At 70.3% G+C, this 54,253-nt stretch carries 56 protein-coding genes, 1 tRNA gene and 1 pseudogene (1 of these 58 cut by a window edge); 33 read left to right on the forward strand and 25 right to left on the reverse strand.

Going from position 1 to position 54,253, the window contains the following annotated elements:
• Positions 1 to 741: calcium-binding protein (locus VB738_RS11640; RefSeq protein WP_323305893.1), on the forward strand; the 741-nt coding region annotated here is incomplete at its 5' end.
• On the opposite strand, the gene VB738_RS11645 is transcribed toward VB738_RS11640, so the two are convergent.
• Entirely contained in the window at positions 722 to 1,690 is a 969-nt protein-coding gene (locus VB738_RS11645) for an N-acetylmuramoyl-L-alanine amidase-like domain-containing protein (RefSeq protein ID WP_323305894.1), read from the reverse strand. The genes VB738_RS11640 and VB738_RS11645 overlap by 20 nt on opposite strands.
• A 36-nt stretch (positions 1,691 to 1,726) precedes the next feature.
• Entirely contained in the window at positions 1,727 to 2,398 is a 672-nt protein-coding gene (locus tag VB738_RS11650) for an SDR family oxidoreductase (RefSeq protein WP_323305895.1), read from the reverse strand.
• Positions 2,399 to 2,478: 80 nt separating this feature from the next.
• On the opposite strand from VB738_RS11650, the gene VB738_RS11655 reads away from it, so the two are divergent.
• Positions 2,479 to 3,285, forward strand: a complete 807-nt coding sequence (locus tag VB738_RS11655; RefSeq protein ID WP_094584799.1) for a metal ABC transporter ATP-binding protein — start codon at positions 2,479 to 2,481, stop codon at positions 3,283 to 3,285.
• Here the strand turns inward: VB738_RS11655 and VB738_RS11660 are convergent.
• Both VB738_RS11660 and VB738_RS11665 read right to left on the reverse strand, forming a co-directional pair.
• The gene (locus tag VB738_RS11660) at positions 3,246 to 4,040 is read right to left on the reverse strand and encodes a peptidase (RefSeq protein WP_323305896.1); all 795 of its coding nucleotides are present in this window, start codon (positions 4,038 to 4,040) and stop codon (positions 3,246 to 3,248) included. The two genes, VB738_RS11655 and VB738_RS11660, sit on opposite strands and share 40 nt — an antisense overlap.
• Complete coding sequence (locus tag VB738_RS11665; RefSeq protein WP_094584798.1) at positions 4,040 to 4,528, reverse strand: DUF2214 family protein; 489 nt, start codon at positions 4,526 to 4,528, stop codon at positions 4,040 to 4,042. The genes VB738_RS11660 and VB738_RS11665 overlap by 1 nt, the downstream gene beginning before the upstream one ends.
• Before the next feature lie 219 nt (positions 4,529 to 4,747).
• Between VB738_RS11665 and VB738_RS11670 the strand changes: the two genes are divergently transcribed.
• The 5 genes from VB738_RS11670 to VB738_RS11690 all read left to right on the forward strand — a co-directional run bounded on the left by VB738_RS11670 (position 4,748) and on the right by VB738_RS11690 (position 7,435).
• Positions 4,748 to 5,668, forward strand: a complete 921-nt coding sequence (locus VB738_RS11670) for a sigma-70 family RNA polymerase sigma factor (RefSeq protein WP_254976425.1) — start codon at positions 4,748 to 4,750, stop codon at positions 5,666 to 5,668.
• A gap of 97 nt (positions 5,669 to 5,765) precedes the next feature.
• Positions 5,766 to 6,182 carry a YkvA family protein gene (locus VB738_RS11675; protein ID WP_323305897.1) on the forward strand — a complete coding sequence of 139 codons (417 nt, stop codon included), beginning with the start codon at positions 5,766 to 5,768 and terminating at the stop codon, positions 6,180 to 6,182.
• A 15-nt stretch (positions 6,183 to 6,197) separates the two neighbouring features.
• Entirely contained in the window at positions 6,198 to 6,539 is a 342-nt protein-coding gene (locus VB738_RS11680) for a hypothetical protein (RefSeq protein WP_323305898.1), read from the forward strand.
• A gap of 90 nt (positions 6,540 to 6,629) precedes the next feature.
• Positions 6,630 to 6,899, forward strand: a complete 270-nt coding sequence (locus VB738_RS11685) for a hypothetical protein (RefSeq protein ID WP_323305899.1) — start codon at positions 6,630 to 6,632, stop codon at positions 6,897 to 6,899.
• Positions 6,899 to 7,435, forward strand: coding sequence for a phosphate-starvation-inducible PsiE family protein (locus tag VB738_RS11690; protein WP_323305900.1), 537 nt, complete (start codon positions 6,899 to 6,901; stop codon positions 7,433 to 7,435). The genes VB738_RS11685 and VB738_RS11690 overlap by 1 nt, the downstream gene beginning before the upstream one ends.
• Here VB738_RS11690 and VB738_RS11695 read toward each other — a convergent pair.
• Together VB738_RS11695 and VB738_RS11700 are read right to left on the reverse strand one after the other, a co-directional pair.
• A complete protein-coding gene (locus tag VB738_RS11695; RefSeq protein ID WP_323305901.1) occupies positions 7,341 to 7,892 on the reverse strand; it encodes a Nif11 domain/cupin domain-containing protein in 552 nt (183 codons plus the stop codon). The two genes, VB738_RS11690 and VB738_RS11695, sit on opposite strands and share 95 nt — an antisense overlap.
• A gap of 19 nt (positions 7,893 to 7,911) precedes the next feature.
• Positions 7,912 to 8,388, reverse strand: a complete 477-nt coding sequence (locus VB738_RS11700; RefSeq protein WP_323305902.1) for a GNAT family N-acetyltransferase — start codon at positions 8,386 to 8,388, stop codon at positions 7,912 to 7,914.
• 103 nt (positions 8,389 to 8,491) lie between these two features.
• On the opposite strand from VB738_RS11700, the gene VB738_RS11705 reads away from it, so the two are divergent.
• Both VB738_RS11705 and VB738_RS11710 read left to right on the forward strand, forming a co-directional pair.
• A complete protein-coding gene (locus VB738_RS11705) occupies positions 8,492 to 8,854 on the forward strand; it encodes an AbrB family transcriptional regulator (RefSeq protein WP_216909975.1) in 363 nt (120 codons plus the stop codon).
• 125 nt (positions 8,855 to 8,979) lie between these two features.
• Complete coding sequence (locus tag VB738_RS11710; RefSeq protein WP_323306054.1) at positions 8,980 to 9,291, forward strand: c-type cytochrome; 312 nt, start codon at positions 8,980 to 8,982, stop codon at positions 9,289 to 9,291.
• A gap of 12 nt (positions 9,292 to 9,303) precedes the next feature.
• Here the strand turns inward: VB738_RS11710 and VB738_RS11715 are convergent, their stop codons facing one another.
• The 5 genes from VB738_RS11715 to VB738_RS11735 all read right to left on the reverse strand — a co-directional run bounded on the left by VB738_RS11715 (position 9,304) and on the right by VB738_RS11735 (position 11,856).
• Positions 9,304 to 9,570 carry a YciI family protein gene (locus VB738_RS11715; RefSeq protein ID WP_323305903.1) on the reverse strand — a complete coding sequence of 89 codons (267 nt, stop codon included), beginning with the start codon at positions 9,568 to 9,570 and terminating at the stop codon, positions 9,304 to 9,306.
• 48 nt (positions 9,571 to 9,618) lie between these two features.
• Positions 9,619 to 10,257: a DUF938 domain-containing protein gene (locus tag VB738_RS11720; RefSeq protein WP_323305904.1), complete on the reverse strand. Its 639-nt coding sequence runs from the start codon at positions 10,255 to 10,257 to the stop codon at positions 9,619 to 9,621.
• Between the two features lie 111 nt (positions 10,258 to 10,368).
• Positions 10,369 to 11,214, reverse strand: coding sequence for a tryptophan synthase subunit alpha (gene trpA / locus VB738_RS11725; RefSeq protein WP_323305905.1), 846 nt, complete (start codon positions 11,212 to 11,214; stop codon positions 10,369 to 10,371).
• Positions 11,215 to 11,277: 63 nt separating this feature from the next.
• Complete coding sequence (locus VB738_RS11730; RefSeq protein ID WP_323305906.1) at positions 11,278 to 11,613, reverse strand: DUF3007 family protein; 336 nt, start codon at positions 11,611 to 11,613, stop codon at positions 11,278 to 11,280.
• A 3-nt stretch (positions 11,614 to 11,616) separates the two neighbouring features.
• Positions 11,617 to 11,856, reverse strand: coding sequence for an NAD(P)H-quinone oxidoreductase subunit L (locus tag VB738_RS11735; RefSeq protein WP_323305907.1), 240 nt, complete (start codon positions 11,854 to 11,856; stop codon positions 11,617 to 11,619).
• A gap of 41 nt (positions 11,857 to 11,897) precedes the next feature.
• On the opposite strand from VB738_RS11735, the gene VB738_RS11740 reads away from it, so the two are divergent.
• From VB738_RS11740 to VB738_RS11755, 4 genes are all read left to right on the forward strand, one after another.
• Positions 11,898 to 11,981: transfer RNA gene (locus tag VB738_RS11740), tRNA-Leu, on the forward strand.
• Positions 11,981 to 12,697, forward strand: coding sequence for a DUF2459 domain-containing protein (locus VB738_RS11745; RefSeq protein WP_323305908.1), 717 nt, complete (start codon positions 11,981 to 11,983; stop codon positions 12,695 to 12,697). Before VB738_RS11740 ends, VB738_RS11745 begins: the two co-directional genes overlap by 1 nt.
• Before the next feature lie 173 nt (positions 12,698 to 12,870).
• The gene (locus VB738_RS11750; protein ID WP_323305909.1) at positions 12,871 to 13,542 is read left to right on the forward strand and encodes a DJ-1/PfpI family protein; all 672 of its coding nucleotides are present in this window, start codon (positions 12,871 to 12,873) and stop codon (positions 13,540 to 13,542) included.
• A gap of 4 nt (positions 13,543 to 13,546) precedes the next feature.
• Positions 13,547 to 13,894 carry a hypothetical protein gene (locus VB738_RS11755; RefSeq protein ID WP_323305910.1) on the forward strand — a complete coding sequence of 116 codons (348 nt, stop codon included), beginning with the start codon at positions 13,547 to 13,549 and terminating at the stop codon, positions 13,892 to 13,894.
• Between the two features lie 34 nt (positions 13,895 to 13,928).
• Here the strand turns inward: VB738_RS11755 and VB738_RS11760 are convergent, their stop codons facing one another.
• The 3 genes from VB738_RS11760 to VB738_RS11770 all read right to left on the reverse strand — a co-directional run bounded on the left by VB738_RS11760 (position 13,929) and on the right by VB738_RS11770 (position 16,654).
• A complete protein-coding gene (locus VB738_RS11760; protein WP_323305911.1) occupies positions 13,929 to 14,387 on the reverse strand; it encodes a VOC family protein in 459 nt (152 codons plus the stop codon).
• Between the two features lie 16 nt (positions 14,388 to 14,403).
• Positions 14,404 to 16,380: a PAS domain S-box protein gene (locus tag VB738_RS11765; protein WP_323305912.1), complete on the reverse strand. Its 1,977-nt coding sequence runs from the start codon at positions 16,378 to 16,380 to the stop codon at positions 14,404 to 14,406.
• Positions 16,381 to 16,507: 127 nt separating this feature from the next.
• Positions 16,508 to 16,654, reverse strand: coding sequence for a hypothetical protein (locus tag VB738_RS11770; protein WP_323305913.1), 147 nt, complete (start codon positions 16,652 to 16,654; stop codon positions 16,508 to 16,510).
• Between the two features lie 127 nt (positions 16,655 to 16,781).
• Here VB738_RS11770 and VB738_RS11775 point away from each other — a divergent pair, with 127 nt between their 5' ends.
• The gene (locus tag VB738_RS11775; RefSeq protein ID WP_323305914.1) at positions 16,782 to 17,297 is read left to right on the forward strand and encodes an NAD(P)H-dependent oxidoreductase subunit E; all 516 of its coding nucleotides are present in this window, start codon (positions 16,782 to 16,784) and stop codon (positions 17,295 to 17,297) included.
• Here the strand turns inward: VB738_RS11775 and VB738_RS11780 are convergent.
• From VB738_RS11780 to VB738_RS16475, 3 genes and pseudogenes are all read right to left on the reverse strand, one after another.
• Complete coding sequence (locus tag VB738_RS11780) at positions 17,279 to 19,078, reverse strand: GGDEF domain-containing protein (RefSeq protein WP_323305915.1); 1,800 nt, start codon at positions 19,076 to 19,078, stop codon at positions 17,279 to 17,281. The two genes, VB738_RS11775 and VB738_RS11780, sit on opposite strands and share 19 nt — an antisense overlap.
• Complete coding sequence (locus VB738_RS11785) at positions 19,075 to 19,245, reverse strand: hypothetical protein (protein WP_323305916.1); 171 nt, start codon at positions 19,243 to 19,245, stop codon at positions 19,075 to 19,077. The genes VB738_RS11780 and VB738_RS11785 overlap by 4 nt, the downstream gene beginning before the upstream one ends.
• Positions 19,246 to 19,304: 59 nt before the next feature.
• A pseudogene (locus tag VB738_RS16475) lies at positions 19,305 to 21,824 on the reverse strand (putative bifunctional diguanylate cyclase/phosphodiesterase); the annotation flags it as partial.
• 29 nt (positions 21,825 to 21,853) lie between these two features.
• On the opposite strand from VB738_RS16475, the gene VB738_RS11795 reads away from it, so the two are divergent.
• The 15 genes from VB738_RS11795 to hypE all read left to right on the forward strand — a co-directional run bounded on the left by VB738_RS11795 (position 21,854) and on the right by hypE (position 39,821).
• Positions 21,854 to 22,891 (forward strand): hypothetical protein, encoded by a 1,038-nt coding sequence (locus VB738_RS11795; protein WP_323305918.1) that lies wholly within the window; start codon positions 21,854 to 21,856, stop codon positions 22,889 to 22,891.
• A gap of 54 nt (positions 22,892 to 22,945) precedes the next feature.
• Positions 22,946 to 24,571 carry a NuoF family protein gene (locus VB738_RS11800; RefSeq protein ID WP_323305919.1) on the forward strand — a complete coding sequence of 542 codons (1,626 nt, stop codon included), beginning with the start codon at positions 22,946 to 22,948 and terminating at the stop codon, positions 24,569 to 24,571.
• Positions 24,571 to 25,290 carry a bidirectional hydrogenase complex protein HoxU gene (hoxU, locus tag VB738_RS11805; protein WP_323305920.1) on the forward strand — a complete coding sequence of 240 codons (720 nt, stop codon included), beginning with the start codon at positions 24,571 to 24,573 and terminating at the stop codon, positions 25,288 to 25,290. The genes VB738_RS11800 and hoxU overlap by 1 nt, the downstream gene beginning before the upstream one ends.
• An 11-nt stretch (positions 25,291 to 25,301) precedes the next feature.
• Positions 25,302 to 25,880, forward strand: a complete 579-nt coding sequence (locus VB738_RS11810) for an oxidoreductase (RefSeq protein WP_323305921.1) — start codon at positions 25,302 to 25,304, stop codon at positions 25,878 to 25,880.
• Between the two features lie 10 nt (positions 25,881 to 25,890).
• Positions 25,891 to 27,333, forward strand: coding sequence for a Ni/Fe hydrogenase subunit alpha (locus tag VB738_RS11815; protein ID WP_323305922.1), 1,443 nt, complete (start codon positions 25,891 to 25,893; stop codon positions 27,331 to 27,333).
• Entirely contained in the window at positions 27,330 to 27,779 is a 450-nt protein-coding gene (locus VB738_RS11820; RefSeq protein WP_323305923.1) for a hydrogenase maturation protease, read from the forward strand. The genes VB738_RS11815 and VB738_RS11820 overlap by 4 nt, the downstream gene beginning before the upstream one ends.
• Positions 27,772 to 28,113 (forward strand): hydrogenase maturation nickel metallochaperone HypA, encoded by a 342-nt coding sequence (gene hypA / locus VB738_RS11825; RefSeq protein WP_323305924.1) that lies wholly within the window; start codon positions 27,772 to 27,774, stop codon positions 28,111 to 28,113. Before VB738_RS11820 ends, hypA begins: the two co-directional genes overlap by 8 nt.
• 204 nt (positions 28,114 to 28,317) lie before the next feature.
• On the forward strand, positions 28,318 to 29,385 hold the full coding sequence (locus tag VB738_RS11830) for an outer membrane protein (protein WP_323305925.1): 1,068 nt from the start codon (positions 28,318 to 28,320) through the stop codon (positions 29,383 to 29,385).
• A gap of 115 nt (positions 29,386 to 29,500) precedes the next feature.
• Positions 29,501 to 30,241 carry a hydrogenase nickel incorporation protein HypB gene (gene hypB, locus VB738_RS11835; RefSeq protein WP_323305926.1) on the forward strand — a complete coding sequence of 247 codons (741 nt, stop codon included), beginning with the start codon at positions 29,501 to 29,503 and terminating at the stop codon, positions 30,239 to 30,241.
• A 2-nt stretch (positions 30,242 to 30,243) separates the two neighbouring features.
• Entirely contained in the window at positions 30,244 to 32,778 is a 2,535-nt protein-coding gene (gene hypF, locus VB738_RS11840) for a carbamoyltransferase HypF (protein WP_323305927.1), read from the forward strand.
• A gap of 7 nt (positions 32,779 to 32,785) precedes the next feature.
• Complete coding sequence (locus VB738_RS11845; protein ID WP_323305928.1) at positions 32,786 to 33,022, forward strand: HypC/HybG/HupF family hydrogenase formation chaperone; 237 nt, start codon at positions 32,786 to 32,788, stop codon at positions 33,020 to 33,022.
• Positions 33,019 to 36,633, forward strand: a complete 3,615-nt coding sequence (gene nifJ, locus VB738_RS11850; RefSeq protein ID WP_323305929.1) for a pyruvate:ferredoxin (flavodoxin) oxidoreductase — start codon at positions 33,019 to 33,021, stop codon at positions 36,631 to 36,633. The genes VB738_RS11845 and nifJ overlap by 4 nt, the downstream gene beginning before the upstream one ends.
• Positions 36,630 to 37,664 carry a dihydroorotate dehydrogenase-like protein gene (locus VB738_RS11855; protein WP_323305930.1) on the forward strand — a complete coding sequence of 345 codons (1,035 nt, stop codon included), beginning with the start codon at positions 36,630 to 36,632 and terminating at the stop codon, positions 37,662 to 37,664. The genes nifJ and VB738_RS11855 overlap by 4 nt, the downstream gene beginning before the upstream one ends.
• The gene (gene hypD / locus VB738_RS11860; protein WP_323305931.1) at positions 37,661 to 38,797 is read left to right on the forward strand and encodes a hydrogenase formation protein HypD; all 1,137 of its coding nucleotides are present in this window, start codon (positions 37,661 to 37,663) and stop codon (positions 38,795 to 38,797) included. Before VB738_RS11855 ends, hypD begins: the two co-directional genes overlap by 4 nt.
• On the forward strand, positions 38,790 to 39,821 hold the full coding sequence (hypE, locus tag VB738_RS11865) for a hydrogenase expression/formation protein HypE (RefSeq protein ID WP_323305932.1): 1,032 nt from the start codon (positions 38,790 to 38,792) through the stop codon (positions 39,819 to 39,821). Before hypD ends, hypE begins: the two co-directional genes overlap by 8 nt.
• Here the strand turns inward: hypE and VB738_RS11870 are convergent.
• On the reverse strand, positions 39,790 to 42,675 hold the full coding sequence (locus VB738_RS11870) for a cation-transporting P-type ATPase (protein WP_323305933.1): 2,886 nt from the start codon (positions 42,673 to 42,675) through the stop codon (positions 39,790 to 39,792). The two genes, hypE and VB738_RS11870, sit on opposite strands and share 32 nt — an antisense overlap.
• A gap of 64 nt (positions 42,676 to 42,739) precedes the next feature.
• Between VB738_RS11870 and VB738_RS11875 the strand changes: the two genes are divergently transcribed.
• Positions 42,740 to 43,705, forward strand: coding sequence for a TraB/GumN family protein (locus tag VB738_RS11875; RefSeq protein ID WP_323305934.1), 966 nt, complete (start codon positions 42,740 to 42,742; stop codon positions 43,703 to 43,705).
• On the opposite strand, the gene VB738_RS11880 is transcribed toward VB738_RS11875, so the two are convergent.
• From VB738_RS11880 to VB738_RS11900, 5 genes are all read right to left on the reverse strand, one after another.
• A complete protein-coding gene (locus VB738_RS11880) occupies positions 43,702 to 46,845 on the reverse strand; it encodes an efflux RND transporter permease subunit (protein ID WP_323305935.1) in 3,144 nt (1,047 codons plus the stop codon). The two genes, VB738_RS11875 and VB738_RS11880, sit on opposite strands and share 4 nt — an antisense overlap.
• Positions 46,846 to 46,914: 69 nt before the next feature.
• Positions 46,915 to 47,136 carry a DUF3136 domain-containing protein gene (locus tag VB738_RS11885; RefSeq protein WP_015110915.1) on the reverse strand — a complete coding sequence of 74 codons (222 nt, stop codon included), beginning with the start codon at positions 47,134 to 47,136 and terminating at the stop codon, positions 46,915 to 46,917.
• A 43-nt stretch (positions 47,137 to 47,179) separates the two neighbouring features.
• A complete protein-coding gene (locus VB738_RS11890; RefSeq protein ID WP_323305936.1) occupies positions 47,180 to 48,739 on the reverse strand; it encodes a bifunctional orotidine-5'-phosphate decarboxylase/orotate phosphoribosyltransferase in 1,560 nt (519 codons plus the stop codon).
• 26 nt (positions 48,740 to 48,765) lie between these two features.
• Positions 48,766 to 50,157 carry a hypothetical protein gene (locus VB738_RS11895; RefSeq protein WP_323305937.1) on the reverse strand — a complete coding sequence of 464 codons (1,392 nt, stop codon included), beginning with the start codon at positions 50,155 to 50,157 and terminating at the stop codon, positions 48,766 to 48,768.
• Between the two features lie 68 nt (positions 50,158 to 50,225).
• Positions 50,226 to 51,956, reverse strand: coding sequence for an NAD-dependent malic enzyme (locus tag VB738_RS11900; protein ID WP_323305938.1), 1,731 nt, complete (start codon positions 51,954 to 51,956; stop codon positions 50,226 to 50,228).
• A 131-nt stretch (positions 51,957 to 52,087) separates the two neighbouring features.
• Between VB738_RS11900 and VB738_RS11905 the strand changes: the two genes are divergently transcribed.
• From VB738_RS11905 to VB738_RS11915, 3 genes are read left to right on the forward strand one after another with little or no spacing between them, the layout of a single operon-like run.
• Entirely contained in the window at positions 52,088 to 52,915 is an 828-nt protein-coding gene (locus VB738_RS11905) for a fumarylacetoacetate hydrolase family protein (RefSeq protein WP_323305939.1), read from the forward strand.
• A 22-nt stretch (positions 52,916 to 52,937) separates the two neighbouring features.
• Positions 52,938 to 53,198, forward strand: coding sequence for a TIGR02450 family Trp-rich protein (locus tag VB738_RS11910; protein WP_323305940.1), 261 nt, complete (start codon positions 52,938 to 52,940; stop codon positions 53,196 to 53,198).
• Complete coding sequence (locus tag VB738_RS11915) at positions 53,195 to 53,425, forward strand: hypothetical protein (protein ID WP_323305941.1); 231 nt, start codon at positions 53,195 to 53,197, stop codon at positions 53,423 to 53,425. Before VB738_RS11910 ends, VB738_RS11915 begins: the two co-directional genes overlap by 4 nt.
• 33 nt (positions 53,426 to 53,458) lie before the next feature.
• Here VB738_RS11915 and VB738_RS11920 read toward each other — a convergent pair whose 3' ends face one another.
• Complete coding sequence (locus VB738_RS11920) at positions 53,459 to 54,004, reverse strand: L,D-transpeptidase (protein ID WP_323305942.1); 546 nt, start codon at positions 54,002 to 54,004, stop codon at positions 53,459 to 53,461.
• A gap of 76 nt (positions 54,005 to 54,080) precedes the next feature.
• Positions 54,081 to 54,253, reverse strand: partial view of a cell division protein SepF gene (locus tag VB738_RS11925; RefSeq protein ID WP_106221433.1) — the 3' portion only. Its footprint extends 103 nt past the window's final position; 173 of the gene's 276 nt are visible here — the last part of the coding sequence; the start codon falls outside the window, past its right edge; it ends in the stop codon at positions 54,081 to 54,083.

The raw sequence follows: 54,253 nt of genomic DNA on the forward strand, positions 1-54,253 counted from the left end.
CAGAATATACGCTCACAAGATGTTTCTTCGGTTGAACGGCACGACAATCACCTTAGTCTTAGATATTCCGGTGGAGGCAAGCTGACAGTTGAAAACTACTTTGTATCAGAGCCCTATCGCATCGAAGCGTTTGAGTTTTCGAACGGAGTCGTCTGGGACGAGAGGCAGATTCGGGGTCGTGTCGTGGTGGGTGGAGCAACCTCCGGTAGCGACACTCTAGGCGGCTATAATGATATGGTGAACAGGATCAAAGGACTTGACGGGCACGACCTTTTGCATGGTGGCGTTCTCAATGATGTCTTGATTGGGGGGAACGGGAACGACGCGCTTTACGGAGGAGATGGTGATGACATTCTTGATGGAGGTGCAGGTCACGATGCTCTTTTTGGCGGTCCTGGCCGCGACCGCCTGGTTTCCGGTACCGGTAGCGACAGCCTGAATGGAGGAGTGGGGGATGACACCTATGTGATTGCACGGAGCGGATCCACGAAGACCATTGCTGACTTTGATCAAAATCCCTTAAACAGGGATATTGTCACCTTCTCCAATCTGAAATCAACTGAGCTCTATTCCGTCCGTCGTCAAGACATGCACCTTGAGATGAAGTTCTCAACCAAGGATCAATTGGTTGTCGCCAACTACTTCTTGTCTCCTGCCAATTTAATCGAGTCATTCCGATTCTCCAATGGTGTTACCTTCGCTGAATCGGATATACTTTCACTTATCCCCCCGATTCAGTAGCACTCTTCTTCTCCCCATCATTCGGCCTCGGCCGATAAATCGCCACCCCGATCACATCCTGCACCTTGCCGGCGTACGTCTCGAAGTTCTCACTGCGGATCACCCCCGCCCCCTCCGCCGCGTGGATCGCGTTCACCACCCCGTCGCGCTTCTCCAGGAAGCCCACGTGGGTCACATCCAGTCCCGGCACTTTCGTCACCAGCGCGAAGATGTCGCCGTTGCGCAGTGAGGGCAGCACCCCCGGCAGCGCCGCCAGGGGGATGTAGGCCTGCTCAAGCACCAGGTCCTTCTCCAGCTCCGTGATGCATTGCTTGTTGCGGGCCAGCTGCATCGGCTTGTAGCTGCTCGCGTGGTTGCTCATGAAGTTGAGCGCCACCGTGCGGCTGCTGGCCCCCGGCAGGAACGGGGTGAGGTTCACCACATAGCCGTTGCGCTCGGCCGCCTCGGCCCAGCGGCTGAAGTAGTGCTGCCGCCTGCAGTAGTCCACCTCCCCATCCACATAGCGCAGTCGCCGCACGTGCGCGCCGAAGCGCTCCATCCCTTCGTCCAGGGTGTCCACCTTGCGGCTGTTGCTCAGCGCCAGCAGCTGCTCCACGAACAGGAAGCAGTCGAAGGTGCTGAGATCGAGCACCAGCTGTTCCTTCGGGCCGCCATCGAGGGAGAACCCCTTGAAGGGGTAGTCGAGGAAGCGGCGCGCCAGTTGCACCAGCGCCTGGTTCATCGGTGCCCAGGCGGTGGCGTCGATCGCCTCCATCGCCAGCACCCGCGTTTCCCCCACAAACTTCGGCGTCGGATCCCCCAGGGCCACGCCCCCCGGCAGGGGCGGCAACGCCGCAGCCACGCGCGGGCCTGTGGGGCTGGCGTGGCGCAGCAGCAGGTTGGCCGCCGCAAAGCTGGCTCCGGCGGTGATCAGCACCGTCAACACCAGCAGGAGAGTGGGTTTGCGCATCCAGCCGCCACCGCCCCGGCGACCCTACAGCCGCCCTCAGGCGGCGCTGCTCGCCAGCCACTCCGCCAGCGGCACGGCCGGTTGCTCGGGGCTGCTGGTCACTTCGATGATGCGGCCGATCGCCGCCGGGCTCTCCACCGCATCCAGGCACACCCGCGCCACCAGCCGCCGCGGAATGCTGTCGCTCTCCTGCTGGTCGGGTCCGCTGTAGCGGATCCCCTCGGCCTCGATCCCATCTTCTGTTTCCTTCAGCCCACCGGGGCGCACCACCGTCCACTCCAGGCCGCTGGCCGCCAGCCAGCGTTCCCCCACCCCCTTCCACACCAGGATCAGGCCGAACAGGTTGAGCGGGTGCAGCCAGCGGCCGCTGCACAGGGAGCTCACCAGCACCACCCGCGTCACACCGGCGGCCTTGCAGGCGCTGATCTGGGGCCGCATCGCCAGGGCATCCACCTTCAGCGGCCCGGCCAGATCCACCGACGGCCGCGCCCCGGTGGCGATCACCAGGGCGTCGCAGCCCTCCAGCGCCGCCGCCAGGGCCTCCGCATCACCCAGCTCCAGCCGCACCAGCTCCGCACCGGCCAGCCCCGACGGCACCTCGGAGCCGGGCCGCAGGATCGCCTTCACCCGCCAGCCCCGGCCCAGGGCCTCTTCCACCACCCGCCAACCCGTCTTGCCTGAAGCTCCGGTCACGGCGAGGCAGGTCATGGCAGGGGGAGGGGCGCAGCGTTGAGGCCCCATTCTCGGCGGCGGCGGCCGGCGGTGGGGCTTCTGGGTAGGCTGCAGCCATGGCCGAAATGGTTCTCGAAGTCAGCCACCTGAGCGTGCGGCGCGAGGGAGTCACGGCCGTTGATGACGTCAGCTTCCAGCTGGTGGCTGAATCCGACACGGCCCTGGTCGGCCCCAACGGCGCCGGCAAGAGCACCCTGGTGCAGGCCATCCTCGGCATCCTGCCCCGCCAGGCCGGCCAGGTGCGCTTCCTGGGCTGCAGCCTCGGCAGCCACGGCCAGCTGCCGCGCGAACTGCGCGCCCGGCTCGCCTACCTGCCCCAGACCCTGATCCCCCGCGGCCGCTTCCCGCTCACGGTGGCCGAGTTCGTTGGCCTCGGCTGGGATCCCCCGGGCCTGGCCCTGCCCTGGCTGGGCCGTGAGGCCCGCCGCAGCGCCGTTCGCGAGGCCCTGCGCAAGACCCTCTGCGCCGATCTGGCCGACCGGCTGCTGTCGGAGCTCTCCGGCGGCCAGCTCAAGCGGGTGCTGCTGGCCTCCTGCGTGGTGCGCCCCCGCCGCCTGCTGGTGCTCGATGAGGCCCAGGCCGGCCTCGATGCCCGCGCCGCCGAACAGTTCCACACCCTCCTCTACCAGCTGCGCCGCAGCGAGGGCTGGACGATCCTGCAGGTCTCCCACGATCTGGAGATGGTGCGCCGCACCTGCGACGGCGTCCTCTGCCTCAACCGCAGCCTCCGCTGCCACGGCACCCCCGACCACGCCCTCAGCCCCTCCCGGCTCGAGCAGATCTACGGCCTCGGCTTCGTGCCTTACCACCACCGGCACCCTGCTCAGCGGCCCGCACCCCCTGAGGACGCTCCGCCGGGCTGAGCGGGCACCGCTGCTGCCGGCAGGGGCCGGCCGAAGTCGGTGGGCTGCTGGTAGAGCCACCGAACTGTGGCCCGATCCCGCGGGCTGAGCGCCAGCACCGGTCGGGGGCCCGGCACCGCCGCCATCGCATCGGCCGGATCGTCGCTGTGGCCCCACAGCCCGAAGGCATGGCCCAGCTCGTGCAGGGCCGTGGCCTCGGTGGCCTCGGGTCGCTGTCCCGGGCTGATCAGCACCCGCACCTGGGGCTCCAGGGACCAGCCCGTACCCCGATCCACCGCCACCACCGCCAGCTCGGCCCGGCCATGGCTGGCCCGGGTGCGGCCGGTGGCCTGCCTGAGCAGGGGCGGCCGGCGCCGCAGGATCCGCACCTGGGCCGCCGCCGGATCCGCCACCTGGGTGATCGCCAGCTCCTGCCCCCAGGTGCCCAGGGCCCGCTCCACCGCACCCAGCCAGCGCTCGTCCCACATCTGGGCCGGACCCGAAGGGGCCGCTGGCTCCACCCAGACGCACCAGTGATCCAGTCGCGCCCAGCCGAAGGGTGTCGGCCGCAGCCACTGGCGATAATCCGTGGCGGTGGCAGGGGCTGCAGCGGGCGCGACAGGCGCGGCCGTTGGCGGGGTCTCCCCCATGGGCCGCGTGGCCAGGCTGGGGGGACAGCTGGGGCCGGCCGGCGGAAGGGGCCCCGCCAGCGCCGGCAGCACCAGGGCGGCCACAGCCCCGCCCAGCACCAGCCCGAGCGGCCAGGGCCGGGCCATCAGCCCGCCAGTCCGACGCCGCGGGCCATCAGGGCGGCCATCAGGGGAATGGCGGCGAAGCCCGCCAGCTCGATGTTGAGCACCCAGCGCAGGCGGTTGGCCAGGGCCTCGCTCACCTTCGGCAGCTCCCCCTTGCGCAGGGGGATGGCCCAGAGGATGTAGGTGATGGTGGGGTACAGGGAGAGGGCGCCCACCGCCAGGTACGTGCCCACCTTCCACCAGAACAGGGGGTTCTCGGTGTAGAAGCTGGAGCCCTGGCCGAAGTAGAGAACCCGCAGGATGCCGCTGAGCAGCACCCCCAGGGCGGCCAGGCCGTAGGTCACGTCCGTGATCACCATCAGGATCGCGTCCTTGCGGTCAGGGTCGGGCCGGATCAGGCGCCGCTCCAGCACCAGGGCCCCGAAGCAGACCATGAAGCTCAGGTAGTGGACGTAGGCCACTCCGGCGCTGGAGAGCACCTCGGAGGGGATGGAGAGAAGCCCGGCCATCGGCTGGTGTCAGGTGATCGTCCCGGACGGTAGCGGCTGGCTCCCTGACGCCGGGAACCCTGGATGGCACTGGAAGGAGCAAATCAGCAGAAATTCTGGAAACAGGCGGCGCGTTCAGGGGCCGTATGTGGAAGCCGCAACGGAACACTGAAGGCTTTCTGTTCGTTTCAGGAACATCCAGAAACAACCCTAGGTTCAACACAGCGATTCGGATGCTCCATGGCGAGTTCCCTCAGTGCCTTTCTCGGCGAGATTGGCCGCCATCAGCTGCTCACCCCTGAGCAGGAGCTCACGCTCGGGCGAAAAGTGCAGGCGATGGTGAGCCTCAACGAGCGTTGCGCCCAGGCCGGTGGCAGCGGCCCTGCCTGCGATTTCGACGATCTTGAGAAGCGCACGCTGCGCACCGGGGAGCGCGCAAAACAGCAAATGGTGACAGCCAATCTGCGGCTCGTCGTCAATCTCGCCAAGCGTTATCAAGGCAAGGGTCTCGATCTGCTTGATCTCATCCAGGAAGGAACGATCGGTCTGACCCGCGCGGTCGAGAAGTTCGACCCCACCCGTGGTCACCGTTTCAGCACCTATGCCTACTGGTGGATTCGCCAGGGCCTCAACCGGGCCCTCTCCACCCAGAGCCGCACGATCCGCATTCCGGTCAACGTCAACGAGAAACTCACCCGGCTACGGGCCGCCAAGGCGCGCCACCTCCAGTCCCACGGTTCCTCCCCCAACGCCGCCGAGCTGGCCACCGCCATGGGGCTGCCCGTGGCCGAGGTGGAGGATCTGCTGGGCTGCGAGCTGCGCAGCGTCACCGTGAGCCTCCAGGGGGCCGTGCGCTCCAAGGCCGATCCCTCCGAGCTGGTCGACGTGCTGCCCAGCAACGAGCCGGCGCCGATGGAGCGGGCCGAGCAGGCCGAACGCACCGAGTCAGTCTGGACGCTCCTGGAGAAGTCCAACCTCACCCCCAAGGAACGCACGGTGGTGATGCTGCGCTTCGGGCTCGACGGCAGCCACGAGTGGCGCACCCTGGCCGAGGTGGCCCGCCAGCTGGAGTGCAGCCGTGAGTACTGCCGCCAGGTGGTGCAGCGCGCCCTGCGCAAGCTCCGCAAGACCGGCATCGAGAGCGGCCTGGTCGAGGAGTGAAGGGTGGGGGATCCGCCCCTCGTCCTTCCGGCGCCAGCGCCCACAGAATGGCCTGACGCCCCTCCTGTGGCGTGTTCCCTTCCTCGAGCAGATCGCCATGGCTGGTGCCCCTTCGGCCACTGCCTTCGCTGACCAGGCCGCCCCTCACCAGGCTGGTGCCGGTCATGACCCCGTCGATGCGGAGGTGCTGGAAAGTTCGGTGGTGGATGAGGCCCTGTTGGTGCGGCTGCTGCGCCGCGCCGGCCGCACCATTGCCCGTCCCGCCTTCGAGTGCCTGGAACTGCTCCTCGATGGCGCCACCCCGCCCCAGGTGCGGCTGACGGTCCTGGCGGCCCTCACCTATCTGCTGCTGCCCCTCGATGTGATCCCCGATTTCATTCCGGCGGCGGGCTTCAGCGACGACATGGTGGCCCTCACCGCCTTGCTTGGGCTCTGCAGCACCCATCGCACCCCGGCGATCCGCTCCCGGGCCCAGGGCCGGCTCGACCGCTGGTTTCCCCTTTCCCGCCGGTAGGGGTAGCGTCCGGCGATGCCTGCCTCCGCCCCCACCCTCAGCCCGGAGCAGCTCGACGAGCTCCAGAGCCTCCTCAAGGACTGGTTGCGCCTCAGCGGTCGCACCCAGTCCGACCTGCGTCGGGCCCTGAGGGCGGGTTCGATCCGCATGCCCGTCCTGATGGCCGAGCTACACCGCACCTGGAGCCACCAGGGGGCCGCCGGGCTGGCGGAGCGGCTCTGCGCCATTGAGGCCGGCTGGCTCTCCGAGGAGGCCGGCGCCGGGGCCGACCCCGCCGCAGACGACGGCCTGCTGGAGGATTCCATGGGACAGCTCGACTTACTGCTGCAGGAAATCCGGTTGGACGGCGGAGCCTGAGCAGCCGGACGCTCCGCTCTGGCGGGCCAGGCGAGCAGCCCCCAGAGTGGGGGCTGAACGATCCTGCGGCCCCTGCCGACGCCCACCGCCATGAACGCCTCCGCCAAGCTCCACCGCGCCCTTCCCTGGTCCCTGCGAGCCGCCGCATCCCTGGTCAGCGGTCTCTGCTTCACTGCCGCGGCCCAGGCCCAGGTGGAGTCCTTCATGCTCAAACGTGGTGGCAGTGTGGGCCCGGAAACCCAGATCAAGCCCACCAACTGCGTCACCGGAGCGGATGGCTCCGTCACCTGCGACACGGTGATCGAGAATCCGCCCAGTGACACGCCAGCCCAGCCGAACTTCCAGCCGTTCAAGAACTGATGCGACGTCTGCAGCGGATCTTCCAGGACACCTCCTTCCTGCACCTGATCGACCGGGGCGAGCGCCTGGTGGCCAAGTTGCTGGCCGCGGTGCTGTTCCTGGTGCTGGCGGTGGCGGCGCTCAAGTTCACTGGTGAGGTCATCATGCAGCTGCTCGATCCGGCCCGGCGCTGGGTGGGAGAAGGCCTCATTGCCGTGCTGGGCGATTTGCTCAACCTGCTGATCGCCATCGAGGTGCTGCAGAACATCACCTCCTACCTGCGCCGCCACGTGGTGCAGATCGAGCTGGTGCTGCTCACGGCGATCACCGCCGTGGCCCGGAAGGTGATCGTGCTGCCGCCGAACGCGGAGAACAAGCCCATGCTGGTGGTGGGGCTCGGGATCGCGGTGGTGTGTCTGGCGGCGGCATTCTGGATGGTGCGCCAGGTCAATGAACGGGAGGTCAAGGAGCGGCAGGCGCAGGCCAGAACAGGGCCAGCCAGATCGTTCCAGGCGGCGGGTCAGTCGCCAGCAGCCGGTGCCGACGGCCCGCACTGATCAGCAGGGCATCACCGCAGGCGAGGGCGCGGGGTTCGGCCTCATCGGCGAACTGGAGCCGGGCACTCCCCTGCAGCAGCACCACCCACTCATGCTCCGACTGGTCGTACCAGAAGCCCTCAGGACTGCTGGCGTTGCACGAGTGGATCCGCTCCAGCCGCAACTGCGGTGTCTCCACCAGCACGGCGGTGACCTCCTCCCCGTCGGCGGGGCAGGGGCCTCGCACCAGGGAGGCCCGGCCATCCCTGGCGCCCTCCTCAAGCCCGTCCTCCGGTGGCGGCTCCCCCCAGCGTCGACCGATCTCGAAGCCCCGGGAGCGGGCCAGGGCCACCACCTGGTGGTGGTCGCCGCAGTCCCGCAGGGCCTGGCGCAGGGCAGGGTCGGCCTCGCTCAGGGCCACGAAGGCGTTGAGCTGGCGGACCTTCTCCAGGAACTGCTGCAGCTGGGCTTCGGCCATGGGAGGGGAAGGGCTGGCGTCAGAGCAGATCCTTGCCCATCCGCCAGCGCAGGAAGGCGACCCCGCCGAGTGTCACCGTCTCCTCCCCGTCCACCACCCAGCCGCGCCGCTCCAGCAGCGGCCGCGAGAGCTGGCTGGCCTCGGTGCGCAGGCGAGCCACCCCCTGGGAGCGGGCGTGTTGCTCCAGGGCCTCCAGCAGCGCGCTGGCCCGGCCCTGGCGACTCGATCGTCCCCGGCAGTAGAGCAGGGCGAGCCGGTCGGCGGGATCGAGAAGGGCAAACGCCTCGATGATCGTGTCGTCGTGGTGGGTGGTGCTCACCAACCCATGGCCGCGTAGCAATGACGACCGGAAGTCATCATGGCGACCGGCCTGTTGCGACCAGGCCTCGATCTGCGACGGGCTGTAGAGGTTCCCGGCCTGGCTGATGACCGCTTCGTGATAGACGGCGATCAGCTGATGGCAATCATCGGGCCGGAGTGGACGGATCGGCAGCATTGAGGAGGTGGTTGTGCATTGATCGTGGCCGCTATCGGCGGAAGGCTGATCGCGCTGGTGTAGGTTTTACGTCTAACCTCACACCTGCCTCCACCTACATACCATGCTGACTGGATCGGAATTGCTGGCCAAGGTCAAGGAGCTCGGCGATGTCGGCAAGTCCGAGATCGTGCGCGCCTGTGGCTATGTTTCTACCAAGAAGGATGGCGCTGAGCGCCTGAACTTCACCGCCTTCTACGAGGCCCTTCTGGAGGCCAAAGGGGTCGAGTTCGGTGCTGCCGGCAAGGTGGGCAAGGGGGGGCGCAAGCTCAGTTACGTGGCCACGGTGCAGGGCAACGGCAATCTCCTCATTGGCAAGGCCTACACCGCCATGCTGGATCTCAAGCCCGGCGATGAGTTCGAGATCAAGCTCGGTCGCAAGCAGATCCGACTGATCCCCGCCGGCAGCGCCGACGAAGAGGATTGATTCCCTGGCGTCGCCTGGTGTCATTCCTGGTGGCCCTGCTGCTGCTGCTGGGCCTGATCGTGCCGCCGGCCGCTCTCGGCTTCCCTGGCGTCGTCCATGCCTCGGCGCCGGCGCTGGTTGAGTCCATCGGGCCTGAGGCCGATGCCGGCGACGGCAGCGTCCTCAAGCTGAGCGCCCTCGATGCAGGGGGCTCATTGTTCGGGGCCCACTGCGCCGGCTGCCACCTCCAGGGGGGCAACGTCATCCGCCGCGGCAAGACGCTCAAGATGGCGGCCCTGGAGCGCAACGGCATCGCCTCCCCGGAAGCGATCGCCGCGATCGCCGCTGGTGGGATCGGACAGATGGGCGGCTATGCCAAGGTCCTGGGTGAGGGCGGGCCGGAGGCGGTGGCGGCCTGGGTGTGGCAGCAGGCCCTGGACGGCTGGCCCCGCGCCTGAGTCGTTGCCGGTTCAGAAGGCCTGGATCCAGGGGTGGATCTCCACGGCGGTCCAGATGCCCTGCCGCCAGTAGATGTCCCCCTTGACGAGGCTCTCCACCGTCTCCTGGTCGTCGGCCTCGTAGATCCCGAACACGAAACGGGTGTCAGCTGTGGGCCCCAGGGTGAGCAGCAGGCCCTCTTCCTTCTGGCGTTTCAGTCCGGCCAGGTGCTCCTCCCGGTAGGGGGTGCGGCGCTCGAGCACATCGGTGCAGTAGGTGCCCCAGAGGACGAATTTCATGGGCGAACGGCGGCGGCCGCCGGGTCGGGGTGAACGCCCCTCAGCCTTTCATCCCCCGCGCCCCTCGCCGTGCTTCTGAAACACCAGCAGCCGGTTGTTGGCGGGCATCGCCGCATCGGCCTGCAGCTGCAGCCCCAGGCTGGCGGCCTCGCGCTCGATCACCTCGGCGTCGCGCACCCCCATCGCCGGATCCAGCTGGCGCAGGTGGGCATCGAAGGCCTCGTTGCTGGCGGCGGTGTGGCGCTCGCCGTAACGGAAGGGGCCATAGACCAGCAACAGGCCGTCCTCGGCCAGCACCCTGGCGCCGCCGGCCAGCAGGTGGGGCACCGCCGCCGCCGGCATGATGTGCAGCGTGTTGGCCGTGAACACCGCCTCGAAGGGGCCCGCGGGCCAGTGGGGCTGGGTCACCTCCAGCACCAGCGGGGCCGCCACCTGCGCCCCCGGGGCCAGTCCGTCCCCGCCCTCCAGGGCGATGCGTGCACCCAGGCCGGCCAGGGCCTCCTGGCGCTCGCTCGGCTGCCAGCGGACCCCGGGCAGATGGCGCGCCATGTGGATGGCGTGCTGGCCGCTGCCCGAGCCCACCTCCAGCACCCGCGCGCCGGGGGGCAGCCAGTGGCGCAACAACGCCAGGATCGGCTCCTGGTTGCGCAGGCAGGCGGGCGAAAAGGCCAGGGCGTCGACGTCCATCGGCCCATCATGGGGGGAGATGCCCCATGGCCATGCCTGTCCCGTCGCTGATCGCCGCCCTGCTGCTGGCCCTGGCCCTGGGCGCCTGTGCGCCTGCCCTCTGAGGCAGGCTCAGAGCGGCTGGTCGAGGGCCGTGCGCAGGCTGGCGACGAAGGCGCCGGCCTCGGCGGCCACATCGGCGCCGCTCCCGTGGGCTTCGGCCATGCGCCGGACCAGGGCGCTGCCCACGATGGCGCCATCGGCGCCCCAGCGGCGCACCTGGAAGGCCTGCTCGCCGGTGGCGATGCCGAAGCCCACGGCCACCGGTGTGGGGCCCAGTTCCCGCAGCCGCCCCACCAGCGGACCCACCCGGTCTTCCAGGCTGGTACGCACCCCTGTCACCCCGGTGACGCTCACCAGGTAGGTGAAGCCGCGGCTGGCGGCATGGATGCGGGCCATGCGTTCGGCCGGGGTGTTGGGCGCCACCAGCAGCACCAGATCCAGGCCGTGGCCGGCGGCGATGGCGGAGAGCTTCCGGGCCTCCTCCAGCGGCAGATCGGGCACCACCAGCCCGGCGGCACCGGCGGCGGCCGCCGCGCGGCAGAAGGTCTCCATGCCCCGGTTGAGCAGGGGGTTGCTGTAGGTGAACAGCACCACCGGAACGCGGAGCCGGCCCCGCAGGGAGGTGAGCATCTCCAGCACCCGACCGGGCGTGGTGCCGGACGCCAGGGCGCGGCTGGCGGCGGCCTGGATCACCGGGCCATCGGCGAGGGGATCGCTGTAGGGGATGCCCAGCTCGATCAGGTCGGCACCGGCGGCCTGCAGGGCCAGCAGGCTGGCGGCGGTGACCGTGAGATCGGGATCGCCCGCCATCAGGAAGGGCATCAGGGCGCACGTCTCCTGGGCCCGTAGGGCGGTGAAGCGTTCCTGGATCAGGGTGGGGGCGGTGCTGGGGCCGGCGGTGGCGGCGACGCTCATCGGGCCGGAAGGCAGGACGGTGCTTCTGAGCCTATGGGGTCGTCCGTGGGCCGGCCAGGGCCCTCACATCTCCGCATCGGCCTGAAGCTGCCCCACTTCGGCCAGCAGCTTCGCCTGCTCCTCGGGGCTGAGGGCTTCGAACTTGCGCTGCAGTTCGTCGTCGGTGATGGCGTCGTAGGCGGCGCGGTAGCGGCGCCGCTGTTTCATGTAGGTCATCTTGCCGCCCACCACCCGCAGCAGGTAGCTGGCGGTCCAGCCGAGCACCACCAGCATCAGCAGCGCCGACGCGGCGATGCCGGGGGAGAAGCCCTCCAGGCCGCTGGAGCGGAACACCCAGTAACCACCCCCGCCGATGGCGAAGACCACCAGGCCCAGCAGGATCGCCTGTGCGCGGGTCACCGATCAGGCCTCGCCCTGGCCCGCCATGCGCAGGTTGAGGAAGGGGGCGAAAAGGATCAGCCCCGGGAAGAACAGGAACACCATCCCGTAGATGGCGGTGCGCTCGATCTTCCCCATCACATACCAGCGCTTGTGCATCCACCAGTAGAGCGCCAGGGGCACCACCAGCAGGTAGGCGCCCGCGATGGCCAGGTAGGCGCCGATCACCAGCAGGGTGTCGAGCGGCAGGCTGCTCAGGGCCACCGGGGATGTCGCGAAGTGGGGCGAATCTAGGATCTCCCCGCGGGGGCATGGCGAAACTGGTAGACGCAGCGGACTTAAAATCCGCAGGCCGCAAGGCTGTGGGGGTTCAAGTCCCCCTGCCCCCATGCCGTTCCTTCCCGTGCTGCTGGAGCTGGTGGGACGGCCCCTGCTGCAGTCCGTCGTGGTGCCCGAGCCCCGCGCCGCCCAGGTGCGGCTGCCCCAGCCTCCGCCGGGGAGCTACACAGTGCTGGTGGCGGACTGGGGGCACCACACCTCAATCGTGGTGCAGCAGCCCCCCGGCTGGCGGCTCGGTCCTCCGGGAGCCGAGGCGGCCCCGTTTCTGGAGGTCGCCTGGGGTGACCGGCGCTACTTCCACGGGGGAGAGCGCAGCCCCCAGGCCGTGGTCGCTGCCCTGTTGCTGCCCACCGAATCGGTGCTCTTCCTGGCCGGCCATCCCGATCCGCCGCGGCTGGCGGGCACGGTGGCCGTGCAGCACCGGCAGGTGGAGGCCATCACCCTGCGGGCCCTGCTGAGCGCCCTGGAGCGCTCCGCCCGGCGCGATCGCGACGGCGAGCGCCTGGCTCCCCTGCCGCCCCGTCCCGGCCAGCGGGGCCGGTTCTTCCCTGCTCACGCCGCCTATCTCTGGAGCCGCAACTGCAACTGGTGGACCGTGCAGCGGCTGCGGGAGGCGGGCCTGGCCAGTGCGCCGACCGGGGTGGTGGTCGCGGCCCAGGTGCCGGGGCGCCTGCGGGGCTTCCGACCCGTCGCCCAGGACAAAAGTTCATCTCCAACTGTGTCTGTGGCTCTCCACACGCGCCGGATGGTCGGGCTTTCCCCCTGAGGACACCCGGCCTAGACCGGAGACATCGTGGGATCCCGAAGTTGGTACATGTCGCACCCCTGCTGGCCGCCACCTGTCTGGCGGGTTTCGCCCTGCTGCAGTTGCTGTTCAGCATCGCCTCCTGGTGAAGAGCCACAGCTGCCGTTGATCAGCGCCCGCGGGCGGGGTTGACGATGGATCCAGCCCTGTCCTCCGCTGCCGGGGCGGGCCGTTTCGGCATCCTGCTGTTCCCCGGGGTGGAGGAGCTCGACGCCGTCGGTCCGTGGGAGATGGCCACGCTCTGGGCACGCCAGCGGAGCGGCCCCAGTCAGTGCCTGCTGATCGCCCAGGAGGAAGGTCCGATCACCTGCGCCAAGGGGATGCTGCTGCTGCCCCACGCCAGCTTCGCGTCGGCTCCACCGCTGGATGTGCTGCTGGTCCCGGGCGGCCAGGGCACCCGCACCGAGGTGGCCAATGCCGAGCTGATCGGCTTCATCCGGCGCCAGGCGGCCAGCTGCCGTGCGGTGCTGTCCGTCTGTACCGGCGCCTTCCTGCTGCACGCCGCCGGCTTGCTCAGCGGCCGGCGGGCCACCACCCACTGGGCCTCCCTCGAGCGTCTGCGGGCCCTCGGCGACGTGGAGGTGGTGGAGGAGCGCTTCACCCGCTCCGGCACCATCTGGACCGCGGCCGGCATCTCCTCGGGCATCGACCTCATGCTGTCTTTCATCGCAGAAACTGCCGGGGAAGATGTGGCAGCAACTGTGCAATTGGAGTCGGAGTACTTCCCTGCCACGAGAATCTATGGCGATGCCGCCAGTAGTGGAAAGGGATCGTCCTATTTCCGATCATCCTCTCCAGCATCATGAAGGGATGGGATGGGTGTTTCCACTTATCTCGCTCACGATTCCGACCGACTATGGTCAAGGAAAGAGCGGAGGAGATCCCATGCCAGTTCGCAAATATACCCACGAATCCACCTGTGAAATGCCTCGTACCGAGGCGACTGTTCAGTCCCATGCCAACGCCACCGAGGCCCTCCACCGGGTGAAGGAACTGGCCCGTTGTGATCCGGATTTTGCCGCCGCACTGAGTGCATCCGATTCGCCGCAGAAAGCAGCTGATCTGGCGCTACGTCACGGCATCGACGTCAGTTCGGCGGCACTCTGGCGCCAGCGTGGCACCCTGGCCCACGGTGGCCTGCCCACCTGGCGCGGTTGAACCAGACCGGGGCCCTTCCTTCCGGGCCCCGGGTTCAGATTGGCGGCGGGCCCTTCAACTCAATGCTGTTCCCTTCTGGGTCCTCCAGGTAGAGGGCCGGCCCCACACCTTCGGCCCCGTAGGTGTGATGCAGGGGGCCGGCATCGATGCCCTGACGTCCCAGATGGGCCCGCAGGGCGCCTTCGTCGAAGGGTTCGATCCGCAGGCAGAAGTGATCCAGGTTGTGGCCGTCCTTCGCCGGTGCTGTCCCTCCCCGGCGACCCAGTTCGCCGCTGACCGCCGCCAGATCGATCAGGGCATTGCCAGCCCTCAGGTGGATCATGCCCAGGGCGTCATTGCGTCGCGCTACAGCGCAGCCCAGCACCTCGGTGTAGAAGCGCTCCATCCGTTCGAGATCCTTGCAGCGCAGCACCACATGGTCGATCCCTGCGATCTGCATGGCGGTGGTCTCCGTTCGCTCGCCACCCAGTGTCGCCGGTCGTTGCAAGGCCATTCCGCCCTGGCACTCCTCAGAGAGCGGGCTGCCAGGAGACGCTGCGGCCATCGGCGCTGTCCGTCTGCTCGCTGAAGGGCACCACCTGGTTGCGGCCGGTCTGCTTGGCCCGGTACATGGCGTTGTCAGCTCTGGAGATGATCTCGTCGGGGTTCTCGCCCGGCCGGACCATGGTCACCCCGATGCTGAGGGTGATCGACAGGCTGCCGGCACTGGTGACGATCGGCTCGGCCACGGCCCGGCGGAGCTTCTCGGCGAGGGTGACCGCATCGCTCAGCCCCCGCACCCCCTGCAGCACCACCACCATCTCGTCGCCGCCGATGCGGGCGGCCATGTCGCCGCTGCGCAGGCCCGTACGGATCCGGGCGGCCACCGTCCGGAGCAGTTCGTCGCCGGGCACATGGCCAAAGGTGTCGTTGATCTCCTTGAAGTTGTCGAGATCGCAGAACAGCACGGCGGTGGCCTCCCCCTTGCGCACCACCCGCCCGGCGATGGCGGTGATGCGCTCGAGGGCCTCATGGCGGTTCACCAGGCCCGTCAGTTCATCGGTGCAGGCCCGGCGGGCCAGTTCCCGTTCGGCGGCCACCTCCTGGTCCACCGTGCGGAACGAGCCGACGATGCCGTCGAGCTGGCCCATGGAATCCCGGTGGGGACTGGCATGCAGTTCCACCCAGCGATGGCTGCGGTCGTGGGCCAGGGCCTGCAGCCGGCGCACCACCGTCCGGCCTGCGGCGAGGCTCTGCAGGTCCTGGTCCAGTACCGGATGGTCGTCGGGAGGGATGAAGCGACTGAGCGGATGGCCGATCCAGTCCTCCGGCTGCCAGCCCAGCATGCAGGTGAGGGAGGGGGAGATCCAGCTGACCTGTCCCTCCTTGATCAGCAGCACCACATCGCTGGAGTTCTCCGCCAGCAGTCGGTAGCGCTGCTCCGAGGTGGCCAGGGCGGCTTCCGCCTGCACCATCTCGGTCACGTCGTTGAACTGGGCGATCACGAAGGCCAGGCTGCCGTTGGCATGGCGGGAGCAGGAGACGCTGCAGTCCACCCAGAGGGGGGGGCTCTCCCCCTGGAGGATCCGCTTGCGCAGGCGATAGCAACGGCGCCGGCCGTCCAGCAGCTCCGCCATCAGCGGGGCTTCGCCGTCCCGGTCCTCCGGCGGTGAGAACGAGGGCCAGGTGAGCCCCTCCAGGTCGCTCGGGTCCCGTCCGAGCATCCCGCCAGCGGCGGGGTTGATGGAGAGCACATGGCCCTCGGCGTCGAGCAGGGCGATGCCGGTGGAGGTGTTCTCCATCGTGAGCCGCAGCCGCTCCTCCGAGGCGGCCAGGGCCGCCTTGGTGCGCTCCTCCGCCAGGCGGGCGTCCACTTCGCCCTGGATGTCGCGCCAGCTGCCCACCATGCCTGTCACCACGCCATCGGCGCCGGCCATCGGCCGCAGGGCCATGGAGATCCAGCGGCCGTGGCCGTCGGCGGCTCGGAAGCGCAGATCGCAGCCGCTGTTCTCCCCTTGAAGGACCTGGCCGATGGCCTGATCCAGACGGGCGTGGTCCGGCTCCAGCACCAGGTCGGCGATGGTCCGATCCTTGAGGTCGCGGGCGTGGTGGCCCAGCAGCTGATGCACCGAGGGGGACACCCAGGAGATCCGCCCCTGCCGATCACTGCTGAGGACAACGTCGGGGGCGTTTTCGGCCAGCAGCTGGTAGTGGTCCTTCAGCTCCCGGTTGCTGCGCTCCTGCGCACGCAGTTCCTTGGCCAGGTGCATCGAGACCCAAGCCATCCCGATCAGACCGGCCAGCCGCAGCAGCAGCTTGAGGGTGGTGGCCTGGGGAGCGAGGAGCGACCAGACGATGGTCAGGACGATCGCCAGGCTGGTGAACCAGCCCACCTGGCGGGGCGTGGCGAACAGGGCAGAGAGAACGACGGGGATCCAGTAGTACGGATACAACGTGATTCCCAGGCGCCTCGAGAGGAGCAGATCCACGAGGAACAGGCCGATCAAGGCAACAGCCAGGACGACCAATCGTGATCGATAGCGACGTTGGTGCGAAATCAAATTGTGGTGACTGACGAAGGAAACTCACAATCACGGAGTCGCTGATCCCACCGACTGTCGGTGGTTGATGGCTTCAGCGGCTGAGGCCTTCCGTCTGGGTTTCGGCGCTGTGCTGATGCCCCTTGAGATGCTTCTCACAGGCCAGCGTTGCCGATGCGAACAGCAGGGCCATGCCCAACATCGCCGCCTGTAGCTGGGCCTGTCGGAGGAGGAGAGTCATCGGCCGGCGTCCACATCAAGAATGATTATAGGTATTGCGGCCGATCGCGTCCGTCAGGCTTTTGTCCCTGCCCGTGCTGACCATCGCTCAGCCGGTGGCTAGCAAGAGGGGGTGGGAGATCTCCGGCATGACCAGCTCCATCGCAGCCGCAGCAACAGCCACCGATGACCCGCGCATCACCCAGGTGGTCCGTCGCCACGGGGCCCGCGCCGATGCCCTGATCGAGGTGCTGCACCAGGTGCAGGAGCTCCACGGCTATCTCTCGCCGGAGGCCCTGCGGGTGGTGGCTGTCGCCATGCGGCTGCCGCTCAGCCGCGTCCACGGCGTGGCCAGTTTCTACCACCTGTTCCGGCTGGAGCCCCCCACCGCCCACCGTTGCGCCATCTGCCTCGGCACCGCCTGCTACGTCAAGGGAGGGGGGCAGGTGGCGGCGCGCATCGAGCAACGCCTTGGGGTCCGCCTCGATGATCCGGTGGGGGACGGCGTCTGGGCTCTGCAGCACGTCAGCTGTCTGGGAGCCTGCGGTCAGGCTCCCGTGCTGGTGGTGGACGGTGAACTGGTGACCCGGCTGCCGGTGGATGAGCCCGAGGAACTGGAGGCCCGGCTGGAGGCCGCTGGCCTGCCTCAGCGCACCACGACCTGATTAGCCCCCAGCTCGCGGGACTGGTTCAGGGCCAGCTCCACCCGCGAGAGCATCGCCTGCCCCCTGCTGTCTGAGGAATCCAGCAGGCTCACCCCGGCATTCATCGCCAGCCCGTTGGACGGGCCGTTCCCCGCCGGCAGGACCGTCTCGGTGACGATTCTGCGGATCTGTTCCGCTGTGGTGCGGGCCGATTCAAGTGGCTGATCCCAGAGCAGCAAAAGGAATTCACTGCCTCCGATGCGGAACAGTTCGTCGTTGGCATGCAGCAGCCGCTTCACATTGGCGATCAGTCGCTGCAGAACCTCATCACCTTTCTGCCGGCCGAGAACGGTGTTGATCGGCCGCAGGCCCTGCACCGCGAAGGCCAGGCAGGAGAGGGGCACGGTGTAGTCGGAGGCCCGCTGGCTGATCAGCCGCAGGCTGCGTTCCAGCTCGGAGCGGTTTCGGGCCCCGGTCAGCAGGTCGGTGCTCGAGAGCCGACGCAGTTGTTCGCTGCTCTGCCGGAACCGTTCGCTCATGGCGGCGAGATCCTGGCTCAGGCGGGCTTCCCTGCGCAGGTGCTCCTGGAGGCGGCCTACCAGGCCCTGGACCTCGGCGATGACGCTGCTGTCCCCCGAACCCCCGTCAGGCGCGACATCGCCGGCGAGACCGGGGCCGTCGTCGGCGACCTCCGGCACCGAGGCGCGCAGCAGCTGCATCTGACCCTCCACCAGGGTGGCCGTCACCTCGCTCAGCAGCACCCCCAGCAGCATCAGCCACAGCGATGTGGTCAGCAGGCTGGTGCTCTGGGCCTGCAGCTTCAGCACCACCGGTCGGGCGGGCTGCACCACCTGCACCCGATGGCGGCCAGAGGTCAGGGTCGTGCTCCAGTACCCCTGGATCCACACCTTGAGGGCGGGGCGTTGACCCCTTGGCACCAGGATCTGAAGCCCATCCGGCTGGATCAACTCCTGCGGGGCCGGCTGGAAGTTGTTCTCCAGCCGCAGGAACAATCCAGGATTGGAGCTGATCCTCTCGCCCTCCCTTCCGATGAGCAGGAAGGCCGTCGCACCCGGACTGGCCGGCAGTCCGCGGGTGGGTTCGCCGAGCTGGCGGGGATCCATCCGCGCCGCGGTCTCGGCGACGGTGCGCAGGTTGTCGAGCACCGACTCCTGGGCCGCACCCTGCAGCAGGTTGCCCGAGAGGAAGGTGAGGGCCAGCGACGGCAACGTGAAGGACGCCAGCACCACGGAGAACACGATGCCCCGCAGGGGCAGCAGTCCCTGGCCCTTCCTGTTGCGCCACACCTGCAGCAGAACGAACAGCAGGAAGGCCACCACCGTGTTGGCCAGGCCGTTGACCGCCTGCTTGGCGGCCGTCACGGCCACATTCGCCGGATCGATCTGCAGCACGACGCCGTAGAAGAAGAACACCATCGGTGCGCCCATCAGGAGCCAGAAGGTGATCTCGGCCAGGATGATCCGGCCCTTGATGTCGTTCTCCGGCGGGCCGTTGAGGCGATTGACGAACACCGCCTGCCAGAGGGCCTCGGCGCTGAAGATCACGATGGCCCAGGGATGGCCCCAGAGCTTCCAGGTGTAGAGGCTGGCCAGCACCGCGATCGCCACGCTCCACCAGCCCCGCCGCCACAGCAGGACCAGGGTGGGGACGATCGATCCGAGCAGGACCTGGATGCCGAAGAACAGCGGCAGCGCGCTCACGTTGCCGAGCACCGCCAGGCCGGCCAGCAGGGCCAGCAGCAGGCCCTGACGCACCGTCATGGTGGGGCGGGACTGACTCATGGCAGGGGGACCGCCGCCGGCTCACCGCCCGCCACCGGGCCGAGCCTTCTTCCCTTGCGCAGCAGGTCCTCGAACGCCTCGGCGGACAGGGGATGGCTGAACAGATAGCCCTGGAAGGCGGGGCAGCCGCAGCGGAGCAGATAGCCCAGTTCCTCGGGCCTCTCCACCCCTCGGCCAGAACGTGCACCCCCAGGCCCTCGGCCATGGCCAGGGTGGCGCGCACGATCGACTGGGAGGTGGGGTTGCTGTCGACCCCATCCACGAAGGAACGGTCGATCTTGAGCTTGTGAATCGGAAATCTGTGGAGCGTGCTCAGAGAGGAGAAACCGGTGCCGAAATCGTCGATCGCCAGTTCCACACCCATGCTTTCCAAGGTTAGAAGTTGTTCCCGGGTGCCGAGGGCCGGCATCAGGCAGCTCTCGGTGATCTCCAGCTCCAGTCGGGCAACGGCCAGCCCTGTGCGGCTCAGGCACGCCTGCACCAGTTGCGGCACGGTCTGGCGTGGATCCTGGAACTGGCGGCTGGAGAGGTTCACCGCCAGTCGGCCCGGCTCGAAGCCGGCCTGCACCCACAGCTGCCACTGGCGGCAGGCCTCCTGCAGCGCCCATTCCCCGATCCTGTGGATCAGGTCGCTGGCTTCGGCGATCGGGAGGAACTCCAGCGGTGACACGGAACCGAACTTCGGACTGCGCCAGCGCAGCAGGGCCTCGGCCCCCAGCAGTTCCCCCTGGCCATTCACCTGGGGCTGGTAGAGCAGCTCCAGCTGGCCCGCTTCCACGGCCCGCTGCAGATGGGCTTCGATCGCCAGGCGGTGCCGGCTGCGGACTGTCATCTCGGCCGAGTACCGCAGCACCGTCTGCGGCCCCCTGCGTCTGGCCTGACCGAGGGCCGTGGCGGCGAACAGCAGCAGATTCTCCGGCTCCCTGGAGTCCGATGGGAAGCAGCTCACGCCCGCCCACGCCGACAGGGTGAGCTCCAGCCCTCCCCCCGGAGCCATGGAATCCGTGAGGGCGGCCGTGAGGGTGCGGGCCGTCTCCAGGGCCGTGGGGTCGGCCGGCTCCAGCGCGTGCACGATCAGGAACTCGTTTCTGCCGACCTGGGCCATGACGTCCGCGGGTCCCACGAAGCGGCCCAGCCGATCGACCACGACCTGCACCAGCTGATCCCCCTTGGCCGGGCCGAAGCTTTCCTCGATGCGCTTGATGCCGTCCAGTTCGATCCAGATCACCATCAGGGGCTGGGACTGCTGGCACAGCTGACCCAGACGCAGTTCGGCCATCTGCAGGTTGGGCAGTCGGGTCAGGGGGTCGTGGAAGCCGAGATACTCGAGCTGCCGGTCCTTCTCCCGAAGCACGGTCATATCGGCGAGGGCGGCGATGTAGTGGCTGGGGTCACCGGCGCCGTTTCGCACCACCCCCATCCGCATCCAGGCGGGATAGACCTCACCGGTGCGTCGTCGGTTCCAGACCTCCCCTTCCCAGCGGTCGTTGGCGAGCAGGTGCTCCCACAGGGCGGCATAGAACCCTGTCGACTGGTAGCCGGAGTTCATGATCCGGGGATTGCGTCCGACCAGCTCCTCCTCCGGGTAGCCGGTGATGGCGACGTAGGCCTCGTTGCAGGCCAGGATCGCCCCGCCGCCGTCGGTGATCACGAGCCCTTCCTGGATCAGGGAGCCGGCCCGGCGATGGAGGCGGAGCCACTGGAGGCTCTCCTCCAGCTGGCTCCGCAGCTCCCCCAGGCTGCGGCCCTCCTGTTCGGTCAGACGGCGCCGCCGCTGCAGCTCCCGGCTCAGCAGGGCGGCCAGCAGGCTGGTGGCCAGACCCAGCAGCAGCACCGCCCCCCAGGAGGGCAGCCAGGGGGCGGCGTCATGCAGGGGGTGCACCAGCAGCAGCCACCGCTGGCCCCCGACGTCGAATCGGTGGGAGCGGGCATGGGGCAGGACGCCGGCCGCAGGGAGGTTGCGGGAGTCGTAGAGGAGCTGGGCGGGGTCGGCGCGATCGCCGAGGTACAGCTGCAGGTCCACGGGCTCGTCCATCCGAATCAACGGGTGGTTCAGGGCCGCCCGCATGACATCCCGAAGCGGCAGGATGGCGAAGGCCCAGCGCGAGGCAGCTGGTGACCCCGCAGCGGCCCTGCCTGTTGGGCTGCCGAAGGGCAGCATCTGTACCAGGAAGGCCGGCTCCCCTGGCTGGGGACGGCCGGGGATCAGCCACCCCTCCGCAGGTGCGGGCTCCTGGCCCAGCTCCTCGCCGGAGCCCTGCACCCACGACCAGAGATCCGACCCCAGCAGGGCGCGGCTGCCCGGATCCATCGGCGCGATCAGCTGGATCGGCGCCTGCCCGGAGGCGTTCGCCGCAAAGCCCAGGGTGCTGATTCCCTCCAGGGTGCGGCCATCACTCTCGAGGGCACCGACGAACCGCTGCAGTTCGCCGAGGGTGACTTCCTGGGACGCCATCTGAAGGCCGACGAGACCCCGCAGCACCGATTCGGTGCTCGCCAGTTTCCGGTGCAGGGCGGCGACGACGAGATCGGCCGCGGGCTGTTCCCGGCTGCCGTGGGCGTGGGTGGCCTGATGAACGCTGCTCCAGGTCAGCAGGGCGGTGCCCAGGACTCCGATGGCCAGCACGGCAGCCACCGGGGAGCTCCACTCCCGGGGCTGGCGCTCATCTGGCGGCGGAGAAGGCAGCAGGGGGGGAAACGGCGGCGGGGCCGGGCGGGTCGTCAACGGTTCGCTCTGATCACCCATAATACTTTTTTCACATTTCAGGCCCACCCATGGGGGCTGCCTCTGGCTTTGCCCTTCCACCGGGGAGACGTCGCACGGGCCAGCGGCACCGGAACGGCGCGCTGGCCGCTCTGGCGGCCCTGGTGCTGGCGCTGCTGATCGGCTGCCCACACCAGCCACCCCGGTTCGTGCTGGCCATCAATCCCTGGCCGGGCTACGCCTACTTCGCCCTGGCCCAGGCCCGGCAGCACTACGACCCCCGCAGGCTCAGGCTGGACCTGCGCAATTTCGCCGACAACGACCGCGCGGTGCAGGCCTACGTCGCGGGGGCGGCCCAGGCGATCGCCACCACAGCCATCGATGTGGTCACCATCTGTGGGGTGGCCCCGGAGCGCTGTCCGGTGATCGTCTACGTGATCGATGAATCCCGCGGTGGCGATCAGGTGCTGGCCCTCCCGGAGGTGAAGGATCTCAAAAGCCTGGTCGGCCGGCCGATCGCCCTCGACCGCAGCAGCCTCTCCCGTTACCTGCTGGCCCGGGCCTTCGAGTCCCAGGATCTGGCCCCTCCGGTGCCGTCCCAGCTCAGGTTCCTGCCCGCCGCCTCGTGGGAGGCGTCCCTGCGCCAGGGGACGGTGGCGGCGGTGGTGAGTTACCCACCCCGCAGCGAGATTCTGCTGCGCGCCCTGCCGCTGAACACGCTGTTCACCAGCCGCCAGCTCCCCAACGAGATCCTCGATGTGCTCGCGGTCGAACCCGAGCTTCTGCGCCTGCACCCCGATGCCGTGCTGGCCCTGGTCCAGGGCTGGCAGGCCGTGCGGGCGGAGGAGCGGCAACGTCCAGCCGCCGTCCGCGATGAGGTCGCCCAGTATCTCGGTCTCGATTCCGACGCCGGCACCGCCGTGCTGGCGGGGATCCGCTATCCCGGGGCCCAGGAGCAGTACGAGCTGCTCGACCCCCGGCAGAACAACCTGCCCCCGCTGCTGGAGCAGATCCGCCAGGTGCTCTACGCCAATGGCGTCATCCCGGCCAACACCCCCCTGCCCACATCGGTGGACACCCTTGCCAGGAGCCTTGCCAAGGGCCGCTGAACGGCGCCCGCGCCATTTCCTGGCTATCAGAAGGAGAGGCGCTTCCAGTCCCCCATGCCCTCCCCTGTGCAGGTGCGCTGCTGCGACGCCAGCGGCTGCCGATCCGCCGGCAGCCAGGCCCTGCGCACCGCGCTGGAGGGTGCCCGTGACGCCGCCGGCCTCGATCCCTCCCAGCTGACGATCAAGCCGGTGGGGTGCCTGCGCCAGTGCGGCAGCGGTCCCCTGGTGGCTTGCGACCGGCCTGGCCGCACCCGGCTGTTCGGCGGGCTTTCGCCCGGGCAGGCTGGGGCCCTCATCGCCGACGCCCTCGCCGCCGGCGGTGAGGAGGAGACGGTACCGGCGACCACGGCGGACGCCCTGGCGGCCCATCGGATCGATCTGGATGGTCCCTTTTTCGCCCTGCAACGGCCCGTGGTGCTCGAGGGCTGCGGGCAGGTGAATCCCGAGTCCATCGACGACGCGATCGCCTTCGGCACCTACGCCCAGCTGCAGCGCGTCCTGCAGGAGCTCAGCCCCGAGCAGGTGCGCGACGAGGTGCGCCGCAGCGGCCTGCGCGGTCGGGGCGGCGCCGGCTACCCGACAGGCCTGAAGTGGGACACGGTGGCCCTCCAGCCCCCCGGTCCCCGCTACGTGGTCTGCAACGCCGACGAGGGGGACCCGGGCGCCTTCATGGACCGCAGCGTGCTGGAGAGCGATCCGCACCGGCTGATCGAGGGGATGGCGATCGCCGCCTACGCCGTCGGCGCCGAGCGGGGCTTCGTCTACGTGCGGGCGGAATACCCCCTGGCGATCGAGCGGCTGCGGCTGGCCCTGCAGCAGGCCCGCAGCCGCCACCTGCTGGGCAACCACATCCACGGCACCACCTTCAACCTGCGGCTGGAGGTGCGGGTGGGGGCCGGCGCCTACGTCTGCGGCGAGGAGACGGCCCTGCTGCTCTCGATCCAGGGTCAGCGGGGCATGCCCCAGCCCCGGCCCCCCTTCCCGGCCCAGTCGGGCCTCTGGGGGGCGCCCACCCTGATCAACAACGTCGAGACCTTCACCGCCGTGCCGGCGATCCTGCGGGAGGGCGGCGACTGGTACGCCGCCATGGGCACCGAGCACAGCAAGGGCACCAAGGTGTTCGCCCTCTCCGGGGCGGTGGTCAACACCGGCCTGGTGGAGGTGCCCATGGGCACCCCCCTGCGCACCGTCGTGGAGGTGATCGGCGGCGGCGTGCCCGATGGCTCGCCGATCAAGGCGGTACAGACGGGCGGGCCTTCGGGGGGCTGCATCCCGGCGGAACGGCTCGACACTCCCGTTGACTACGAAAGCCTGCTGGAGCTGGGTTCGATGATGGGCTCCGGCGGCATGGTGGTCATGGGTTCCAGCACCTCCATGCCCGAGGTGGCACGCCACTTCATGGGCTTCAGCGTCAATGAGAGCTGCGGCAAGTGCATCCCCTGCCGCGCCGGCACCGTGCAGCTGGCCCAGCTGCTCGATCGCTTCGTCGAGCGCCGGGCCAATCCCGAGGACATGGACCGCCTCGATGCCCTCTGTCAGATGGTGAAGGTCACCAGCCTCTGCGGCCTGGGCCAGTCGGCCCCCAATCCGGTGCTCAGCACCCTGCGTTGGTTCCGCCATGAATACGAGGCCGCCTGCCGGCAGCCTGCGGACGCCCTCGCCACCGGGAGGGGTCGCTGATGGCCGTCATCACCCTCAACGTCAACGGCCAGGACGTGGCGGTGCCGGCGGGGGCCAGCCTGCTGGAGGCCACCCGGGCCGCCGCGGTCGACGTCCCCACCCTCTGCCACCTCGATGGCCTCAACCCGGTCTCCTCCTGCCGGCTGTGCCTGGTGGAGGTGGAGGGGTCGACCAAGTTGCTGCCCGCCTGCAGCACCGCCGCCGCCGAGGGCATGGTGGTGCACACCCACACCCCCCAGCTCAGGGAGGTCCGACGCATGGCGGTGGAGCTGTTCTTCGCCGAGGGCAACCACGTCTGCGCCGTCTGCGTGGCCAACACCCACTGCGAACTGCAGGACATGGCCGTGACCGTGGGCATGGACCATTCCCGCTTCCCCTACCAGTACCCCCAGCGGTCGGTGGACGCTTCCCACCCCCAGTTCACCCTCGACCACAACCGCTGCATCCTCTGCACCCGCTGCGTGCGGGTGTGCGACGAGATCGAGGGGGCGCACGTGTGGGACATCGGAAGCCGCGGCGGCCAGTGCCACATCGTCGCCGGCCTTGATGAACCCTGGGGCCAGGTGCAGGCCTGCACCTCCTGCGGCAAATGCGTCGAGGTGTGCCCCACCGGTGCCCTGTTCCGCAACACCGACACCACCGCCGAGAAGCAGCCCGACGCCAGCCTGCCCGCCCTGCTGCGCACGGCCCGCGACCAGCGCCGCTGGCACAACCAGTGACCCCCCACCCCATGCCCCCCACCCCGCCCGCCGCCAAGCTCCGCCTCGCCACCGTCTGGATGGCGGGCTGCTCCGGCTGCCACATGTCGTTTCTGGATCTCGACGAATTCCTCTTCGACCTGGCCGAGAAGGTGGATGTGGTGTTCTCGCCGGTCGGCACCGACGTCAAGATCTACCCGGAGAACGTCGACATCGCCCTGGTGGAGGGGGCGGTGGCCAACGTCGACAACCTGGAGCTGGCCCTGCAGGTGCGGGAGCGCACGGGCCTGGTGATCTCCTTCGGCGACTGCGCCGTGACCGCCAACGTGCCGGGCCTGCGGAACCTGCTCGACGCCGGCCACGACGGCGCCAAGGCGGTGCTGGAGCGAGGCTACCTGGAGCTGGCCGACGCCACGGGCCAGCTGCCCTTCGCCCCCGGCATCGTCCCCGAACTGCTGCCCCGGGTGCTGCCCCTGCATGGGGTCATTCCGGTGGATCTCTACCTGCCGGGCTGCCCCCCCTCCGCCGAGCGCATCCGCGAGGCGATCACCCCGTTGCTGGCCGGTGAGCGGCCCGCGATGGAAGGCACGGCCATGCTTCGCTTCGGATGAGGACCTCCCCATGACCCGCACCGTTCTCATCGATCCGGTCACCCGCATCGAGGGCCACGCCAAGATCACCCTCCACCTCGACGACGCCGGTCACCTCACCGACACCCGCTTTCACGTGGTGGAGTACCGGGGCTTCGAGAAGTTCTGCGAGGGCCGCCCCTTCACCGAGATGGCGGGCATCACGGCCCGCATCTGTGGCATCTGCCCGGTGAGCCACCTGCTGGCGGCCGCCAAGACCGGCGACAAGCTGCTGGCGATTTCGATCCCCCCGGCGGCCGACAAGCTGCGGCGGCTGCTCAACCTGGCCCAGCTCACCCAGTCCCACGCCCTCTCCTTCTTCCACCTCAGCAGCCCCGATTTCCTGCTGGGCTGGGAGAGCGACCCGGCCAAGCGCAATGTCTTCGGCCTGATGGCCGCCGACCCCGACCTGGCCCGTGCCGGCATCCGCCTGCGCCAGTTCGGCCAGCAGATCCTGGAGCTGCTGGGTGGCCGCAAGATCCACTCCGCCTGGGCGGTGCCCGGCGGCGTGCGCTCCCCCCTGAGCCAGGAGGCTAAGGACTGGATCCTGGATCGCCTGCCGGAAGCCCGCGCCACCGTGACCCTGGCCTTGGAGCTCTACAAGAAGCTGCTCGATGGCCCCCTGCAGAAGGAGCAGCGGGTCTTCGGTGACTTCCCCAGCCTGTTCATGGGCCTGGTGACGCCGCAGGGGCTCTGGGAGCACATCGAGGGGCGCATCCGCTTCCGCGATGCGAATGGGGCGATCGTGGCCGACCAGCTCAGCGAGGACGACTACGCCGAGTTCCTCGGCGAGGCGGTGGAACCCTGGAGCTACCTCAAGTTCCCCTACTACAAGCCCCTGGGTTATCCGGACGGCATCTACCGGGTGGGTCCCCTGGCGCGGCTCAACGTCTGCGACAGCGTCGGCACCCCCTGGGCCGATCGGGAGCTGGCGGAACTGCGCCAGCGCAGCGGCCAGCCCGTCACCTCGAGCTTCGCTTACCACCACGCCCGGCTGGTGGAGATCGTCGCCTGCCTGGAGGCGATCGAGGTGCTGGTGCAGGATCCCGAGCTGATGCACGGCCGCATCCGGCTGCGGGCCTCCCTCAACCGCAACGAGGCGGTGGGAGTGAGTGAGGCACCCCGGGGCACCCTGTTCCACCACTACAAGGTGGATGACGACGGCCTGCTCACCAGCGTCAACCTGATCATCGCCACCGGCCAGAACAACCTGGCGATGAACCGCACGGTGCACCAGATCGCCCAGGAGTACATCCCCGATCCGGTGGCCGCTGACGCCGAGATTCCCGAGGCGATGCTCAACCGGGTGGAGGCGGGCATCCGCTGCTTCGACCCCTGCCTCTCCTGCTCCACCCATGCCGCCGGCCAGATGCCGCTGCGCCTGCAGCTGCTGGCCGCCGACGGCACGGTGCTGGCGGAACGCCTGCGGGGATGAGCGGCGCCGGCCTCGGCACCGGAGGTGCTCTGCTGATCGGCATCGGCAACCCCCTGCGGGGCGATGACGGGGTGGGCTGGCACCTGGTGGAGGGCCTCGGCCTGCAGCGCCACCAGCTCACCCCCGAACTGGCCGAGGCGGTGGCGGCCGCCGAGCGGCTGCTGTTTGTCGATGCCTGGCTGGCACCGCCAGGGAGCCGCTGCCTGCTTCGGCCCCTGGTGGCCTCAGGCGGCTGGGAGCGCGACACCCACCGGGTGGCGCCCGCCCGGCTGCTGGCTCTGGCTGAGCAGCTGTTCGATCGCTGCGTGCCGGCCCACGAGCTGCTGGTGCCGGCCTTCGACTTCTCCTGGGGCGAGCGTTTCTCGCCGGAGCTGCAGCGCCAGCTGCCCCGGGCGCGCCGGCTGCTGCGGGGCTGGTTGCGGGAGGCGGCGGCGCCCCATGCATGAACTCAGCCTGATGGATGCGGTGCGGGAGCAGGTCCTGGAGCAGGCCGCCCTGCATGGGGCCGGCCGCATCGACGCCATCACCCTGCGGGTGGGCAGCCTGGCGGGGGTGGAGATCGAGGCCCTGCGCCTGGCCCACGAGGTGGTGATGGCGGACACGATCGCCGCCGGTTCCCGGCTGGAGATCGAGGCGGTGGAGGCTGCCTGTTTCTGCGCTGCCTGCGAGCAGCCCTTCGCGGCTCGCGATGGCTGCTGTGCATGCCCCCGCTGCGGCCGCATCAGCCGGGAGCTGCTGCGGGGCAGGGAACTGCAACTGGCCTCGATGGACATCGCCTGAGGCGCCGCCCAGAGGCTGCCGAGCCCATGGCCATGGGCAGGGCAGGGACGGGGACTTGCCGCTGGAGCCGCTTGGAAATGAAATGCAATTTTGCGCAAGATTTCGTTTTTTTATCACTCTGTGCCAGGCCTTTTGCTGTCCATGAATGACGATTTCCGCTTTCTGCTCGCGTTGAGTGGCATAGGAAAGAGAGGCGTAACCACCATGACATTGATCACCAGAATCGTTCAGCGCAGCGTGGGCGTCGCCGCCACCGGCGGTCTTCTGTTTGGCGGCGCCGTGATGGCGGAAGTCCGACCCGTCGATGGTCACTCCGGTGCTGTGCCGGAGTCCATCTCCGAGCCCATCCCGGCGGAGGCTCCCCTCGCGGAAGTCCCCACCCAGGATCCCCCCCTGATGGGCACGGTCCCGGCGAGCGAGGACGCTCCCTCCGCGGCCCCCCAGGCCGCCACGGTTGACGCCGCCCTGATCGCCCAGACCTATCCCCAGCCGGTGGTGAAGGAGGTCTATTCCGCCAAGGGCTGGTACCTAACGATCGGTGCCGGTGCCCAGACCCCCAGCGACCAGACGGTGAACAGCACGGGCACGCTCGTTTCACCCTTCTTCACACCGCTGCTGTTCAACTTCGGAAACAACAACTCCACCAAGCTCGACCTCGGCGGGGGCTTCTCCGGTGATGTGGGCGTTGGTTATGACTTCGGCGCCCTGCGCGCCGAGCTCACCTACGGCTATAGCCGGGCCAGCCTCAACGCCGTCGGTGCCGCCAATCCGATCGGCTTCGGTGCCTTCGGCATCGTGCCCTTCACCAACAACGTCTCCGGCATCATCAACAAGAATGATGTGCTGGCCAGCCTCTACTACGACATCGAGACCAACAGCCGCTGGACGCCCTACATCGGCGGTGGCATCGGGTACACCAACCTCAGCACCCCGAGTTTCACCCTCAACGGTTTCCCCACCAACAGCGTCAACAAGGGGCTGTTCGGTTGGCAGGCCAAGGTGGGTGTCAGCTACGCCATGAGCTACAACTCCGATGTCTACCTTGAGGGCGTCTATCAAGGTGCTGGTGGGTATTCCTCCGAGAATCTGACCTTCGACGCCTTCAACAGCTTCGGCGGCAAGATCGGCTTCCGCTACCGCTTCGGCGCCCGCCCACTGGCGGCGGCTCCCATCCCAACCCCGGAGCCGGAACCGATCATGCAGCCCGCACCGGCTCCGGCGCCGATCTTCCAGCCCGAGCCCGCCCCCGCGCCCATCCGCGGTCTCTGGTGAACACGGTGGTGGCGAGGGCCCCGGCCCCGTCGGAACTCCGTGCCTAGCCTTCGGGCGAGGCCGGGCCCCGGCGGGGCTTTTCCGTGCCGCTCTCCTGTCTGGGGTCGAACCTGCGATGTGCGTCGACTGCAATTGCGGCCAACCGGTCGCCCCCGCCATCGAGGCCCCCCGGCACCTGGAGCTGGGCCACCGCCTGCTGGTGCACAACGATGCCCAGGCGGCGGCCAACCGGGAGCATTTCGCCGCCGCCGGTGTCCGGGTGATCAACCTGCTCTCCTCCCCCGGCTCCGGTAAGACCGCCCTGCTGGAGCGCCTGGCCCTGGAACTGGCCCCGACGTCGTCGTCGGCGCGCCATCCGATGGCGGTGATCGTGGGAGATCTGGCCACCGACAACGACGCCCGTCGCCTGCGGGCCGCCGGGGTGCCGGCCCTGCAGATCACCACCGGCCAGGCCTGCCACCTGGAGGCGGCGATGGTGCACCGGGCCCTGCATGAGCTCGACCACCTCGGCCACCCCCTGGCCGGCCTGGAGCTGCTGGTGATTGAGAACGTCGGCAACCTGGTCTGCCCGGCCGCCTTCGATCTCGGCGAGAGTCAGCGGCTGGTGCTGCTGTCGGTCACCGAAGGGGAGGACAAGCCCCTGAAATACCCGGCCATCTTCCATTCCGCCGACGTGGTGGTGATCAGCAAGAGCGACCTGGTCGGGGCCTGCGGCTTCGATGGGGCCCAGGCCCGCCGTCACATCGCCCGGGTGGCCCCCCGTGCCCGGATCGTGGAGGTCTCCGCCCGCACCGGAGAGGGCATCGCCGAGCTGCTGGTGGCCCTGGGCCTGGAGCGGGTGGCCGTGGCCGGCTGACCATGCCACCGCTGGCGGAGCGTGCCCAGCTGCACCTGGAGTGCCGTGGCGTGGTGCAGGGGGTGGGCTTCCGGCCCCTGGTGCACCGCCTCGCCCGGGATCTTGATCTGCGGGGCGAGGTGGAAAACGGCCCGGGGGCGGTGCGCCTGCGGCTGGAGGGGGACCGCCGCTCCCTGGAGACGTTCCTGCGGCGCCTGCCGCAGCAGCTGCCCCCCGGGGCCCGGCTTGAGCCCCTCGATCCGGTCTGGTCGGCGGCCGCCGGCCCGGCGGTGGGCCCGTTCCAGGCGGGGGTGCGGATCATGGCCGGCCAGGCCAGGCCGCTCCGCATCGATCTGATCGCGTCGTCGCTGGTGGCCGACCGGGCCCCCTGCCGCGCCTGCCTGGCGGAACTGGCCGATCCCGCCGATCGCCGCTTCGGCTACCCCTTCATCAGCTGCTGCGACTGCGGTCCCCGCTTCAGCATCGCCACGGCCGAGCCCTGGGCCCGGGCCCACACGACCCTGGCGCCGTTCGCCCTGTGCCCGGCCTGCCGCCGGGAGTTCGAGGATCCCTCCGACCGCCGCTTCCACGCCGAGACCATCGCCTGCCCCGCGTGCGGGCCGCGACTTGCGCTCCTCGATGCCTCCGGGGCGCCCGTGGCGGGCTCCGCCGCCGGCGACGGCAGCCCCGCCGCCTTGATCAGGGCCTGCTGCGGGCTCCTGGCGGCCGGAAAGGTCCTGGCCCTGCAGGGGGTGGGCGGGTTCCAGCTGCTGGTGGCCGCCACCGACACCGAGGCGGTGGCCCGGCTGCGGCGGCGCAAGCGACGGCCCGCCAAGCCCTTCGCCCTGCTGGTGGCCGAGGTTGAGGCCCTCGCCCCCTTCTGCGCCATCGACGCCGCCGAGCGCCTGGCCCTGGCGGATCCCGCCGCTCCGATCGTGCTGTTGCGGCGCCGCCTGGGGGCGCCCGACGCCCTGCCGGGCGTGGCCCCGGGCAGCCCGTGCCTGGGGGCGATGCTGCCGGCGTCGCCGCTACACGATCTCCTGGCGCGCGCCTTCGGCCGGCCCCTGGTGGCCACCAGCGGCAACCCCAGCGGTGAACCGCTCTGCATCGATCCTGCTGAGGCGGTGGGGCGGCTGGGGGTCGGGGCTGGCGAGCCGATCGCCGATGCCTTCCTCGTGCACGACCGTGCCATCGCCCGGCCCCTGGACGATTCGGTGCTGCAGTTGATCGATGGCCGGCCCGCCCTGCTGCGCCGGGCCCGCGGCCATGCCCCCGAGCCCCTGGTCCTCGGACCGATGCCGGGCGCTCGGTCCGGCGGCCTGGTGGCCCTGGGCAGTGACCTCAAGAGCGCACCCGCCCTGGCCCTGGAGGGACGGGTGTGGCTCTCCCCCCACCTGGGGGACCTGGCCGAAGGTCGCCTGCTCTCCCGCCTGGCCGCGGGACTGGAGGCCATCGAGCGGCGCTGGGGCGATGGGGTGGGGGCCATCGCCTGCGATGCCCATCCCGGTTACCTCAGCCACCAGCTCGCCGCGGCCCAGCCGTGGCCGCGGCGCCCGGTGCAGCACCACCGGGCCCACGGCCTGGTGGTGCTGGCGGAGCATGGTCTGGAGACGCCGCTGCTGGCCTTCACCTGGGATGGGCTGGGATACGCCCCGCCGCCCGAATCGGCGACTGGGGAGCCGGCGGCTACGGAGTTGGCGGCTGGCGGCTCTGCCCGGCTCTGGGGCGGGGAGCTGCTGCTGCTGGGCGGACCCGGGGGCCTCCCCTGCGAGCGGCTGGTGGCCCTGCGGCCCTTTCCCCTGCCAGGCGGTGAGCGGGCCATGGCGGAACCCCGCCGGGCGGCCCTGGGGCTCCTGGCCGCCGCCGGGCCCGGGGCCCTGGGGCACCCCGGAGCCCGCCACACCCTGGCCGCCTTCGAGGCCGCCGACCGCCGCCTGCTGCTGCAGGCCATCGCCGGCGGCTGCAACAGCCCCCTGACCACCAGCGTGGGGCGGCTTTTCGATGCGGTTGCCTCCCTGCTGGACCTGGTGCAGGTGCAGAGTCACGAGGGCGAGGGGGGACTGCGGCTGCAGGGGGCGGCCTCCGCCGCTCCAGCCGCTTCCGCTGACTCCCCGGCGGGCGACCCCGGCGACTGGCCCTTCCCCTTGGTGCAGCCAGGGGCCGTCGCGGCCTCGGGCGCCGATGGGCCGACCCTGGGTTGGCTCGACTGGGAACCACTGCTGCTGACCCTGCTGGCGGCGATCGCGGCTGGCACCCCGGCGAGCCTCTGCGCCGCCCGTTTCCACCAGGCCCTGGTGGTCGCCCTGGCCGGAACGGCCGCCATCGCCACGGCAGCCGAAGGTGCGCCCGTGGCCCTGGCCGGGGGCTGCTTCCAGAACCGGCTGCTGCTGGAGGGGGCGATCGGCGCCCTGCGGGCCCGGGCGTTGCGGCCGTTCTGGCCGGAGCGCGTGCCCTGCAATGACGGCGGGCTGGCCCTCGGCCAGCTCTGGGCGGCGGCGGGGCCGTGGGCAGATCCGGCCGGCGCGCCTACAACCAGGTGGAGAGACCACGCGCCGTGATCCGCCCATGTGCCTGGCCGTGCCCGCCCGCATCCTCTCGATCCGGAGCCAGCCGCCTGCGGGCGAGCCCGGGCCGGGACCCCCCACGGGGGCCGACGATGGGCTCTGGCGCATGGCCGAGGTGGATTTCGGGGGGGTGCGCCAGCAGGTGAGCCTGGCCTGCCTGCCCGAGGCGGCCGTCGGCGATCGGGTGCTGGTGCATGTGGGCCTGGCCCTGAGCCTCGTCGAGGACGACCCCGCATGACCATCACCGTCGACGGCAACGAGGCCGTGGCCCTGGTGGCCTACCGCCTCAACGAGGCGATCGCCATCTACCCGATCACGCCCGCTTCGCCGATGGGGGAGTGGGCCGACGCCTGGAACACCGAAGGCCGCCCCAACCTCTGGGGCACGGTGCCGGCGGTGGTGGAGCTGCAGAGCGAGGCCGGCGCCGCCGGCACCGTCCACGGCGCCCTGCAGGCGGGGGTGCTGACCACCACCTTCACGGCCTCTCAGGGGCTGCTGCTGATGGTGCCCAACCTCTACAAGCTGGCGGGCGAACTCACCCCCGCCGTGCTGCACGTGGCGGCCCGCTCCCTGGCGGCCCAGGGCCTCTCGATCTTCGGCGACCACAGCGACGTGATGGCCTGCCGCGGCACGGGCTGCGCCATCCTCTGCTCGGCCTCGGTGCAGGAGGCGGGCGACTTCGCCGCCATCGCCACCCGGGCGAGCCTGAAGGGGCGGCTGCCGTTCCTGCACATGTTCGACGGCTTCCGCACCTCCCACGAGATCCAGAAGATCGAGCCCATCGACGACGCGGTGCTCCACGCCCTGATGCCGATGGAGGCGGTGGCGGCCCACCGCCAGCGGGCCCTCTCCCCGGACCATCCGGTGCTGCGGGGCACGGCCCAGAACCCGGATGTCTACTTCCAGGCGCGGGAGTCGGTGAACCGCTTCTACGACGCCCTCCCCGGCCACCTGGTGGAGGCGATGGAGCGCTTCGCCGGCCTCACCGGCCGCCATTACGGCCCCTACGAGTACGTGGGCGCCGCCGATGCCGAGCGGGTGGTGGTGCTGATGGGCTCCGGCTGCGACACCGCAGAGGAGACCGTTCAAGCCCTGAACGCCGCGGGCGAAAGGGTGGGGGTGCTCAAGGTGCGCCTGTTCCGGCCCTTCGTGGCCTCCCTGTTCGCCGCCGCCCTGCCGCCGACGGTGCAATCCCTGGCGGTGCTCGACCGCTGCAAGGAGCCGGGGGCCGGCGGTGAACCCCTCTACCTCGATGCGGTGGCGGCCCTCAGCGAGGAGTGGCGCTCCTGCCACGGTGATCGGCCCCTGCCGCAGGTGGTGGGCGGCCGCTACGGCCTCTCTTCCAAGGAGTTCACCCCGGCGATGGTCAAGGCGGTGTTCGACAACCTCCTGCTGAGCCAGCCCCGCAACCACTTCACCGTCGGCATCGATGACGACGTCACCCACCGCTCGCTGCCCATTGCCGCGGACTTCCACGTCGACGGGGCCGACGAGGTGCGCGCCGTGTTCTACGGCCTGGGCTCGGACGGCACCGTGGGGGGCAACAAGGCCACGATCAAGATCATCGGCGAGCAGACCGACCTGTACGCCCAGGCCTACTTCGTCTACGACTCCAAGAAATCCGGCTCGGTCACGGTGTCGCACCTGCGCTTCGGCCCCCGACCGATCCGCGCCCCCTACCTGATCGAGCGCCCCACCCTGGTGGCTTGCCACCAGTGGGATTTCGTCGACCGCTTCGACCTGCTGGCCGGCCTGGACGCCGGTGGGGTGCTGCTGCTCAACAGCCCCTTCCCGATCGAAGAGAGCTGGCGGCGGATGCCGGCCTCACTGCGCTGCGGCATCCGCGAGCGGGGCCTGACGGTGTGGCTGATCAACGCCTACCGGGTGGCGCGGGAGGCCGGCATGGGCAACCACATCAACACGGTGATGCAGGCCTGCTTCTTCGCCGTCAGCGGCGTGCTGCCGCGGCAGGAGGCGATCGAGCAGATCCGTGCCTCCGTGCGCAAGACCTACGGCCGCAAGGGGGAGGCGGTGGTGGCGATCAACCTGCGTGCCCTCGACGCCACCCTTGAGCACCTGCAGCCGCTTGACTGGCGCTGTCTGTCGGCCGAGGACGACCTCCCGCCACCGGCCCCTGTGGCCGACCGGCTCGCCGACGCTCCGCTGTTCGTGCGGGAGGTGATCGGCCCCCTGATGGAGCGGCGCGGCGATGCCCTGCCCGTCAGCGCCCTGCCCTGCGACGGCACCTGGCCCACGGGCACGGCCCAGTGGGAGAAGCGCAACATCGCCGAGTCGGTGCCGGTGTGGGAGAGCGACCTCTGCGTGCAGTGCGGCAAGTGCGTCATGGTGTGTCCCCATGCGGTGATCCGGGCCAAGGCGGTGGCGCCGGAGGCCCTGGCCGCTGCCCCCGAGGGATTCCGCCAGGCCCCCGCCCGCGATCCCGACTTCCAGGGCCGCAGCTTCACGATCCAGGTGGCCGTCGAGGACTGCACCGGTTGCGCCCTGTGCGTGGAGGTCTGTCCGGCCCGGGACCGCACCGAGCCGAAGCGCAAGGCGATCAACATGGCCCCCCAGCGCCCCCTGCGGGAGGCCGGCCGCGGCCACTGGGACTTTTTCCTGGGGCTGCCCGAGATGGCCCGCGGCGACCTCAACCTGCACAAGATCGGTCAGCAGCAGTTGCAGCAACCCCTGTTCGAGTTCTCCGGCGCCTGCGGCGGCTGCGGCGAAACCCCCTACCTCAAGCTGGCCAGCCAGCTGTTCGGCGACCGCATGCTGGTGGCCAACGCCACGGGCTGCTCCTCCATCTATGGCGGCAACCTGCCCACCACCCCCTGGAGCACCAACGCCGAGGGGCGCGGCCCGGCCTGGAGCAATTCCCTGTTCGAGGACAACGCCGAGTTCGGCCTGGGCATGCGGGTGGCGATCGACCAGCAGCGCCAGATGGCCCTGGAGCTGCTGGAGCGGCTGGGGCCGGCGCCGGAGCGGGCCGACCCCCTGCTCCCCGGGGCCCTGGTGGCGGCGATCCGCGACGGCGACCAGCACGACGAGGCCGGCATCGTCGCCCAGCGGCAACGGGTGGAGGAGCTCAAGCGCCTGCTCCACGCCGTGGCACCGGAGGCCCCCCGGGCCACCACCCCTCGGGATGCACAGGCCGCCCGGCTGCTGGATCTGGCCGATGCCCTGGTCAAGAAGAGCGTCTGGCTGGTGGGGGGTGACGGCTGGGCCTACGACATCGGCTTCGGCGGCCTCGACCACGTGCTCGCCAGCGGCCGGGACGTCAATGCCCTGGTGCTCGACACCGAGGTGTACTCCAACACCGGCGGCCAGATGTCGAAGGCCACCCCCCGGGCGGCGGTGGCCAAGTACGCCGCCGGCGGCAAGGCCGCGCCCAAGAAGGATCTCGGGCTGATGATGATGAGCTACGGCACGGTCTACGTGGCCAGCGTGGCCATGGGGGCCCGCGATGAGCACACGGTGCGGGCGTTCCTGGAGGCGGAAAGTTATCCGGGGCCGTCGCTGATCCTGGCCTACTCGCACTGCATCGCCCACGGCATCGACATGGCCCGGGGCATGGAACAGCAGAAGGCGGCGGTGGACTCCGGCCGCTGGCTGCTCTACCGCTACGACCCGCGCCGCACCGACCGGGGCGAGCACCCGCTGCAGATCGACAGCCGGGGCCAGAAGCGACCCCTGGCGGAGGCGATGGCCACGGAGAACCGTTTCCGCATGCTCTCCTTCAGCCAGCCGGAGCGGGCCCGGGCGCTGGCGCGCCAGGCAGAGCTGGAGGTGGGGCGGCGCCTGGCCATCTACCGGGCCCTCGCCGGCACCCCGAGCGAGGCACCGCCATGACCCATCCCGATCTGTCCGTCACCTATCTGGGCCTGGAGCTGCGCAGCCCGCTGGTGGTGGGGGCCGCGGCGCCCCTCAGCGAGGACATTGACCAGCTGCTGCGGCAGGAGGAGGCCGGCGCCGCGGCCGTGGTGCTGCATTCGCTGTTCGAAGAGCAGATCGAGCGCGACCAGCTGGAGCTGCACCGGGTGACCCTGCAGGGCGCCGACAGCTACGGCGAGGCGCTCAGCTACTTCCCCGAGCCCTCGATCTTCCATGTGGGCCACGACCTCTACCTGCGCCACCTGGAGCAGGCCCGCTCCCGGCTGTCGGTGCCGGTGATCGCCAGCCTCAACGGCGCCCACCCCGGCCAGTGGGTGCAGGTGGCGCGGCGGATGGAGTCGGCCGGCGCCAGTGCCCTGGAGCTGAACATCTATGCCGTTCCCACCGATCCGGACCTCTCCAGCGCGGCGATCGAGAACCAGGTGCTGGAGATCGTCGCCGAGGTGCGCGCCGAGGTGACGCTGCCCCTGGCGGTGAAGCTCAGCCCCTTCTTCACCAACTTCGGCGCCATGGCCAAGCGGCTGGCCGCCGCCGGTGCCGATGGGCTGGTGCTGTTCAACCGCTTCTACCAGCCCGACATCGACATCGAAGAACTGGAGGTGCGGCCCAACCTGCTGCTGTCCACCCCCCACGACCTGCGGCTGCCCCTGCGCTGGATCGCCCTGCTGCACGGCCGCCACCCGCTGGATCTGGCGGCCACCGGCGGCGTGCACCGCGGCACCGACGTGGTGCGCCTGCTGATGGCCGGTGCCGCCATCACCCAGGTGGTCGCCGCCCTGCTGCGCCACGGCCCCGGCCGCCTCACGGGGCTGGAGGAGGAGCTCAGCCAGTGGCTGCTGGAGCACGAGCACGCCACGGCCCGGGAGCTGATCGGCTGCATGAGCCAGCAGCGCTGCCCCGATCCGAGCGAGTACGAGCGCTCCCAGTACATGCGCGCCGTCCAGACCTTCCTGCCCGCCGATGCCGCGGCGGCGCCCGGTCCCTGGTGAGTGCTCCGCTGGCGGCGACGGCGGAAGTGGCCGCCGTGCGGGAGCTGGCGGCCGAGCTCGCCGCGATCACCACCCGCCCCTGGACCCTGATGGAGGTGTGCGGCGGCCAGACCCACGCCATCGTGCGCTGGGGGCTCGACCAGCTGCTCCCCCCCGGGCTGCGGTTGATCCACGGGCCCGGCTGTCCGGTCTGCGTCACCCCCGCCGCCACGATCGATGCCGCCCGGGCCCTGGCCCGCCGGCCCGAGGTGATCCTCTGCTCCTACGGCGACATGCTGCGGGTGCCGGGCGCCGCTGCTGACGGGGGGCCGGGGGATCTGCTGGGGGTGCGGGCCGAGGGTGGCGATGTGCGCCTGCTCACCTCCCCGTTGGAGGCCCTGGCCCTGGCCCGGCGCCACCCGGATCGCCAGGTGGTGTTCCTGGCGGTGGGCTTCGAGACCACGGCCCCGGCCACCGCTTTGCTGGTGCGCCAGGCGATGGCCGCCGGGGCGGCCAACCTCTCCCTGCTGGCGGCCCACGTGCGGGTGCCCCCCGCCATGGCGGCGATCCTGGCGGCCGAGGGCAACCAGGTGCAGGGATTTCTGGCGGCGGGGCACGTGTGCGCGGTGATGGGCACCACCGAACTGGAGGACCTGGCGGATCGGCAGCGGGTGCCGGTGGTGGTCAGCGGCTTCGAGCCCTTGGATCTGATGCGGGGCCTGGTGGCCTGCGTGCGGCAGCTGGAGCGGGGTGAGGCCCGGGTGGCCAATGCCTACGGCCGGGTGGTGCGCCAGCAGGGCAATCCGGAGGCCCGGGGCCTGCTGGAATCGGTGTTCGAGCCGGTGGACCGGCCCTGGCGGGGCTTCGGCGTGATCCCGGGGGGCGGCCTGGGGCTGAGGGCGCCGTTCCGCCACCTGGAGGCCAGGGCCCGGTTCCCCGGCCTGCCCGGTGGGCCCGAGGAGGGGGCGGATCCCGGGGCCGAGGCCGGCGCGGAGGGGGTCTGCATCAGCGGCCGCATCCTGCAGGGGCGCGCCCGGCCCATGGACTGCCCGGCCTTCGGCACCACCTGCACCCCCGAGCACCCGCTGGGGGCACCGATGGTGTCCTCCGAGGGGGCCTGCGCCGCCTACCACCGTTACGGCCGCCGTGGCTGAGCCGGCTACGCCCGCCACCCCCCGCATCCAGCTGGCCCACGGCGGCGGCGGCACCCTGATGCAGCAGCTGATCGACGCCGAGCTGCGCCGCCTCTACGCCGACCCCGACCAGGTGCTGCACGATGCCGCCCGCCTGTCCCTGCCCCACGGCCGGCTCGCCTTCACCACCGACAGCTACGTGGTGCAGCCCCTGGAGTTCGAGGGGGGCGACATCGGCACCCTGGCGGTGACGGGCACCGCCAACGACCTGGCGATGGCAGGCGCGCGGCCCCTGGTGCTGAGCCTGGGCCTGATCCTGGAGGAGGGGCTGGAGCTGGCCCTGCTGCGCCGGATCGTGGCGTCGCTGGGGGAGGCGTCCCGGCGCTGCGGGGTGACCATCGTCACCGGCGACACCAAGGTGGTGGAGCGGGGCAAGGGGGACGGGGCCTTCCTCAACACCAGCGGCATCGGCCTGCTGCAGGTGGACGAGCCGATCGATCCGCTGGCGATCGCCCCCGGCGACCAGCTGCTGGTGAGCGGCGACCTGGGCCGCCACGGGGTGGCGATCCTGGCCGCCCGCCATGGCCTGGATCTGCAGCCCCCCCTGGCCACGGACTGCATGCCCCTGTGGCCGGCGGTGGAGGCGCTGCTGGCGGCCGGGGTGCGGCTCCACTGCCTGCGGGACCTCACCCGGGGCGGCCTGGCCAGTGCCCTGCAGGAGCTGGCCGCCCCCGGGGGGCTGGAGCTGCTGGTGGAGGAGGAGCGCATCCCGGTGGCCGAGCCCGTGCGGCGCACCTGTGAGCTGCTGGGGTTCGACCCGCTGCACCTGGCCAACGAGGGCCGCTTCCTGGCGGTGGTGCCCGAGGCCGATCGGCAGCGGGCCCTGGAGGTACTGGCGCCGGCCGGGGGGGCCTGGATCGGCCAAGTGGCGGCGGCAGGCCACACAGCCGGCCGCCCCCGTGGCCGGGTACTGCTGCGCACCCCCTTCGGCAGCGAGCGGGTGCTGGTGCCCCTCAGCGGGGAACTGCTGCCACGGATCTGCTGAACCCTGGCGGCACCTGCCCAGCGTGGCGCCAGCGTTTGTCGAGGGCATCCACCAGGATCACCAGCACTGGGGCCAGGGCCATCGGCCCCAGCCAGGCCAGGGGGAACGGAGCCATTCCAAACACGGCCGCCACTGGAGCCAGCAGCACCAGGGCACTGGCCAGCAGCGGTTCACTGACCCATCCCAGCCACAGCAAGGGATTGGGGATGGCGAGCGTGGCCCAGGCGGGACGGCGTTCACTGCGGCAGGCCAGCAGGGTGCCCATCTGGCCGGCCACGATCAGGCAGAAGGTGACGGTGGTGGCCTGCTGCTGGATCGCCACCACGCCGGCGTCGGCGGTGTGATGCAGGAGCTGGGGCGCCAGGATCCGCAGCTGGCTCCAGCCCACGCCGTTGGCTCGCCAGGTCAGCAGGTACCCCGCCATGGCCACCAGGCCCTCCACCACCCCCAGCACCAGATAGGCGCGCACCATCACGGCCCGGTTGAGCAGCGGCAGGCCCCTGGGGCGCGGGGGCAGGCGCATCAACCCCGGTTCGGGTGGGTCGGCCCCCAGGCCCAGGGCCGGCAGCAGGTCGGTGCCCAGGTCGACGGCCAGGATCTGCAGCACCGTGAGGGCGGCGGGAATCCCGGCGATCACCATCGCCAGGAAGGGCAGCACCTCCGGCACGTTCGAGGCCAGCACGTAGGTGATGAAGCGGCCGATGTTGGTCACCACCGAGCGGCCGTAGCGGACGGCTTCCACGATCGTGGCGAAGTTGTCGTCGAGCAGCACGATGTCGGCGGCCTCACGGGCCACATCCGTGCCGCTGATCCCCATCGCCAGCCCCACATCGGCGGCGCGCAGGGCCGGGGCATCGTTGACGCCATCGCCGGTGACGGCCACCACCTCCCCGAGGGCGCGGTAGGCCTGCACCAGCCGCAGCTTCTGCTCCGGCGCCATGCGGGCGAACACCAGCCGGCGGCGGTACTTGAGCAGCTGGCGCAGGTGCACGTCGCTGATCTGGGCCAGGGTGGAGCCCTCGATCACCCGCACCGGGTCCGCGCTGGCCTGCTGCTGCGCCGTCGGTCGGCCCGGGGACCCAGGGGGGTCGAGCAGACCGATCTGCTGGGCGATCGCCTGGGCCGTCAGGCCGTAGTCGCCGGTGACCATCGTCACCTTGATGCCGGCGTCCCGGCACCGGCGGATCGCGTCGGGCACCTCCGGACGGGGGGGGTCGTAGAGACCGAGCAGACCGAGGAACATCTGGGCACTCTCCAGGGCCTCCGCCGGCGCGTCGCCGCAGCCCCCGTCGCCGCGGCGGAGCGCCACGGCGATGACGCGAAAGCCCCTGGCGGCCAGCCCATCGTTGGCGGCCACCACCTGCTGGCGCAGCTCGGCGGGCAAGGGGGCGTCGCCACTGGAGGACAGCCAGCTGCTGCACTGCTCCAGAACCTCCAGGGGGGCCCCCTTGGTGATCAGCAGGGAGCCCCCCGTGACGATCGGCAGATCGTCGGCATGGTCGCCCCAGTCCACCAGCACGGTCATGCGGCGGCGGAGGGAATCGAAGGGAACCTCCCGGCGCCGTGGATGCCGGCCCGGCAACGCCTCCGGCACCAGCCCGGCTTCCGCGGCGGCCACCAGCATCGCCGTTTCGGTGGGATCCCCCACCCCCAACCGCGGTGCGGCGGCGCCACCGGCCCCCGCCACCGGTGCATCGAGGCGGGCGTTGGAGCAGAGGCAGGCGGCGCGCAGCAACAGCCGCTCCAGCCCCCCGGCGGGCAACGGCAGCCAGGTGCTCTCCACCGCCATGCGGTTGCCGGTGAGGGTGCCCGTCTTGTCGGAGCAGATCACACTCACCGAGCCCAGGGCTTCCACCGCCGAGAGTCGGCGCACCAGAGCCTGGCGGCTGGCCATCCGCTGCACCGCCATGGCCAGGGCCAGGGTGACGGTGGGCAGCAGCCCTTCGGGAACGTTGGCCACGATGATCCCCGTGGCGAACACCACGCTCTCCAGCGGGGCCATCCCGACCAGCAGGACGCTGAGGCCGAAAGCGACCACGCCCATGGTCACGGCGATGGTGCAGATCGTGTGGACGATTTTGCTGACCTGCACCTCCAGGGTGCTGGCGCCGCGCGTGGTGCCGGCCGCCAGGCGCGCCACCTGCCCGAATTCCGTCTCCGCGCCCGTGGCGTAGACGAACGCCTCCCCCCGTCCTGAGGCCACGGTGCTGCCGGCCATCACCAGGTTGATCCGCTCACCGGTGCTGACCTTCACCTGGCGCTGGCTGCCTTCGATGGCCCCGCTCCGGCGCGCCACCGGCAGGGATTCGCCGGTGAGCACCGACAGATCCAGATAGAGCCCATGGGCCTCGCTCAACCGACAGTCGGCCGGGATCCGATCCCCCTCTTCGAGCCGGATACGGTCACCCGCCACCAGCTGCTCCGCCGCCAGAAAGCCCAGCTGGCCGTTGCGCCACACCTGCACCTGGCTGGGCAGGGCGCGGGTGAGCGCCGCCAGGGTGCGCTCGGCCTGGAACTCCTGCCAGAAGGAGAAGACGCCGTTGATCAGGACCACCCCCCAGATGGCCCAGCCCAGCTGGGGGGTCCCGGCGGCGAAGGCCAGCCCCCCGGCGACCCACAGCAGCAGGGCCATGAAATGGACCATCTGGTCCAGGAAGCGCAGGGCCAGGGGCCTGCGCCGGGCGGGCGGGAGGCGGTTGGGGCCGAAATGGGCCAGGCGCCGTTCGGCCTCCTCGCTGCCGAGGCCCTCCGGTGTGGTCTGCAGGGCCTGGTGGACGCCTTCCAGCGGCAGCGACCAGATCGGCTGGGAGGCGGCGAGCAGCACGGACCGGCGGCGGGGGGCCACCTTCAGCATGGCCAGCCCGGGGTCGGGCGAAGCGGCGTCGCTAGCGTCAATGGCCCCGTGGATACCGCCACCGATGCCGCCTCCCCTGCGCCCGTCGAGGCTCCGGTCGGTGCGGCGCCGTGCCCTGGCCCTGGCGGCCCTCGTCCTGGCGGCCGTTCCCGCGGTGGCCGCCTTTCCTGGGTTGGCGTCCGCTTCAGCGGCGGCGGCGGACGTCGGCACCCTCTGGAGGGTGCGGGATGGCGCCGGCACCGTGTTCATCGCCGGCTCCCTGCACCAGCTGCGGCGCGACCGGGCCGGGCTCCCCCCGTCCTATGGCCTGGCCTACGGGGAGGCGGAGCGGCTGGCCATGGAGCTCGACATGGATGGCATCAGCCCGGCGGTTCTGGCCGGTGAGCTGGTGACCCGGGCCCTCGATCCCGACGGCCGCTCCCTGCGCGATGGCCTGCCGGCGGCCTCCTGGCGAACCCTCCAGCCGCGCCTGGCAGGACTGGGGCTGCCGGAGGCGGTGATCGATCGTTTCGAGCCCTGGGCCGTGGCCCTGCTGCTGGCCTCCGCTGAGTTCCTGCAACGGGGCTACTCCCCCGAGAGCGGGGTGGAGGGCCAGCTCCAGGCCAGCGCCGCCGCCGACCGCAAGCCCATCGATGGTCTGGAGACACCGGCCGAACAGTTCGAACTGTTCGATGGGCTGCCCCGGACCGATCAGGTGCAGCTGCTGGAGGTCACCCTGAAGGAATTGGATGGGGTCGGGCCCCGGCTGGACGCCCTCGAGGGGGCCTGGCGGGCCGGCGACCTGCAGCGCCTCGAGGCCCTGCTGCTCGGGGATTATCGCCAGCGGCCGGATCTGCACGAGCGGCTCGTGCTCCGGCGCAATGCGGCTTGGGTGGCTCCGGTGAGGGGGTTCCTGCGTCGCCCCGACGACACGCTGGTGGTGGTGGGGCTGATGCACCTGCTTGGGGAGCGGGGGCTGATCGCCCTGCTGCGCCAGCAGGGGCTGAAGCCGGAGCGGTTCGTGGCTGGCGCCTGGCGGCCGGATCCCTAGGAAGGCTCGGCCCGGCGGCCATGGCCGGCGCCCAGGCTCAGCTCCCATCCCTTGACGATCCGGTAGAGGGTGGGGACCAGGAAGAGGGTGAGCACCGTGGCCACCAGCAGCCCGAAGAACACCACCGTGCCGATGCTGGTGCGGCTGGCGGCGCCGGCGCCGGTGGCGAACAGCAGGGGCAGGAAGCCCGCCAGGGAGGAGAAGGCGGTGAGCAGGATCGGCCGCAGACGGGCGACGGCGGCACCATGCACGGCCTCGTCGAGGGGCATCCCCTCAGCCAGCCGCTGGTTGGCGAATTCGACGATCAGGATCGCGTTCTTCGCCGCCAGGCTCACCAGCACCAGCAGGCCCATCTGGCCGTAGACATCCAGGGGCAGGTCCCGCAGGGCCAGACCCGCCACCCCGCCGAGCACGCCCATCGGCACCGTCGCCAGGATGATGAAGGGATCGGCGAAGTTCTCGTACAGACCGGCCAGGACCAGGAACATCACCAGCACCGCCAGGGCGAAGACCTGCAGATTGCCGCCACCGGCCCTGGCCTCCTCCCGAGCCAGGCCCGCCCACTCGAGGTCGGTGGCGGTGCTGGCCCTGTCCCGCTGCAGCTGCTCCAGCAGGGCAATGGCCTGGCCGCTGCTCACCCCCGGACCGGGTTGGGCCCGGATGCTGATCGAGCGCACCAAACGGGTGTGGTTGATCGTGGTGGGGCCGGTGCCCGCCTCCAGACGCACGACCTGGGCCACCGGAATCAGCTGGCCATCCCGGTTGCGCACCTGCAGGGCGAGCACGTCATCGGCGCCCCGCCGGGCGTCGCCCTCGAGCTGGACGATCACCTTGCGCACCTGGTCCCCTTCGAAGCTGTCGTTGACGTAGTCGCTGCCGAAGCTGGCGCCGAGCACGCTCACCAGCTCATCGAGGTCCACCTGGAGCGAAGCCATGCGCAGCCGGTCGGGGATCAGCCGCAGCAGGGGGGCGTCGGCGCTGAAGCGGGTACCCACCTGCTCGAAGGCGCCGGTGTCACGGGCTGCCGCGATGAAGGCCTCGGCCTCCTGCTGGAATTCCCCCAGGCTCAGGCGGCCGCCGCTGGTGTCGAGCAGGTCGAACTCCAGCCCGCTCTCGCTGCTGAAGCCCCGCACGGTGGGGGATTCGCTCACGATCACGGTGGCATCGCTGATCGTCTCGCGCAGCTGTCTGTTGAGCCGATCGACCACGGCGGCGGCGCTCTGGTCAGCGCCGCCCCGTTGCTCGATCGGCAACAGGCGCAGGAAGAAGATGCCCTTGTTGGGGGAGCTGTCTCCGAAGGAACGGCCGGCGTAGAAGTTGGCGAACCGCATCAGGGGTTCCTCCGCCACCACCGCCCGCACCTGCTCCATCACCTGCTGGGTGCGGGGCAGGGCGATGCCGTCCTGGAGCAGCACCACCCCCCTCAGCTGGCCGCTGTCCTCCTGGGGGATGAAGGCTGTCGGTCGCTGCTGCAGCGCCAGCCCGGTGAGGAGCAGACCGAGCAGCAATCCGACCACCACCCGCCGCCGCCAGCCGAGCACGCGGGACAGCAGGCGGTCGTAGGGGCCTTCCAGCCGCTCCAGGGCCCGCCGGGGCGGATCGATCCAGCGCAGCAGCCAGCCCGGCTCCCGGCGATCGGCGTGCAGCAGGCGGCTGGCGGCCACCGGGGTGAAGGTGAGGGCGTTGAAGGTGGAAAAAACGATCGTGCCGCCGATCGTCAGGGCGATCGGGGCGTAGAGGCGGCCCAGGCTGCCCTGCAGGGTGAGCACGGGCAGGAACACCACGATCAGCACCAGGGAGGTGGCGATCACGGCGCCCCCCAACTCCGCCATGGCTTCGCGGGCGGCCTCCAGGGGCGGGCGGCCGTTCTCGAGGCGGCGGCCGATGTCCTCGCTGACCACGATGGCATCGTCCACCACCAGGCCGCTGGCCAGCACCATGCCGAACAGGGTGAGGGTGTTGATCGAATCGCCGCTGAGGCGCAGCACGGCCAGCGAACCGATCAGGGCCACCGGCACCGCCGAGGCGCTGATCAGGGCGAGACGGCTGTTGCCGAGCCCCAGCAGCAGCACCAGGAACACCAGCAGCACCGCATCCCGCAGGCTCGCCGTGGTGCGGTCGATGCTGGTGCGGATGGAGGCCGCCTCGTCGACGATCACCTGCAGGTCGACCCCCGGTGGGAAGCGGGGACCCAGTTGCTCGAGGGCCTCGTTGATGCCCTGGCTCACCTCCAGGGCATTGCTGCCGTCCCGCTGGAAGATCCCCATGGCCACCGCCGTCTGGCCCTTCAGGTCGGTGGCGATCGATTCGTAGTTCTCGCTGCCCAGGGTCACCCGGCCCACATCCTTCAGCAGGGTGACGCCGCCGTTGGCGCTGCGGTCGACCACCAGGGCCTCGAACTCCTGGGGGCTGCGCAGGCGCCCCTCCATGCGCAGGGGCAGGGTGACCAGCTGGTCGTCGGGGGAGGGGGCCACCCCGGCCTGGCCGAGGGCGGCCAGCACGTTCTGCTCCTCCAGGGCATCGCGCACTTCGCTGATCGTGAGATCCCGTTCTTCCAGCCGGAGCGGATCCAGCCACAGCCGGAAGGCGAGTGAGCTGCCGCCGAACAGCCGTACCTCCCCAACGCCTGGCACCCGCTGCAGACGGTCGCGGATCACCTGATCCACCCAGCCGCTCAGAAAGACGTTGTCGTAGCGGTCACGGTTGGCACTGAAGCTCAGCACCATCAGCAGGTCGTCGGAGGTGCGCCGCACCTGCACCCCGAAGCGCGCCACCTGGGCGGGGAGCTGGCGGCTGACCACCGCTGCCTCGTTCTGGGTGTTGATCTGGTTGAGCTCGGGATTCCCCCCCTCGAAGCTGAGGGAGATGCTGCTGCCGTTGGCGGAACTGGTGGAGCGGATCGAATCCAGCCGCTCCAGGCCGTTGAACTGTTTCTCCAGCAGGGTGGTCACCCCCTGCTCCACCACCTCCGGACTGGCTCCCGGATAGCTGGCGCTCACCGACACCCGGCCCGGGGCGATCGGCGGAAGGTTCTCGACCTTGAGGCCGGGAAGGCTGATCAGGCCGCCGAGAAGCACCAGCAGGCTGAGCACCAGCGTCAGCACCGGCCGGCGCAGGAAGGGGTCGGAGATCGACTTCACGGAAACGCCTGGGTGGGCACCGACCCTGATCGCCGCCCGATCCTGGCAGGTTTGGGCGTCGGCCCGCGATCAGCGCAGGTCGCGCTTCAGAACGGCGTAGAGGTAATCGGGGGACTTGTAGCGACTCGGCAGGCAGATGTGCAGCTGCTCCAGCCGGCTCCAGCAGACTGTGCGCTGAATCGCCTCCATGGTGCGGCCCTCCTTGAGCAGCAGCCGCATCGCCTTGCAGTAAAGGGAGTACTTCGCCTCCAGCTCTCCGATCGTGGGGGGCTGACCCTGGACCTGGGGCATGGCGGAAGGGGGCACCCGGGTTTTGCAGGGGTGCAGAGCCACTCTACGAGCTGGCCAGCATCCCCTCGACGTCCACGGTCCTCGCCGGGGGGGCATGGCCGAGGGTGGCGGCCTGGCCATCGCTGAGCCGTCCGGCCGCCTGCAGCACAGCGGTGATGCGGGCGATGTCGAGCACGGCGTGGCAGCGGTAGCCCGCCCGGGCCAGCCGCTCGCGGGCGCTGGTGTCGGCCCGGCCGCCGTGGTCGATGAAGACGACCACATCCTCCACCTCCAGGCCGGAGCTTTCCAGCTTGGCGATGCCCTCGAGCACACTGTTGCCGGTGATCAGGATGTCGTCCACCACCACCACCCGGTCGCCCTCCTCGAAATCCCCTTCGATCAGGCGGCGGGCCCCGTGGGCCTTCACCTCCTTGCGGGGATAGAGCAGGGGTTTGTGCAGCTGCAGCGACAGCCCGGTGGCGGTGGGCAGGGAGCCGTAGGGAATGCCGGCGATGCGGTCGAAGACCAGCTCCCCGAGCTGGCCGGCGTAGGCATGCAGCACCCGGTGGAACAGGTTGGGATCGGAGATGATCTGGCGCAGGTCCACGTAGTAGTTGAAAACGGCTCCCGAGGCCTGCACGTAGTCGCCGAACAGCAGGCAGCCGATGTCGAACAGGTCGAGGATCAGGCTGGCCAGGGGGTCGCCGGAGCCATCCGCGTCCGCGCCGGCCACGGCATCGGCGCTGCCGTCCGGGCGACGCTCCGGCAGCCACAGGCTGCAGGCCTCGCCCTGGTCCGGTGCCCGCCGCTCCAGCCAGCGGTCCCGCCGCTCGCTGATCCGCTGTTTGAGGGCGGCGGCGCGCACGGCGATGTCGTCCTCCACCAGCAGGTTCTGGGGCAGGGGCATCAGCAGGCCGTCGGCGGCCGGACTCAGCCCGGCCTCCAGCAGGGCGTCGAGGCGATCCTCCTCGCCCCAGAGGCTGCGCAGGATCAGGAACCGTTCCGGGGCCTCCTGGCGCACCCGGGCCAGGATCGCCGGGTCACTGGTGCCCACCTCCAGCAGCAGCTGGTCGGGGGTGGCCCAGAGCTGGCATTCCCGCACGATGCGCAGGTAGAGGGGATCGCTCTCATCGGGGTGGTGCTGCAGCACCCGGGCGGCCGCATTGGAGCTGTGGCAGGTGATCACCACCGCCTTGTCGGGATACAGCAGGAACGGGGCGGCGATGTCCTGGCCGGCCAGGGGGGAGAGCGTGACGCCATCGGCACCCAGTTCGCGGAACAGGTAGTGGGCCAGGGCCGAGGAGCTGTTCAGGTCCCCGTGCTTGGTGTCGATGATCAGGGGGATGTCGAGCGGCACCAGCTCCCGCACCTCCCGCAGCAGTTCCAGGCCCACCGGACCGAGGGCCTGGTAGAAGCCGAGGCTGGGCTTGTAGGCGCAGACGTGGTCAGCGGTGGCCTCCACCACCGCCTTGATCCAATGGCGCGCCTGGGACAGAAACGAGCGGCCGCCCATGCCGCGGCGATGGGCCCAGGCCTGCAGCATCTCCGGGTTGGGGTCGAGGCCGGTGACCAGCAGCGACTGACGGGCGGCGATGGCGTCGGTGAGCTGGACGAAGAAGCCCATCGCGCGGGGGGTTGGTGCCCAAGGTGCTAAGGCGAGGGCCGTCGCCTGTGCGAGGGGGTGACACAGGACTTATTGATCCCTGTGCCCCAGCGGACCGCCGGCCCGGCAGGGGATCGCCCGTGCCATGACCCGCAACCGAGCAGGCCGGTGGCCAGGGCACCCGCCAGGACCGGAAGCAACACGTTGTCGTTGGCCAGTTCGAGCCATTCCCCCATGGGCAGGCGGAAGATGATGCCGAGATAGGGGATGAACCAGACGCACAGGATCGGAACCAGGACCAGGGTGATCCAGCCGCGACGGCCGCCATCGTTGGTCCCGTGGCAGAGGAAGGCCCCACTGACACCAACGGCGGGCAACAAGAAGATGAACTTGTAGTCGAAGGATCTGGTGAACAGATAGGTGCCGATCCAGGTCGATGTGAACAGGCAGAGGGTTACGGCGATCCGTCGGGAATCGACCTGGGAGACTCCTCTGGCGAGGAAGGTCCGCAGGTGCTGAGGTACTCCCTGGCGCCAGGCGCCCACCGCCCCCGCTACAAGGAAAGCAAGCTTCATCGCCAGCCAGCCGAAAGAGGGGAGACTGGCGACGCTGCTTGACAATGAAAGGCCGGCGATCAGCCCATGGCTGAGCAGGGCTCCACCGGGACGGGGTGAATTCTTTAGGATCCATACGATCCAGGGCAGAACCAGCGACAGCCCGAGCACGGCCCCCAGAAAGGCCCAGCGCAGGTTGCGCGCCGATGTTACTTGCCTGATCCCCGACCATGGTTCGAGCAGCTGGGTGGCGATGATTCCAAACAGGGGAAGGACTTTGGTGGCCACGGCCAGGAAGGCGAGGCCGGCGGCGGCCGCTGCGGATCTCCGTTTTTCTCCCGCCATCGCACGGGCCAGCAGGCCCAAGAGCAGGAAGATGATCAGATCGTTGTTTGCCCTCTCAAGTGCCAGTTGGAAGGGCAGTGACAAGTAGGCAAGTGACAAGAGAATCCCTGCCACAAGGGCGGAGGGGATCAGGGCGAAGAAGAAGTCGGCGGTGACCAGGGTCACGGCCAGACCTAGCGCCAACCCCAGCCACCCCAGGCTGGCGCTTGAGACGCCAAAGCCCTTGAACATCCACAGCGCCATCGGAGGATAGGTGAATCGTCGTCCGTAGGGATCGCAGTTCACGACACCTTTGAAGAAGTCGTCCAAGCTGCCATCACAGTGGGCGCTGTGGGTGAGCATGGCGAGGTCGGCGAACGGCGGGGTGACCATGGCCAGATGCCGGATGGGTGCGAACGCCAGGCTTTGCCATTCCTGAAGCGCGGGAAGGGCGTAGATGACCAGGGAAAACAAGAGGTAGAGAAAACTTGTGACTGCCAAGAGGTAGCCAAGCCGGTCACCAATAGAAAGTTGGCGCCCATCGATCTTTTTGTTGGGCATGGACCAGGTAGAAATGATGCGAAATAAGGTAACGCTATCTCGCCTTAATCTGCGTTTTGTGATTCTCCTCAGCCCTGCAATTCGGCGTACTCCGGGCTCCATCGGCAGGCGTCCAGGCGCGAGAGGGCGGCCTCGGGGGTGGCGGCCTGGCGGGCCAGCCCTTCCTGCACCGCCTGGATCGCCACCGCTTCGGCCACGGCCCGGGACACCGCCTGGACGGCCGCCAGGGGTGGCATCAGGGGGGCGTCGGGATCGGTCGCGGCCGGGATCACCCCGGCCAGGGCCTCGATGCTGGCGTCGATCATGGTGTCGCTCACCTCAGTGGCGCCCACCGCCACGGCGCCGTAGCCCAGGCCCGGGAACACGAAGCAGTTGTTGCACTGGCCGATCACCCGTTCGATCGGCTCGCCGCCGCTGCCCGTGCCGACCACCGGCGGGAAGGGGCTGCCGGTGGCCACCAGGGCCCGGCCCCGGCTCCATCGCAGCAGGTTCTCCGGGGTGATCTCCGCCAGCGGAGTGGGATTGGAGAGGGGCAGGACGATCGGCCGCCCGCCGTCGGCGCAGAGGGCCTCCACCACCGCCTGATCAAAGGCCCCGGCGGCGGTGGAGGTGCCGATCAGCACCCCTGGCCGCACCGCCTCGATCACCGCCAGCAGGCCCGGGCCCGGACCCTCGGCCGGCGACGCCGTCCCGAACCGTGCCGCCAGCAGCTCCGGCCCCTTGGCGAACGGGCGGGCGCCACCGGAGAGGCCCGGGGTTCCGCCGTGGATCAGTCCGTCGCGGTCGATCAGCCAGAGGCGGTCGGCGGCCTCGGCGGCCGCGAGTCCCTGGCGCTTTAGCAGGCGCCAGAGCCGTTCGGCGATGCCGCAGCCGGCGCTGCCCGCCCCGAAGATGACGATCTGCTGGTCGGCCAGGCGCTGCCCCAGGCCCCGCAGGCCGGCCAGGATCGCCGCCGCCGCCACGCTGCTGGTGCCCTGGATGTCGTCGTTGAAGCTCGGCACCCGGTGCCGGTAGGCCTCCAGCACGGGGCGGGCATGGGCGGCCCCGAAGTCCTCCCAGTGCACCAGGGCGCCGGGGCAGACCGCCTGCACGGCGGCGATGAAGCGGTCGAGGAAGGCGGTGTAGGCCTCCCCCTGCAGGCGGGGCCGGCGCAGGCCGGGGTAACAGGGGTCGGCCAGCAGTTCGGGCCGGTCGGTGCCCACGTCGAGCATCACCGGCAGGCCCCGGGCCGGATCGAGCCCGGCGCAGAGGGTATACACCGCCAGCTTTCCCTGGCAGATCTGGATGCCCCCCACCCCCTGGTCGCCGATGCCGAGGATCCCCTGGGCGTCGGTGACCAGAAGCAGGGCCGGCGCCTGGCCGGCGGAGCCGCCGCAGGCTTGGGCCAGCAGCTCCTCGAGTTGCTCCTGCTGCGGCGCCGCCAGGTAGATCCCCTGGCTGGGGCTGCGGTAGGTGTGGCTGAAGTGCTGGATCGCCTGCCCCACCGTGGGGGTGTAGACGATCGGCATCGCCAGTTCGATGTGGTCGGCGAGGAAGCGGTGGAAGAGGGTGACGTTCCGCTCCCTCAGGGTCTGGAGATAGGCGTAGCGCTCCAGGTCGCTGCCCATGGCACCGAAGGCCAGGCGGCAGCGCTCCACCTGAGCTTCGATGGTCTCCACCTGCCAGGGCAGCAGGGCCTCCAGCCCCAGGTCCCGCCGCTCCGCCCGGCTGAAGGCGGTGCCCTTGTTAAGCAGCGGATCATTGAGCAGTTCGGCGCCCCGGAGGGTGGTGCTCCGCTGGCGACGGGGTTCGGCGACCACGGCGTGCTCCTGGTTCCGCTGGTGCCCCCATCATCCATGGGCTGCCGGAGGAGAGTGGTCGCTGCGGAGGCCTCTTCGCCCCCCGGCAGATCCTCCGTGCAGCCCCCCAGGCAGCCCCCCACGAAACCCCTATGAAGATCGTGCGCTACGTGGATGCCGCCGGCGCCATCCACCTCGCCTGTCGCCATCCCGACGGCAGCCTGGAGCGCCTGGCGGGCGACCTGTTCGGCGCTCTGGAGCCCACGGGCGAGCGGGCCACGGCCCACAGGGTCCTGGCCCCCCTGGAGCCGCGGGCCATTCTGTGCATCGGTCTCAACTACCGCCGCCATGCCGCCGAGACCGGCGCCGCGATCCCCACCTGGCCGGTGCTGTTCATGAAGGTGCCGGGGGCGGTGCAGCATCCCGAGGCGCCGATCCTCCTGCCCACCACCGCGCCCAGCCACCAGGTGGACTACGAGGGGGAACTGGCGGTGGTGATCGGCCGCACCTGCCGCAACGTGCCGCGCTCCGAGGCCCTGGGGGTGGTGCTGGGCTACACCTGCGCCAACGACGTCAGCGCCCGCGACTGGCAGAAGCAGTCCCAGCTCGGCGGCGGCCAGTGGTGCCGCGGCAAGAGCTTCGACACCTTCGCGCCCCTGGGCCCCTGCCTGGTGACCACCGCGGCGATCCCCGATCCCCAGGCCCTGCGCCTGCAGACCCGCCTCAATGGCGAAACGGTGCAGGCGGCCAGCACCGCCGACATGATCTTTCCGGTGGCGGCGATCATCGAATTCCTGAGCGCCAGCACCACCCTGGCTGCCGGCACCGTGATCCTCACCGGCACCCCCAGCGGCGTCGGCATGGCGGCCGATCCGCCCCGCTGGCTGCGCCGCGGCGATACGGTCGAGGTGGAGATCGAGGGCATCGGCGTGCTGCGCAACCCGGTGCAGGAGGAGTCCACCCCAGACCAGGCCCGCTGAGGGCCGTTCCGCATCCCGTCCCATGAAGCTCTCCGCCGCCTGGACCTGCCAGCCCGCCAGGGCCGCCGGCTGCGGCGGCTATCGCCATTTCGCCGTGCTGGGCCAGCGGGGCCGGGGCCGGGAGCGCAGCGTGGAGCTCCAGGCGGTGCTGGATCCCGGCTTCCGGCTGCTGGTGCCCACGGCCGAGCTGCGCGACCGCGCCGCCTGGCTACCGGGCTGGCAGCGCCTGCCTCGCGAGGAGGAACTGCCCGTAAACTTCGATATCTCCACCGCGGAACTGTGACCTTCAACGGAACCCTGGAGGAACTCCAGTCGCTGGTCGAAGGGCTGGGCTGTTTCGGTCACTGGGTGCACGAAGGGGCCTTCGAGATGCTCGTCATCGAGGATGGCGAATCGAACCTGCGCCTCAACTGGTGGCCCGGCACCGGCACCCTGATGCTGGTGGGGGATCCGGCCCAGCGCAGGGACCTGGAGCCCCGGCTGAAGGAGGCCCTGGCCGGCCGCTCCTGACGGACGCCCACCATCGCCGCTGGCGCCTCCGGCTCAGTCTTTGACCACCAGCTCCGTGGTGCCGCTCCGGCGCAGCAGATCGCCCAACACCAGCAGATCGTTGCCGTGGATCAGGCCGATGCAGCCATCGGTGCCGCTGCGCCGCCCCCGGCCGGCGCTGGGGTCGTGATGGATTCCCAGGCCCCTTCGGGCGGTGGGAAAAGCGGGTTCCAGGCCGATCCAGAGGAAACGGCCGAGCTCCACGTCATCCGTCGGCGCGACGGGGGTGATCTCGGTCACGGCGTAGCGGCCCCGTGGCAATGGGGCCTTGCTGCCCAGCCGGTGGCGGTCGCTCTCCTGGCGCCGCACACGGCCCACCAGGGCCTCGTAGGCCCGCGGCGGCTGGCCCGGGAGCAGCAGCTGGAGTTCCCAGATCGGATCGCCGGTGACGGGCAGCTGGCGGTCGGTGCGCACCAGCACCATCCGGCCGCCTCCGGCCGCCACGGCCTGGGCAGCCTGGGCCGATGGTGCCGGACCGGTCAGGACCAGACCCAGGGCCCAGGCGAGGACCAGCGGGACGTGGCCGGAGGAACGCTTCATGGACAGCACGGGACCAAGGCCCGTGTTACTGCCCGGGCGCTGGCGCCACAAGGGCGGGGGGGCCGTTCCCCAAGGATCAGGCCCGTTCGTCCCCGTCCCGGCTGATGGTCACCAGGGCCGGCGCGAACAGGAACACCGTGTCCCCAAGCCGCTCCGACTGACCGTCCAGCGCGAAGACGCCACCGGAGACGAAGTCGATGGTGCGCTGGGCCTCCTCCGGGGCCATGGCACTGAGATGGAGCACCACGG

The organism is Cyanobium gracile UHCC 0139, assembly GCF_034931325.1.
Classification (GTDB): domain Bacteria; phylum Cyanobacteriota; class Cyanobacteriia; order PCC-6307; family Cyanobiaceae; genus Cyanobium; species Cyanobium gracile_B.

Bases quoted from the DNA above. Each gene is read 5' to 3' on its own strand.
- VB738_RS11645 (WP_323305894.1), bottom strand. From the start codon at position 1,690: ATGCGCAAACCCACTCTCCTGCTGGTGTTGACGGTGCTGATCACCGCC.
- VB738_RS11650 (WP_323305895.1), bottom strand. From the start codon at position 2,398: ATGACCTGCCTCGCCGTGACCGGAGCTTCAGGCAAGACGGGTTGGCGG.
- VB738_RS11655 (WP_094584799.1), top strand. From the start codon at position 2,479: ATGGCCGAAATGGTTCTCGAAGTCAGCCACCTGAGCGTGCGGCGCGAG.
- VB738_RS11660 (WP_323305896.1), bottom strand. From the start codon at position 4,040: ATGGCCCGGCCCTGGCCGCTCGGGCTGGTGCTGGGCGGGGCTGTGGCC.
- VB738_RS11665 (WP_094584798.1), bottom strand. From the start codon at position 4,528: ATGGCCGGGCTTCTCTCCATCCCCTCCGAGGTGCTCTCCAGCGCCGGA.
- VB738_RS11670 (WP_254976425.1), top strand. From the start codon at position 4,748: ATGGCGAGTTCCCTCAGTGCCTTTCTCGGCGAGATTGGCCGCCATCAG.
- VB738_RS11675 (WP_323305897.1), top strand. From the start codon at position 5,766: ATGGCTGGTGCCCCTTCGGCCACTGCCTTCGCTGACCAGGCCGCCCCT.
- VB738_RS11680 (WP_323305898.1), top strand. From the start codon at position 6,198: ATGCCTGCCTCCGCCCCCACCCTCAGCCCGGAGCAGCTCGACGAGCTC.
- VB738_RS11685 (WP_323305899.1), top strand. From the start codon at position 6,630: ATGAACGCCTCCGCCAAGCTCCACCGCGCCCTTCCCTGGTCCCTGCGA.
- VB738_RS11690 (WP_323305900.1), top strand. From the start codon at position 6,899: ATGCGACGTCTGCAGCGGATCTTCCAGGACACCTCCTTCCTGCACCTG.
- VB738_RS11695 (WP_323305901.1), bottom strand. From the start codon at position 7,892: ATGGCCGAAGCCCAGCTGCAGCAGTTCCTGGAGAAGGTCCGCCAGCTC.
- VB738_RS11700 (WP_323305902.1), bottom strand. From the start codon at position 8,388: ATGCTGCCGATCCGTCCACTCCGGCCCGATGATTGCCATCAGCTGATC.
- VB738_RS11705 (WP_216909975.1), top strand. From the start codon at position 8,492: ATGCTGACTGGATCGGAATTGCTGGCCAAGGTCAAGGAGCTCGGCGAT.
- VB738_RS11715 (WP_323305903.1), bottom strand. From the start codon at position 9,570: ATGAAATTCGTCCTCTGGGGCACCTACTGCACCGATGTGCTCGAGCGC.
- VB738_RS11720 (WP_323305904.1), bottom strand. From the start codon at position 10,257: ATGGACGTCGACGCCCTGGCCTTTTCGCCCGCCTGCCTGCGCAACCAG.
- trpA (WP_323305905.1), bottom strand. From the start codon at position 11,214: ATGAGCGTCGCCGCCACCGCCGGCCCCAGCACCGCCCCCACCCTGATC.
- VB738_RS11745 (WP_323305908.1), top strand. From the start codon at position 11,981: ATGCCGTTCCTTCCCGTGCTGCTGGAGCTGGTGGGACGGCCCCTGCTG.
- VB738_RS11750 (WP_323305909.1), top strand. From the start codon at position 12,871: ATGGATCCAGCCCTGTCCTCCGCTGCCGGGGCGGGCCGTTTCGGCATC.
- VB738_RS11755 (WP_323305910.1), top strand. From the start codon at position 13,547: ATGGGATGGGTGTTTCCACTTATCTCGCTCACGATTCCGACCGACTAT.
- VB738_RS11760 (WP_323305911.1), bottom strand. From the start codon at position 14,387: ATGGCCTTGCAACGACCGGCGACACTGGGTGGCGAGCGAACGGAGACC.
- VB738_RS11770 (WP_323305913.1), bottom strand. From the start codon at position 16,654: ATGACTCTCCTCCTCCGACAGGCCCAGCTACAGGCGGCGATGTTGGGC.
- VB738_RS11775 (WP_323305914.1), top strand. From the start codon at position 16,782: ATGACCAGCTCCATCGCAGCCGCAGCAACAGCCACCGATGACCCGCGC.
- VB738_RS11780 (WP_323305915.1), bottom strand. From the start codon at position 19,078: ATGAGTCAGTCCCGCCCCACCATGACGGTGCGTCAGGGCCTGCTGCTG.
- VB738_RS11795 (WP_323305918.1), top strand. From the start codon at position 21,854: ATGGGGGCTGCCTCTGGCTTTGCCCTTCCACCGGGGAGACGTCGCACG.
- VB738_RS11800 (WP_323305919.1), top strand. From the start codon at position 22,946: ATGCCCTCCCCTGTGCAGGTGCGCTGCTGCGACGCCAGCGGCTGCCGA.
- hoxU (WP_323305920.1), top strand. From the start codon at position 24,571: ATGGCCGTCATCACCCTCAACGTCAACGGCCAGGACGTGGCGGTGCCG.
- VB738_RS11810 (WP_323305921.1), top strand. From the start codon at position 25,302: ATGCCCCCCACCCCGCCCGCCGCCAAGCTCCGCCTCGCCACCGTCTGG.
- VB738_RS11815 (WP_323305922.1), top strand. From the start codon at position 25,891: ATGACCCGCACCGTTCTCATCGATCCGGTCACCCGCATCGAGGGCCAC.
- VB738_RS11820 (WP_323305923.1), top strand. From the start codon at position 27,330: ATGAGCGGCGCCGGCCTCGGCACCGGAGGTGCTCTGCTGATCGGCATC.
- hypA (WP_323305924.1), top strand. From the start codon at position 27,772: ATGCATGAACTCAGCCTGATGGATGCGGTGCGGGAGCAGGTCCTGGAG.
- VB738_RS11830 (WP_323305925.1), top strand. From the start codon at position 28,318: ATGACATTGATCACCAGAATCGTTCAGCGCAGCGTGGGCGTCGCCGCC.
- hypB (WP_323305926.1), top strand. From the start codon at position 29,501: ATGTGCGTCGACTGCAATTGCGGCCAACCGGTCGCCCCCGCCATCGAG.
- hypF (WP_323305927.1), top strand. From the start codon at position 30,244: ATGCCACCGCTGGCGGAGCGTGCCCAGCTGCACCTGGAGTGCCGTGGC.
- VB738_RS11845 (WP_323305928.1), top strand. From the start codon at position 32,786: ATGTGCCTGGCCGTGCCCGCCCGCATCCTCTCGATCCGGAGCCAGCCG.
- nifJ (WP_323305929.1), top strand. From the start codon at position 33,019: ATGACCATCACCGTCGACGGCAACGAGGCCGTGGCCCTGGTGGCCTAC.
- VB738_RS11855 (WP_323305930.1), top strand. From the start codon at position 36,630: ATGACCCATCCCGATCTGTCCGTCACCTATCTGGGCCTGGAGCTGCGC.
- VB738_RS11870 (WP_323305933.1), bottom strand. From the start codon at position 42,675: ATGCTGAAGGTGGCCCCCCGCCGCCGGTCCGTGCTGCTCGCCGCCTCC.
- VB738_RS11875 (WP_323305934.1), top strand. From the start codon at position 42,740: ATGCCGCCTCCCCTGCGCCCGTCGAGGCTCCGGTCGGTGCGGCGCCGT.
- VB738_RS11885 (WP_015110915.1), bottom strand. From the start codon at position 47,136: ATGCCCCAGGTCCAGGGTCAGCCCCCCACGATCGGAGAGCTGGAGGCG.
- VB738_RS11890 (WP_323305936.1), bottom strand. From the start codon at position 48,739: ATGGGCTTCTTCGTCCAGCTCACCGACGCCATCGCCGCCCGTCAGTCG.
- VB738_RS11895 (WP_323305937.1), bottom strand. From the start codon at position 50,157: ATGCCCAACAAAAAGATCGATGGGCGCCAACTTTCTATTGGTGACCGG.
- VB738_RS11905 (WP_323305939.1), top strand. From the start codon at position 52,088: ATGAAGATCGTGCGCTACGTGGATGCCGCCGGCGCCATCCACCTCGCC.
- VB738_RS11910 (WP_323305940.1), top strand. From the start codon at position 52,938: ATGAAGCTCTCCGCCGCCTGGACCTGCCAGCCCGCCAGGGCCGCCGGC.
- VB738_RS11920 (WP_323305942.1), bottom strand. From the start codon at position 54,004: ATGAAGCGTTCCTCCGGCCACGTCCCGCTGGTCCTCGCCTGGGCCCTG.